This is a genomic window from Lentzea sp. NBC_00516, assembly GCF_036346835.1.
In the GTDB taxonomy this organism is placed as follows: domain Bacteria; phylum Actinomycetota; class Actinomycetes; order Mycobacteriales; family Pseudonocardiaceae; genus Lentzea; species Lentzea sokolovensis.
In genome coordinates this window covers 6570187-6627857 of sequence record NZ_CP107840.1, presented here as the reverse complement: position 1 = coordinate 6627857, position 57671 = coordinate 6570187, and the positions used below count along the sequence as shown (strand labels likewise).

55 protein-coding genes (2 of these 55 only partly in view) are annotated in these 57671 nt (G+C 68.3%); 34 read left to right on the top strand and 21 right to left on the bottom strand.

All coding sequences use genetic code 11. The features are described from left to right. The 3 genes in view from OG205_RS30020 to OG205_RS30010 are tightly spaced (at most 31 nt apart) and all read left to right on the top strand, a layout consistent with a single transcriptional unit that may run on beyond the window. Nucleotides 1-490 carry the end of a LamG domain-containing protein gene (locus OG205_RS30020; protein ID WP_330271352.1) on the top strand. 2789 nt of this gene lie to the left of the window's left edge, so 490 of the gene's 3279 nt are visible here — the last part of the coding sequence; the start codon falls outside the window, past its left edge; it ends in the stop codon at nt 488-490. A 31-nt stretch (nt 491-521) separates the two neighbouring features. Next, entirely contained in the window at nt 522-7238 is a 6717-nt protein-coding gene (locus OG205_RS30015; protein ID WP_330271351.1) for a polymorphic toxin-type HINT domain-containing protein, read from the top strand. Nucleotides 7239-7264: 26 nt separating this feature from the next. Beyond that, nucleotides 7265-7711 (top strand): hypothetical protein, encoded by a 447-nt coding sequence (locus OG205_RS30010; RefSeq protein ID WP_330271350.1) that lies wholly within the window; start codon nt 7265-7267, stop codon nt 7709-7711. Nucleotides 7712-7882: 171 nt separating this feature from the next. Here OG205_RS30010 and pssA read toward each other — a convergent pair whose 3' ends face one another. From pssA to moeA, 4 genes are all read right to left on the bottom strand, one after another. Continuing rightward, the gene (pssA, locus tag OG205_RS30005; RefSeq protein ID WP_442916599.1) at nt 7883-8851 is read right to left on the bottom strand and encodes a CDP-diacylglycerol--serine O-phosphatidyltransferase; all 969 of its coding nucleotides are present in this window, start codon (nt 8849-8851) and stop codon (nt 7883-7885) included. After that, the gene (locus tag OG205_RS30000) at nt 8851-9546 is read right to left on the bottom strand and encodes a phosphatidylserine decarboxylase (protein WP_330271349.1); all 696 of its coding nucleotides are present in this window, start codon (nt 9544-9546) and stop codon (nt 8851-8853) included. Before OG205_RS30000 ends, pssA begins: the two co-directional genes overlap by 1 nt. Before the next feature lie 203 nt (nt 9547-9749). Continuing rightward, on the bottom strand, nt 9750-11174 hold the full coding sequence (locus tag OG205_RS29995) for a M48 family metalloprotease (RefSeq protein WP_330271348.1): 1425 nt from the start codon (nt 11172-11174) through the stop codon (nt 9750-9752). Beyond that, nucleotides 11171-12367 (bottom strand): molybdopterin molybdotransferase MoeA, encoded by a 1197-nt coding sequence (gene moeA, locus OG205_RS29990; RefSeq protein ID WP_330271347.1) that lies wholly within the window; start codon nt 12365-12367, stop codon nt 11171-11173. The genes OG205_RS29995 and moeA overlap by 4 nt, the downstream gene beginning before the upstream one ends. Nucleotides 12368-12439: 72 nt before the next feature. Here moeA and OG205_RS29985 point away from each other — a divergent pair, with 72 nt between their 5' ends. The 5 genes from OG205_RS29985 to OG205_RS29965 all read left to right on the top strand — a co-directional run bounded on the left by OG205_RS29985 (nt 12440) and on the right by OG205_RS29965 (nt 17029). Continuing rightward, entirely contained in the window at nt 12440-13081 is a 642-nt protein-coding gene (locus tag OG205_RS29985) for an AIM24 family protein (protein WP_330271346.1), read from the top strand. A gap of 88 nt (nt 13082-13169) precedes the next feature. Then, nucleotides 13170-13376 carry a cold-shock protein gene (locus OG205_RS29980; RefSeq protein WP_090014840.1) on the top strand — a complete coding sequence of 69 codons (207 nt, stop codon included), beginning with the start codon at nt 13170-13172 and terminating at the stop codon, nt 13374-13376. Nucleotides 13377-13445: 69 nt separating this feature from the next. Beyond that, entirely contained in the window at nt 13446-14669 is a 1224-nt protein-coding gene (locus OG205_RS29975) for a serine/threonine-protein kinase (RefSeq protein WP_330271345.1), read from the top strand. A gap of 211 nt (nt 14670-14880) precedes the next feature. After that, a complete protein-coding gene (gene groL, locus OG205_RS29970; protein WP_330271344.1) occupies nt 14881-16500 on the top strand; it encodes a chaperonin GroEL in 1620 nt (539 codons plus the stop codon). 193 nt (nt 16501-16693) lie between these two features. Continuing rightward, the gene (locus OG205_RS29965; RefSeq protein WP_330271343.1) at nt 16694-17029 is read left to right on the top strand and encodes a hypothetical protein; all 336 of its coding nucleotides are present in this window, start codon (nt 16694-16696) and stop codon (nt 17027-17029) included. 105 nt (nt 17030-17134) lie between these two features. On the opposite strand, the gene OG205_RS29960 is transcribed toward OG205_RS29965, so the two are convergent. Next, a complete protein-coding gene (locus OG205_RS29960; protein ID WP_169746023.1) occupies nt 17135-17611 on the bottom strand; it encodes a carboxypeptidase regulatory-like domain-containing protein in 477 nt (158 codons plus the stop codon). A 5-nt stretch (nt 17612-17616) separates the two neighbouring features. Further along, a complete protein-coding gene (locus tag OG205_RS29955; RefSeq protein ID WP_330271342.1) occupies nt 17617-18222 on the bottom strand; it encodes an RNA polymerase sigma factor in 606 nt (201 codons plus the stop codon). Nucleotides 18223-18578: 356 nt separating this feature from the next. Between OG205_RS29955 and OG205_RS29950 the strand changes: the two genes are divergently transcribed. From OG205_RS29950 to OG205_RS29930, 5 genes are all read left to right on the top strand, one after another. After that, nucleotides 18579-19238 carry a copper homeostasis protein CutC gene (locus tag OG205_RS29950; protein WP_330271341.1) on the top strand — a complete coding sequence of 220 codons (660 nt, stop codon included), beginning with the start codon at nt 18579-18581 and terminating at the stop codon, nt 19236-19238. A 79-nt stretch (nt 19239-19317) separates the two neighbouring features. Next, on the top strand, nt 19318-20595 hold the full coding sequence (locus tag OG205_RS29945; RefSeq protein WP_330271340.1) for an extracellular solute-binding protein: 1278 nt from the start codon (nt 19318-19320) through the stop codon (nt 20593-20595). A gap of 2 nt (nt 20596-20597) precedes the next feature. Beyond that, the gene (locus OG205_RS29940; protein WP_330271339.1) at nt 20598-21482 is read left to right on the top strand and encodes a carbohydrate ABC transporter permease; all 885 of its coding nucleotides are present in this window, start codon (nt 20598-20600) and stop codon (nt 21480-21482) included. Then, nucleotides 21479-22312 (top strand): carbohydrate ABC transporter permease, encoded by an 834-nt coding sequence (locus tag OG205_RS29935; protein WP_330271338.1) that lies wholly within the window; start codon nt 21479-21481, stop codon nt 22310-22312. The genes OG205_RS29940 and OG205_RS29935 overlap by 4 nt, the downstream gene beginning before the upstream one ends. Then, nucleotides 22309-23676, top strand: coding sequence for a beta-N-acetylhexosaminidase (locus OG205_RS29930; RefSeq protein ID WP_330271337.1), 1368 nt, complete (start codon nt 22309-22311; stop codon nt 23674-23676). Before OG205_RS29935 ends, OG205_RS29930 begins: the two co-directional genes overlap by 4 nt. 6 nt (nt 23677-23682) lie before the next feature. On the opposite strand, the gene OG205_RS29925 is transcribed toward OG205_RS29930, so the two are convergent. Further along, nucleotides 23683-23913 carry a PspC domain-containing protein gene (locus OG205_RS29925; protein ID WP_330271336.1) on the bottom strand — a complete coding sequence of 77 codons (231 nt, stop codon included), beginning with the start codon at nt 23911-23913 and terminating at the stop codon, nt 23683-23685. An 84-nt stretch (nt 23914-23997) separates the two neighbouring features. Beyond that, nucleotides 23998-24381, bottom strand: a complete 384-nt coding sequence (locus OG205_RS29920; RefSeq protein ID WP_330271335.1) for a VOC family protein — start codon at nt 24379-24381, stop codon at nt 23998-24000. A gap of 29 nt (nt 24382-24410) precedes the next feature. On the opposite strand from OG205_RS29920, the gene OG205_RS29915 reads away from it, so the two are divergent. The 9 genes from OG205_RS29915 (at nt 24411) to OG205_RS29875 (ending at nt 33417) form a co-directional block, all read left to right on the top strand. Then, nucleotides 24411-25241 carry an AAA family ATPase gene (locus OG205_RS29915; RefSeq protein ID WP_330271334.1) on the top strand — a complete coding sequence of 277 codons (831 nt, stop codon included), beginning with the start codon at nt 24411-24413 and terminating at the stop codon, nt 25239-25241. Then, a complete protein-coding gene (locus OG205_RS29910) occupies nt 25238-26212 on the top strand; it encodes a vWA domain-containing protein (protein ID WP_330271333.1) in 975 nt (324 codons plus the stop codon). The genes OG205_RS29915 and OG205_RS29910 overlap by 4 nt, the downstream gene beginning before the upstream one ends. Beyond that, entirely contained in the window at nt 26205-27296 is a 1092-nt protein-coding gene (locus OG205_RS29905; protein ID WP_330271332.1) for an XdhC/CoxI family protein, read from the top strand. The genes OG205_RS29910 and OG205_RS29905 overlap by 8 nt, the downstream gene beginning before the upstream one ends. An 80-nt stretch (nt 27297-27376) precedes the next feature. After that, nucleotides 27377-27892, top strand: a complete 516-nt coding sequence (locus OG205_RS29900) for a (2Fe-2S)-binding protein (RefSeq protein WP_330271331.1) — start codon at nt 27377-27379, stop codon at nt 27890-27892. After that, complete coding sequence (locus tag OG205_RS29895) at nt 27889-30315, top strand: xanthine dehydrogenase family protein molybdopterin-binding subunit (RefSeq protein ID WP_330271330.1); 2427 nt, start codon at nt 27889-27891, stop codon at nt 30313-30315. Before OG205_RS29900 ends, OG205_RS29895 begins: the two co-directional genes overlap by 4 nt. Then, a complete protein-coding gene (locus OG205_RS29890; protein WP_330271329.1) occupies nt 30312-31136 on the top strand; it encodes an FAD binding domain-containing protein in 825 nt (274 codons plus the stop codon). Before OG205_RS29895 ends, OG205_RS29890 begins: the two co-directional genes overlap by 4 nt. After that, a complete protein-coding gene (locus tag OG205_RS29885; RefSeq protein ID WP_330271328.1) occupies nt 31133-31729 on the top strand; it encodes an SRPBCC family protein in 597 nt (198 codons plus the stop codon). Before OG205_RS29890 ends, OG205_RS29885 begins: the two co-directional genes overlap by 4 nt. A gap of 26 nt (nt 31730-31755) precedes the next feature. After that, the gene (locus OG205_RS29880) at nt 31756-32847 is read left to right on the top strand and encodes a CapA family protein (protein WP_330271327.1); all 1092 of its coding nucleotides are present in this window, start codon (nt 31756-31758) and stop codon (nt 32845-32847) included. Between the two features lie 27 nt (nt 32848-32874). Beyond that, nucleotides 32875-33417: a Uma2 family endonuclease gene (locus OG205_RS29875; protein ID WP_330271326.1), complete on the top strand. Its 543-nt coding sequence runs from the start codon at nt 32875-32877 to the stop codon at nt 33415-33417. On the opposite strand, the gene OG205_RS29870 is transcribed toward OG205_RS29875, so the two are convergent. The 4 genes from OG205_RS29870 to OG205_RS29855 form a co-directional block, all read right to left on the bottom strand. Further along, nucleotides 33407-34333: an o-succinylbenzoate synthase gene (locus tag OG205_RS29870; RefSeq protein WP_330271325.1), complete on the bottom strand. Its 927-nt coding sequence runs from the start codon at nt 34331-34333 to the stop codon at nt 33407-33409. The two genes, OG205_RS29875 and OG205_RS29870, sit on opposite strands and share 11 nt — an antisense overlap. Before the next feature lie 8 nt (nt 34334-34341). After that, nucleotides 34342-34794 carry a hypothetical protein gene (locus tag OG205_RS29865; protein ID WP_330271324.1) on the bottom strand — a complete coding sequence of 151 codons (453 nt, stop codon included), beginning with the start codon at nt 34792-34794 and terminating at the stop codon, nt 34342-34344. A 128-nt stretch (nt 34795-34922) separates the two neighbouring features. Continuing rightward, a complete protein-coding gene (locus OG205_RS29860) occupies nt 34923-36296 on the bottom strand; it encodes an ATP-binding protein (RefSeq protein ID WP_330271323.1) in 1374 nt (457 codons plus the stop codon). Next, nucleotides 36293-36973, bottom strand: a complete 681-nt coding sequence (locus OG205_RS29855) for a response regulator transcription factor (RefSeq protein ID WP_330271322.1) — start codon at nt 36971-36973, stop codon at nt 36293-36295. Before OG205_RS29855 ends, OG205_RS29860 begins: the two co-directional genes overlap by 4 nt. 129 nt (nt 36974-37102) lie before the next feature. On the opposite strand from OG205_RS29855, the gene OG205_RS29850 reads away from it, so the two are divergent. Then, nucleotides 37103-38614, top strand: a complete 1512-nt coding sequence (locus tag OG205_RS29850) for a trypsin-like serine protease (RefSeq protein ID WP_330271321.1) — start codon at nt 37103-37105, stop codon at nt 38612-38614. On the opposite strand, the gene phnE is transcribed toward OG205_RS29850, so the two are convergent. Genes phnE through OG205_RS29830 form a run of 4 tightly spaced genes read right to left on the bottom strand, consistent with a single transcriptional unit; the run spans nt 38532 to nt 41869 of the window. After that, nucleotides 38532-39317: a phosphonate ABC transporter, permease protein PhnE gene (phnE, locus tag OG205_RS29845; protein ID WP_330271320.1), complete on the bottom strand. Its 786-nt coding sequence runs from the start codon at nt 39315-39317 to the stop codon at nt 38532-38534. The genes OG205_RS29850 and phnE overlap by 83 nt on opposite strands. Then, nucleotides 39314-39928 (bottom strand): phosphonate ABC transporter ATP-binding protein, encoded by a 615-nt coding sequence (locus OG205_RS29840; RefSeq protein ID WP_330271319.1) that lies wholly within the window; start codon nt 39926-39928, stop codon nt 39314-39316. Before OG205_RS29840 ends, phnE begins: the two co-directional genes overlap by 4 nt. Continuing rightward, nucleotides 39928-40815: a phosphate/phosphite/phosphonate ABC transporter substrate-binding protein gene (locus OG205_RS29835; RefSeq protein ID WP_330271318.1), complete on the bottom strand. Its 888-nt coding sequence runs from the start codon at nt 40813-40815 to the stop codon at nt 39928-39930. Before OG205_RS29835 ends, OG205_RS29840 begins: the two co-directional genes overlap by 1 nt. Nucleotide 40816: 1 nt before the next feature. Further along, nucleotides 40817-41869, bottom strand: coding sequence for an FAD-dependent oxidoreductase (locus OG205_RS29830; protein WP_330271317.1), 1053 nt, complete (start codon nt 41867-41869; stop codon nt 40817-40819). Nucleotides 41870-41965: 96 nt separating this feature from the next. Between OG205_RS29830 and OG205_RS29825 the strand changes: the two genes are divergently transcribed. Further along, complete coding sequence (locus tag OG205_RS29825; RefSeq protein ID WP_330271316.1) at nt 41966-42712, top strand: GntR family transcriptional regulator; 747 nt, start codon at nt 41966-41968, stop codon at nt 42710-42712. Then, the gene (locus tag OG205_RS29820; RefSeq protein ID WP_330271315.1) at nt 42709-43359 is read left to right on the top strand and encodes a phosphonatase-like hydrolase; all 651 of its coding nucleotides are present in this window, start codon (nt 42709-42711) and stop codon (nt 43357-43359) included. Before OG205_RS29825 ends, OG205_RS29820 begins: the two co-directional genes overlap by 4 nt. Here the strand turns inward: OG205_RS29820 and OG205_RS29815 are convergent. Further along, nucleotides 43356-43784: a hypothetical protein gene (locus OG205_RS29815; protein WP_330271314.1), complete on the bottom strand. Its 429-nt coding sequence runs from the start codon at nt 43782-43784 to the stop codon at nt 43356-43358. The two genes, OG205_RS29820 and OG205_RS29815, sit on opposite strands and share 4 nt — an antisense overlap. Then, nucleotides 43781-45421, bottom strand: coding sequence for a DNA repair helicase XPB (locus OG205_RS29810; RefSeq protein ID WP_330271313.1), 1641 nt, complete (start codon nt 45419-45421; stop codon nt 43781-43783). The genes OG205_RS29815 and OG205_RS29810 overlap by 4 nt, the downstream gene beginning before the upstream one ends. 109 nt (nt 45422-45530) lie before the next feature. Between OG205_RS29810 and OG205_RS29805 the strand changes: the two genes are divergently transcribed. The 5 genes from OG205_RS29805 to OG205_RS29785 all read left to right on the top strand — a co-directional run bounded on the left by OG205_RS29805 (nt 45531) and on the right by OG205_RS29785 (nt 48821). Next, entirely contained in the window at nt 45531-46115 is a 585-nt protein-coding gene (locus OG205_RS29805; protein ID WP_319975830.1) for an LppU/SCO3897 family protein, read from the top strand. 50 nt (nt 46116-46165) lie between these two features. Beyond that, nucleotides 46166-46648: an LppU/SCO3897 family protein gene (locus tag OG205_RS29800; RefSeq protein ID WP_330271312.1), complete on the top strand. Its 483-nt coding sequence runs from the start codon at nt 46166-46168 to the stop codon at nt 46646-46648. A 56-nt stretch (nt 46649-46704) separates the two neighbouring features. Further along, nucleotides 46705-47214, top strand: coding sequence for an LppU/SCO3897 family protein (locus OG205_RS29795; protein ID WP_442916840.1), 510 nt, complete (start codon nt 46705-46707; stop codon nt 47212-47214). A 126-nt stretch (nt 47215-47340) separates the two neighbouring features. Further along, entirely contained in the window at nt 47341-47898 is a 558-nt protein-coding gene (locus tag OG205_RS29790) for an LppU/SCO3897 family protein (protein WP_330271310.1), read from the top strand. Between the two features lie 83 nt (nt 47899-47981). After that, entirely contained in the window at nt 47982-48821 is an 840-nt protein-coding gene (locus OG205_RS29785) for an LppU/SCO3897 family protein (protein WP_330271309.1), read from the top strand. Between the two features lie 57 nt (nt 48822-48878). Here the strand turns inward: OG205_RS29785 and OG205_RS29780 are convergent, their stop codons facing one another. Next, complete coding sequence (locus tag OG205_RS29780) at nt 48879-49856, bottom strand: ABC transporter substrate-binding protein (RefSeq protein WP_330271308.1); 978 nt, start codon at nt 49854-49856, stop codon at nt 48879-48881. Nucleotides 49857-50340: 484 nt separating this feature from the next. On the opposite strand from OG205_RS29780, the gene OG205_RS29775 reads away from it, so the two are divergent. The 4 genes from OG205_RS29775 (at nt 50341) to OG205_RS29760 (ending at nt 55470) form a co-directional block, all read left to right on the top strand. Further along, nucleotides 50341-53667 (top strand): sensor histidine kinase, encoded by a 3327-nt coding sequence (locus OG205_RS29775; RefSeq protein WP_330271307.1) that lies wholly within the window; start codon nt 50341-50343, stop codon nt 53665-53667. Further along, nucleotides 53664-54083 carry a roadblock/LC7 domain-containing protein gene (locus OG205_RS29770; protein ID WP_030470879.1) on the top strand — a complete coding sequence of 140 codons (420 nt, stop codon included), beginning with the start codon at nt 53664-53666 and terminating at the stop codon, nt 54081-54083. The genes OG205_RS29775 and OG205_RS29770 overlap by 4 nt, the downstream gene beginning before the upstream one ends. A 216-nt stretch (nt 54084-54299) precedes the next feature. Continuing rightward, nucleotides 54300-54884, top strand: coding sequence for a DUF742 domain-containing protein (locus OG205_RS29765; RefSeq protein ID WP_330271306.1), 585 nt, complete (start codon nt 54300-54302; stop codon nt 54882-54884). Next, a complete protein-coding gene (locus tag OG205_RS29760; protein WP_093605474.1) occupies nt 54865-55470 on the top strand; it encodes a GTP-binding protein in 606 nt (201 codons plus the stop codon). The genes OG205_RS29765 and OG205_RS29760 overlap by 20 nt, the downstream gene beginning before the upstream one ends. Nucleotides 55471-55608: 138 nt before the next feature. Here OG205_RS29760 and OG205_RS29755 read toward each other — a convergent pair whose 3' ends face one another. Together OG205_RS29755 and OG205_RS29750 are read right to left on the bottom strand one after the other, a co-directional pair. Next, nucleotides 55609-56382 carry a hypothetical protein gene (locus tag OG205_RS29755; RefSeq protein ID WP_330271305.1) on the bottom strand — a complete coding sequence of 258 codons (774 nt, stop codon included), beginning with the start codon at nt 56380-56382 and terminating at the stop codon, nt 55609-55611. Between the two features lie 121 nt (nt 56383-56503). Further along, nucleotides 56504-57671: the 3' portion of a helicase-associated domain-containing protein gene (locus tag OG205_RS29750; RefSeq protein ID WP_330271304.1), read on the bottom strand. It continues 1085 nt past the right edge of the window; only the last 1168 of its 2253 coding nucleotides appear in the window; its start codon lies off the right edge, out of view; it ends in the stop codon at nt 56504-56506.

Below are 57671 nucleotides of genomic sequence, written 5' to 3'. Positions count from 1 at the left end.
GCAGGACCTGTCCGCGTACGCGTCGGCTCCGGCGCCCGGGATTCGCACCGACCGGTCGTTCACGGTCTCGACGTGGGCGCGGCTCGACCTGGACGCGCACGAGGACAAGGCACGTCCGATCGTGAGCCTGGTCAACAACGGGACCTCGCAGCTCGACATCCGTTACGGCGGTGCGTCGAAGAAGTGGGAGTTCGTGATGGGTGGCACCACGGTGGCCACCGCTTATCGCGCCGAGATGTCCGAGTGGGTCTACCTGACGGCCGTGCACGACACGACCACGTCGGAGATGCGCTTCTACCTCAACGGCATCTACATCACCAGGGCTCCGTTCGCCGGTGGTTCGGCCTCAACGGAGTCCACTGTGGAGTTCGGCAGGTTCTCCCCGACGACTGTCGCGGGTGGTTTCTGGAAGGGCGGCGTCGACGACACCCGTGTCTACGCGGGTGCGCTGTCGGACAACGAGATCCGGGCGCAGGCAGTGCGCAGCTGATCAAGCTTTTCACTTCTACCGAAGGAAGTTCATGCGTAACCACAAACAGTGGTCGCGCGTCCTGGCTGTAGCGCTGGGCTGGGTCATGATCGCCGGTGTCGTCTCCCCGACGCCGGCGATCGCCCAGCCCACGGGCAGAGACGCGAAGAAACCCGACACCCAGACCGAGAAGAACGTTCCCGGCGAGCCCGCGAAGCTGCGCCCCGTCACCCAGATCGCGGCGAACAACCAGCCCACCCCGAAGGTGAACTGGCCTGCGGCGAACAAGTCCGAGGTCGCGGCGGAAGGCGGCTTCCGCAAGGCCGGCGCGTCCCCGATCGAGGTCAGCAAGCCGGACGCGGCTCCCGTCCAGGTCGAGACGTTCAACCAGGACACCTCGGCGAAGGTCGGCGTGGCCGGTGTCGTGCTGAAGGTCTCCGACAAGGCGGGCCGCTCGCCCGGTAAGACCTCGGTCCAGGTCGACTACTCGGGCTTCGAGCACGCCTACGGCGGTGACTACGGCTCGCGCCTGCGGCTGGTGCAGCTGCCGGAGTGTGCACTGTCCACTCCGGACAAGGCGGAGTGCAAGAAGCGCACGCCCGTCGCGTCCCGCAACGACATCAAGAACAAGAAGCTGACGGCCACCGACCTCGCTCCTTCCGCGGGCGCGATGGTGCTGGCGGCCGAGCCCGCGGCGGGCGGTGCCGGTGGCTCGTTCCAGGCGACGTCGTTGTCGCCGGCGGGCAGCTGGTCGGCGGGTGGTTCGAGTGGTGACTTCACCTTCAACTACCCGATCAAGCTGCCGGGTTCGGTCGGCGGCAGTGCGCCGGGGGTTGCTCTGGGGTATTCGTCCGGCACTGTGGACGGCCGCACCAGCGCGACGAACAACCAGGCGTCGCCCTCCGGTGACGGCTGGGACCTCGCCGCAGGCGGGTTCATCGAGCGTCGCTACAAGAGTTGTGGTGAGGACCTCAACTCGGCGATCGGCCAGGAGAAGACGGGCGATCTGTGCTGGGTCACCGACAACGCGACGATCCAGCTGGCGGGCATCTCCTCGGAAATGGTCCGGATCGGCAACACGGAGACGTGGCGCGCCAAGAACGATGACGGTTCCAAGATCGAGCGCCTCTACCGCACGCCTGTGGCGGGCGGTGACAACAACGGTGAGTACTGGAAGGTGACGACGACGAACGGCACCCAGTACTTCCTGGGGTCGCGTGAGAAGGAGTCGACGTGGACGGTACCGGTCTTCGGCAACCACTCCGGTGACCAGTGCTGGGAGCCGGGCAAGCAGTTCAAGGATCTGTCGTGCCGCCAGGCGTGGCGGTGGAACGTCGACTACGTGGTGGACCCGAAGGGCAACGTCACGCGGTTCTACTACGAGGTCGAGAAGAACCGGTACGGCCGCAACAAGGACGCCGGCGACGGTCAGGAGTACGAGCGCGCGGGCCAGTTGCGCCGAATCGACTACGGCCTGCACAACTCCGACGAGAACGCTCCGGCTCCGGGGCAGGTCCTGTTCGACTACTCGGAGCGGTGCATTCCGGCGAACGGGTTCGACTGTGCTGCGGGGAATTTGAACAAGGACACCGCGAAGAACTGGCCGGATGTTCCGTTCGACCAGATCTGCGCGCCGGGTGCCCGGTGTGAACGCCAGTTCTCGCCGTCGTTCTTCACCCGCCTGCGGTTGACGAAGATCACCACCCAGGTGCGCAGGGAGAACGTGGCGGCTGAGTGGAACCAGGTCGACAAGTGGGAGCTGGAACAGTCGTTCCCACCGTCGCAGGACGGTCTGGATCCGGCGCTGTGGCTCGACGGCATCAAGCACACCGGACTCACTGGCCAAGCGATCTCCCTGCCCTCCACGAAGTTCGAGCGTCGCACGATGGCGAATCGGGTGGACGGGATCAGCGACGTGTACCCGCCGCTGTTGCGTGGCCGGATCACTCGCGTGCAGCACGAAGCCGGCGGCATCACCGAGGTGTCCTACACCGACGCGGACTGTGTTCCCGGCCAGCGCATGCCGACTCTGGCGAACGCGCACGAGAACACGATGAGGTGCTTCCCGTCGTACTGGACACCTGAGGGCGCGCAGGAGCCGCAGCTGCACTGGTTCCACAAATACGTGGTGCGTGCGGTCGTGGTCGATGACCGGGTCCGTCAGCTCAGCGAACAGACGAAGACCTATTACGAGTACGAGAGCATCGGCAACGCCTCGTTGTGGCACTTCGACGAGAACGACTTCGGCGACCCGAAGTACCGGACCTGGTCGCAGTGGCGTGGTTACAACAAGGTTCGCACGATTGTCGGTGACACCAACGAGCCGGACCGGCCGGTCACCGAGAAGATCTACCTGCGGGGCGTGGACGGCGACACCATGCCAGGCGGTGGTAAGCGCGACTCCTGGGTCGAGTACGACGGTGATCGGATCGAGGACGTCGAGCGCCTGAAGGGTGTCGAGTGGAAATCGTTGTTCTACAACGGGAACAAGGTCCACGCGAAGACCACCAGCGAACCGTGGCTGTCACCTGTCACCGCTGAGAACGGTGAGGACAAGGCGTATCTGCTCAACACCAGGTCGGTGACGACCAAGACCGCAGTCGGCACCGACTCGTGGCGGACCAAGAGGGCGAGCACGACGTTCGACAACGTCTTCGGTCAGGCCACCAAGGTCGAGGACGAGGGCGACATCGACGTCACCGGCGACGAACGGTGCACGAACACCACCTACGCGCGCAACGAGGCCGCGTGGATGCTGTCGTATGCCAGCCGGATCCTCGTCTACGCCGCCAAGTGCGACGTCCCGATGACGGACGACAACACCATCAGCGACACGGTCTCCGCGTTCGACGGAAAGGCGAACGGGGAAGCGCCCACCAAGGGTCTCGTCACCACCGCGTCGAGGTGGAACGGCGAGCGCACGACGCCGCGCGCGTACCAAGCGATCAGCACCACCGAGTACGACATCTACGGCAGGGTAAAGAAGTCGACCGACCCCGCGGTCGGTGACACGACGACGGTCATGGAGCCGACGTTCGGTTTCCCGGTGCGCAAGGTGACCACCACCAACGCCAAGGGGCATTCCTCGATCGTCGAGTACGACCCGGCGCTCGGCATGCCGGTCGCCCAGATCGGTGCGAACGGCGAGCGGATCGACGCGAAGTACGACTCGCTGGGCCGGTTGACGCACACGTGGTTGCCGCACCGTGAGCGGGATCTGAGCGCGAGTGCGCAGTACGAGTACATCTACGACGAGTCGACCGCGACCGTCGTCGAGGTCTCGAAGTCGTTGCGTGAGCGCGACGAGCAGTACAACGTCTCGTACAAGATCTACGACGGTCTCATGCGCTTGCGTCAGACGCAGGTGCCCGACGGCGAGCAGAAGCAAGGCGAGCTCGGGCGGATCCTCTCGGACACGTTCTTCGACTCGCGAGGTCTGGTCACCAAAACGTCCGCCGCGTACTTCAACAAGCAGGCGCCGGACGGCAAGCTGTTCGTGGTCGCGGATGTCCAGGTGCCCAACCAGGAGATCACCAAGTACGACAAGCTCGCGCGCCCGGTCAGCGTCGCCTACCACAAGTTCGGCACTCCGCAATGGAACACCACCACGGTGTACGCGGGTGACCGTGTGCACGTCACGCCACCGGCAGGGCAGATCCCGACCACCGTCGTGAGCGACGCGCACGGCCGTGAGATCGAACGCATCCAGCACGACGGCGTCGGTGCCGGTGTCACGAAGTCGAAGTACAACTTCAAGGGACAACTGGAACAGGTCACCGACCCCGCCGACAACAAGTGGTCGTACGAGTACGACCTGCTGGGCAGGCAGAAGAAGCAGACCGACCCCGACCGCGGCTCGACCACCACCGAGTACAACGCGTTCGACCAGGTCGTGAAGTCGACCGACAGCGAAGGCCGGTCGCTCTCGCTGAAGTACGACCAGCTCGGCCGCAAGACCCAGATGCTCTCCGGCACCACCACGCTGGCCGAGTGGGCCTACGACGGCAAGAAGAAGGGCTTGCTCGACTCGTCCACCCGCTACTCCGGCGGCCAGGCCTACGTCCAACGGGTCACCAGGTACGACCAGTTCAGCCGCATCCGCGACACCGAGGTCGTGATCCCCACGACCGAGGGCGGGCTGGGCAAGACCTACAAGTTCTCGCGTGACTACACGCCGGTCGCGGGTGCGCCGCAGTCGGTGCTGTCACCGGCGGTCGGCGGCCTGCCGCAGGAGCGGGTGTCGACCTACTACAACGACCAGGGCGCACCGGTGAAGACCGGCGGCTTGAGCACCTATGTCAACGAACAGGTCTACTCGAAGTTCGGCGAGACCCTGCGCCTGAGCCTTGGCGAGGCCGACAGCCTGAACCAGCTGTGGCTGACGAACTACTACGAGGAAGGCAGCCGCCGTCTCGAACAGGCCATTGTGGACCGTTCGAAGGACACCGACTGGCGCATCTTCAACCAGAAGTACTCCTACGACGTCGGCGGCAACATCACCCGGATCTCCGACGAACCGAGTGACACCACGGCGCGGGACACGCAGTGCTTCCGCTACGACAACCTGCGCAGGCTGACCAAGGCGTTCACTCCCGCCTCGGGTGACTGCGCTTCCGCGCCTGTCGGCGGTGCGGCGCCGTACAACCACGAGTACGAGTACGACGCGATCGGCAACCGCACCAAGGAACGCACGATCACGGGCGCCAACGTGGTCAGCCGCAAGTACAACTACGACCCGGCCAACCAGCCGCACGTCGTGCGGTCGATCGACGAGACCGGCCCGTCCGGCACCGCCCGTGACGAGTTCGGCTACGACAAGACCGGCAACACCAGTACCCGCAAGATCGCCGGCAACACCCAGACGATCTCCTACGACGTCGAGGGCCGCACCTCCAAGGTGGTGGAGGGCTCAGGCAAGGAGTCGTCGTACCTCTACGACGCCGATGGCAGCCGGCTGATCAAGCGCGAGCCGGGTCGTACGACGCTGTACCTGCCCCAAGGCATGGAACTGGTCCTGGACACCGGCACTCAGCAGGTGACCGGCAAGCGCTACTACGCCCACGGCGGCAACGTCATCGCGACGCGGACCTCCGACGGCAAGGTGTCGTTCGAGGTGGGCAACCACCAGGGCACGCCGACCGTCTCGGTCAAGGCAGACGACCTGACGTACCAGCGTCAGTACTTCGACCCGTTCGGCAAAGCCCGCGGCGGGAGCGGCTCGTGGCCGAACGACAAGGGATTCGTCGGCGGTACACGTGACGTTTCGGGGCTGACTCACCTCGGGGCCCGCGAGTACGACCCGGCGACCGGCCGGTTCCTGTCGGACGACCCGATCATGAACGCGGCGAACCCGCAGCAGGTCAACGGCTACTCCTACAGCAACAACAACCCCGTCACGTTCTCCGACCCGTCAGGGATGTATTTGGAGGGCGGTACCGGTGCCGACGGCCACACCTGGGGCATCGACATGCGTGGCGGCGGCACCATCATCGGCAATCCGCCAGACAGCGAGATGGGTGGTCTCGCGCAGGCGTTCCCGCAGGCGGCCAAGAAGAACCAGCGGGCCAAGGCCCAGCAGCAGGCGCGGGCGAAGGCCATGGAGGACGAGGCCGACGGTGCGGCCGAGCTCGCAGACCTCGTGCGTGATGCCACTAACCCGCAGACGTGGTGGGACATCGTCGTCGCAGAGCTCCCTGACCTGTTGATGGACCTATCAGGCCTCAACGACGTCAAGAACTGCTTCACGGAGTTCGACCTTCTCGCCTGCATCAGTCTGGTGCCCGCGGCGAAGGTCATCAAGTTCGCCAAGGCCACTGAACGGATCGTCAAAGCGATCATCAAGGCGAACCGGATCATCGACAAGATCGCGGCCGCCGCGTCGAGGCTGCGCCGGATCGAGGAGAAGGCCGAAAAGGCCGTCGAAGACGCGACCGAGGCTCTGGACGCGATATCGTGCTTGACCGGCAACAGCTTTGTGTCAGGTACTCGAGTTTTGATGGCAGATGGATCATCGAAACCGATCGAGGAGATAAAGCTCGGTGACCAGGTGCTCGCGGTCGACCCCGAGAAGGGGGAGTCCGGTGCGAAGTCGGTCGTGCGAACAATCATCGGCAACGGCGACAAGAACCTGGTCGACGTCGCCGTCGACACCGATGGCGACGCAAGCTCGGCGGCCGAGACGATCACCGCGACTGATGGACACCCGTTCTGGCTGCCGGCAGAGCAGCGTTGGGTCAAGGCGTCGGAACTGTCCTCAGGAAAGGAGTTGCTCGACTCCAATGGCGTTCAGCTGAGCGTCACTGCTGTCCGGGCATGGACGGAAAAAGCACGTGTGTTCAACCTGACGGTTGAAGGAATTCACACGTACCACGTTCTGGTCGGGGCGACTCCGGTCCTGGTTCACAACTGTGGAAATGCAAGTCTTGACGACCTTTTCGCGGCGGCTACCGCCCCTCCGGCCAAAGGTCAGCTGACTGCCGCCGGCCGCGCTCAGCAGAAGCATGGAGACCCCAGTCCTGGAAATATCGCTAAGCGAGGTCAGGCGCACGTCGACAAGTACAACTTCGGCCCTCTCACAAATTCCGAGAAGTCTGAAGTTGGGGCGGAGATGATTGAAGAGATTTTGACGAATCCGAACACGACGGATACCTTGAAATCGGCAACCGCCCATTACGGTGGCGTCATTCGCGATATCAGGATGAATGATGGGAGCTGGGGTGCCAGGTGGAGCATGCGAGGTGGAAGGCTAACCTTTGAGGGGTTCCTGTGATGGAACCAGGACGTGGAGAAGGTCAGATGGACTACCGAAGCGAAGACTTCCTGGTGGATGGGGCGTTGCGTGACGTCTGCGTTCTCGATGCCGGCGTTGAGGACTGGCAGCGAATGCTCTCCTCGCTCTCGTCCACCGGATGGGAGGTGTCGTTCGCGACGACCCTCGCGGAAGAGCCGCCTGGTCTGCTGGTAAATGCGCGGGAGCTGTTTGACCTGCTCGCTCTTGATGGTGAGGCCTCGGCCAGGCTGGCGATTCATGTCGAAGAGATCTGGTTCACCTGCTACTTCTTCGATGTGGAGGAAATCGAATTCACCTTTGATCCGGAGGATGTCTCGGATGAGGCTTCCTTCAGGTCTTTGGAGAGTTTTATCGGCTGGCTCGGCGATTCTTCTCGAAAGCAAGTGGTCATGACGATGGAAGGCACTGATCACCGATCAATGCCTGCCATTCTGGAGTACCAGCCCGCCTGAGTGGGGTAGGGGCCTTCCGGGAGCTTCTTCCGGAAGGCCCCTGTGCGGTCTGTCTGCCTTGCCTGTTGGTGAGAACGACGGATCGTGCGTGGTTTGCTCGGCATGGCCTTGGTCGGCAGAAGGGCCGGACACGTTCAACGTGTCCGGCCCGCAGTCTGTTCAGGGGATCGATCAACGCTTCGGCTGTCGCCGAAGCCCCAGTTGGCGCCAAGAGCGACGGCGTCCGTTGGTAGAGGACACCGAGCTCTCTGCAGCGGCAGCGACAGAACCATCGCGCCGAGGCCGGCGCACCGCGCGCATGGCCGCACCAGCGACGCGGCCGCGCAAAGGCTGACGCAGGCCGAGACGGCGAGCAGCGACACCGTGCGCCCGCTTGATGGCCCGGCGATCAGCACCGGTGACGGTCCAGGCTTCCGGGTGCTTGGACAGCCACATGTACCGCCGCACCGAGTAGGGCAGGTGCGCCAGGTACACGACCATCGCGATGATCAGCGCCACCAACGGGTACGTGATGATCGCGGCCGCCAGCAGGCCGACGGCGACCAGCAACGGGGCCACCGCGCGCGGCGGCACCTTCACCGTCTTCACCGACAGGGTGGGAATCCGCGACACCAGGAGCATCGCCACCAGGACGGTCCACGCGCCCACGACGTAGGAGTTGTTCCACCAGCCGGCGGTGCGGACCTGCTCCTCGATGATCAGAGGCAGCAGCAACAACAACCCGCCTGCGGGAGCAGGGACGCCTACGAAGAACTCCTTCGCGAACGGCGGTTGTTCCTTTTCCAGCAACGTGTTGAAGCGGGCGAGGCGGACCACCATGCAGACCGCGAAGATCAGCGCGATGACCCAGCCGGCGCGGTTGCCCTCGAACTTCCACAGGTAGATCGCGAGGGCCGGTGCGACGCCGAACGAGATGGCGTCGGCCAGCGAGTCCAGTTCCGCGCCCATCTTCGACGTCGCGTCCAGCATGCGGGCGATGCGGCCGTCCAGGCCGTCGAAGACGGCGGCTGCCGCGATCGAGGCGATGGCCGCGCCCCACATGCCGACGTTCGCGAAGTGCACCGCGGACAGGCCCGAGCACATGGCCAGGACGGTGATCGCGTTCGGCAGCAGGCGGACGCCGGGCCCGCTGGGAGCCATCAGGCTTCCGGGAGCTCGGCGAGGACGGTCTCGCCGCCGATGGTGCGCTGGCCCGCCTCGACCAGGACGCGGCTGCCGCGCGGCACGTAGAGGTCCACCCGCGAGCCGAAGCGGATCAGGCCGTAGGTCTGGCCTGCGGTGACCTTCTCGCCCTCGGCGACCTCGCACACGATGCGGCGGGCGACCAGGCCGGCGATCTGCACGACGACGAGGTCGTGGCCGTCGACGGTGCGCAGCCACACGGTGTTGCGCTCGTTCTCCTCGGAGGCCTTGTCGAGGTCGGCCGAGAGGAACTTGCCGGGGTGGTACGAGACCTGGACGACCTCGCCGTCCGCGGGCACGCGCTGCACGTGCACGTCGAACACCGAGAGGAACACGCTGACGCGCGTCATCGGCGTGGTGCCGAGGCCGAGCTCTGCGGGCGGGACGGCGTCGACCACGTGCGAGACGGTGCCGTCGGCCGGGGCCACCGCGAGGTTCGGACGGGTCGGCGTCACGCGCTTCGGCTCGCGGAAGAACCACGCCACCCACGCCGTGACCAGGGCGAGGACTACGCCCAGGCGCTTGAAGCGCAGCCGGACGAGGAGGGTCGCGATCGCCGCGGCGGCCACGAACGGGCGGCCTGCCGGGTGCATCGGCGGCACCATGCCGCGCGCGAGTTCGAGGAAGTGGGAGACGGGCTTCTCGCTGCTCATCGTGTCTGGGGGTCCGTAGCTTCCGTGAGTTGTCGGGCGCCAACACGCTACGGCAACACGCCAAACCGCCCATCGGGACTGCCGGAAAGACAAGTGGCCGGTCGGCCCATGCATCCCCCGACGAATGCACGGGCCGACCGGCACCTGCGGGCAGTGTAATCCCCGTCACATGGCGTGAACAACGTCGCTGGGTGAGCGTTCCGTCACAGTCCGTCGACGCCGAGGGTCTGCAGCCTGAAACGCACCTCGGCGACCTGGTTAGCGTCACGGACGGCGGGTGCGACCAGGTCTTCCGGATAGACCGCAGCTCCGTCGCGCGTTCGCAGGACGAACAGTCCGCCCCAGTTGAGTTCCAGCGTCACGCGGTTAGTCGTCACAAGCAGGTCAGACACCATGCAACCGAGTAGTTCCGTCACGGCCTCGACGGCGGCGTCGTGCACCTGCTCCGGGGTCAGCGACGCGTCCACGGGCGCCCCCGTCAGCTTGTGCAACTCGGCGCGCGACAACGCCGCCAGCACGTCCGCCAGCGTCTCGCCGACCTTGCTCACCCTGCCCGCGTGCCGCAGCGCGTCGGCGTAGCGGCGCACGAGCACCGGCCCGGCCAGCGGCGCGAGCTCCTGCCAGGTGATCGGTGGCCCCTGCACCCCGACCAGCGCCGCGACGGCCTCGGGCGGGGTGCCGTCGAGCAACGACCACGCGCGCCGTTCGTCGACCGCCTCCGCCACACCGCCGGAGAACGGGGAGAGCTGCCTGATCGTCGCCACCCGCTCGCGGATCGGCGGATGGCTGTCGAAGATCGACGACGGTTCCTGCGCGGCCATCAGCGGCTCGATCTCGCGCAGCTGGTGCACCCGCCGCGGGTGGTCCAGGTAGGCGCGGAAGCCCTCCAGCAACGGCGGCGTGCGCCCGGCCAGCACGGCCAGCGAGACGTACCAGCGCAGGTACTCGTTCCAGGCCTCGCCGAGCGGGCCGCCGCGCAGCAACGACCGCGCCGTCGCCTCCGCCCCGGCCGCAGCCACGGACACCTCGTCGGCGAACCGCTCGTGCTTGCGGCTCTCCGAGGCGGCGACCAGCGCGTACAGCCTCGCCCACGCGTAGAGGACGGCGGACAGGTAGCTGCCCTGCCCGATCACCATCCCCAGGGCGAGCTTCGCGCGGAACGTCACCGCCGACACCTGCGTGTGGCCGCCGCCGTAGTGGCCGAGCTCGTGGGCGACCACCGACCGCAGCTCACCGATCGTCATTCCGGCCACGAACGGCAGGCCCAGCTCCAGGTAGCGCGTGCCGTGGCGCTCCCACACGCCCGCGTTCGCCTCGTTGACGAGCCGGATGTCGTCAGGGCTGCGGGTGCCGGCCAGCACGGCCAGCTCGTCGACGTGCCGCCACAGCTCCGGGTGCGTCGCGCGGGTCAGCGGGACGCCGGTCGGACGCGGCCGGGCCCAGAACGCCCTGACCATCGCGTACAACGACGGCCCGCCGACGATGAGCGTCAACGCGGTGAGGAAGGCCCCGCCCTCGACGTCGCCCCGGTCGAACAGGACGTACGCGAGGACGCCCAGCAGCGCGGTGAGGCCCAGCGCGAGCACGAAGAACCCGGCGAGCATCACCAGGGCCAGCGCCGCTCTCATTGGAGGTGTCGGACGGTGACCTCGGCCCCCGCCGCCAGCTCCGTGACGTCCTCGGGCACCTCGATCAGGCAGTTCGACAGCGCGAGCGCCGACAGCAGGTGCGACCCCGGCCCGCCGACGGGCGTCACGACCTCGCCGGACGACGGGTCGTGCAGGCCGCGCCGGAACTGAGTCTTCCCCGCGGGAGAGGTGAGAGAAGTCGTGATGGTCGCTCGCGCCGTGTGGCGTTCCGGCTGCGTGTAGCCCATGGACGCGAGCAGTGCCGGCCGCACGAACACCTCGAACGACACCTGCGCGCTCACCGGGTTGCCCGGCAGCGACAGCACCGGCACGCCCTCGTACCGGCCGGAGCCCTGCGGCCCGCCCGGCTGCATCGCGACCTTGGTGAACTGCACGTCGTGGCTCGCGAAAGCGTCCTTGACCACCTCGTACGCGCCCGCGCTGACCCCGCCGGACGTCACGATCACGTCCACCGAACCGAGGTACGGCGCCAGCGCGCGGTGGAACTCCTCGACGTCGTCCGGCACGAACCGCAGCTGCACGGCGACGCAGCCCGCGTCCCGCACGGACGAGGCGAGCATCATGCCGTTCGACTCGTAGATCTGCCCAGGCTGCAGCGGCTTGCCCGGTTCGACCAGCTCGGAGCCCGTCGACAGGACCAGCACGCGCGGACGGCGGCGCACCGGCAGCTCGGGGAAGCCGAGGGCGGAGGCGAGACCGAGCGTGGACGGGCGCAGCACCGTGCCCGCGGCCAGCACCGCGTCGCCCTTGCGCACGTCGTCGCCACCGGTGCGGATGTTCTGGCCGGGCGCCACGGCCCGGTCGATCCTCACGGTCTCCGTGCCGGCATCGGTCCACTCGACCTGGACCACCGCGTCCGCGCCGGGCGGCAGCGGGGCGCCGGTCATGATCCGCTGAACGGTGCCGGGCACCAGCGGGTTCAGCTGCGTGCGGCCCGCGGGGATGTCGTCGGCGACGGTCAACCGGACCGGGAGCTCACCGGCCAGATCGGCGGCCCGCACCGCGTACCCGTCCATCGCGGAGTTGTCGAACGGCGGCAGGTCGAGCGGCGCGATGACGTCGGCGGCGAGCACGAGCCCGAGGCACTCGTCGAGCGGTAGCTGCAGCACGGGCATCGACCCGACGAGCTCCGCGACGCGCTGGCGGTGTTCGGCGACAGTGGTGGGGGACACGACTGCATACTGCCAACGTCGCGGTGCTCGTGACGCCCGCTTTGCCTCGTTTCCTTCCCGGAGGTGTTGTTCGTGCAGGTCCGGACCAGGCACACACCGACGTTCGGCGTGGCGAGACTCGTCCTCGCGCCCGACGAGGCGGTGCTGGTCGACCCGCTGACCATCGCGGCCACGAGCTACGGGCTCACGGTCGAGGTGAAGGGCGCGGGCGCGAAGGCGGTGGCGCTGTGCACCTCGGGCGCGGAGGGCGGCTGGATCGACGCGGCCCCGGTGCTGCCCGGTGACCTGCACCAGATCGAACTCGACGGCGCGTACGGCTGGTGCTTCGCCCGGCACAGCTGGATCGCGTCGAGCAGCACGATGGCGATGAACCCCGGGGCACCGCCGATGCAGGCGATCTTCGGAGGCGTCGAGGGCTTCATGAACTACGCGCACGGCAAGGGCGCGATGGTGCTCGCCTGTTACGGCGCGCTCGACCTCGTGACGCTGGAAGCAGGGGAAGCGGTGACCATCAGCAGCGATCACGTCGTGGCGTTCGCGGACACCGTGCAATGCCGTCTCCGGCCGTCCGTGCCCGATGGCGTGCAATCCATTCAGACCGGTGAGGGCCTGGTGTTCGACTTCGCCGGTCCCGGTGCCGTGCTGACGCAGACGCGCGGACCCCGCCGGCTCACCACCTGGTTGCGCGCCAACGGAGTCAGCTCCCGTTCATGACTCCGTAAGGAGGTATCCGAGTGAGATTTCTTCTTTTAGCGTTGCTCTCTGCGCTTTGCGCGAGATGCGTGATCTGAAGGAGGACGTCTTGGCTCTCGGTACCGTCAAGTGGTTCAACTCCGAAAAGGGATACGGCTTCATCGCGACCGATGGCGGGCCCGACGTGTTCGTGCACTACTCGGCGATCCAGATGGAAGGCTTCCGGACCCTGTCGGAAGGCGACCGGGTCGAGTTCGAGGTGCAGGCGGGCCGGGACGGCCGCAGCCAGGCGTCGGACGTGCGCAGGGCGAGCTAGACGTCACTCTGATCACGGCTTCGGCCAACCCGGGGCAAGCCGATCTGGCCGGACGTTAGGCTGCCTTGCGTGTCGGAGGACCTGAGCGGACGGCGAATCGCGCATTACCGGATCGACGGTGTGCTTGGTCGTGGTGGCATGAGCGTGACGTACCGGGCCACGGACGTGAGACTCGGCCGGAAGGTCGCGCTCAAGGTCATCGGTGAGCACCTCGCGCCCGACGCGGAGTTCCGCGAGCGGTTCGTCGACGAGGCGCGCAACACCTCCGCGATCGACCACGCGAACATCGTGCCGCTGTACGACTTCGACGAGGTCGACGGCCTGCTCTACATCGCCATGCGGCTCGTGGACGGGCAGGACCTGTCCGGGCACATCAAGGAGGGGCCGCTCACCCCCGCGCGCACGTTGTCGCTGCTCGCCCAGGTGGCCGAAGCGCTCGACATGCTGCACGGCAAGGGCCTCGTGCACCTCGACGTGAAGCCCGCCAACGTGCTGGTGACCCAGAAGGAAGGCGTGCGCGAGCACGTCTACGTCGCCGACTTCGGCCTCACCCGCCGCGGCGCCACCGGCCACCGCACCCGAACGGGTGATTTCCTCGGCTCGCCCACCTACGCGGCGCCGGAACACCTGCGCGGCGAGCCCGTCGACGGCCGCACCGACCAGTACGCGCTCGCCTGCATGATCTTCGCCTGCCTGTCGGGCCGCCCGCCGTTCCAGGGCGGCGTGCAGGAGGTCATCCACGGCCACCTCGGCAGCGTCGTTCCCGCGTTGTCACAGGTCGTGTCGTTGCCGCCGGCCATCGACGACGTGATCCGCAAGGGCACCTCGAAGGACCCGTCGCAGCGGTACGCGAACTGCGCCGAGCTCATCAACGCCGCCCGCGTCGCTCTCGCCGGAGTCGCGCAGGGCTCGGCTCCCGCTCAACTCGGGCCGCAGTCCGGCTCGTTCCCGGCTCAAGCGCCGATGTCCGGGCCGATGCCGGTCCAGCAGGGTCAGTACCAGGCCGGCGGCTACCAGCAGCCCCTGTCGGACCCGGTCCGGCTGCGCCCGCCGAACCAGGTGGGTGTGAGTGCGTTCACGGCCCGCAAGAAGGAACGCCCCGCGTGGTTCGCGCCGGTCATCGCGGCCGCGGTGGCGATCTTGGTGATCATCGTCGTGGTGGTGATCCTGTCGCCGGGTGACGAGCCCGCACGTCAGCCCAAGACGAGCTCCGCGCCGTCGCTGAACATCGGCGACGAACCGACCTCGAACAAGCCGCTGCCCACCTCTGTGCCGGTGCGCACGTCTCGCTGAGAGTCCCCTGGGTTCGCTTGCACTCGACGTGCCCGAGTGCTAAAACCGACTTAGCACTCGGCTCAATTGAGTGCCAAAAAGTGAGGCTGGGACGGTGAGGCCCTCCGGGGTCGTCCGTCGCGGGCACCGAGCCTGGCCACGCGCATCGGTTCCGCTGCGGGCATGCGCTCGCGGTGGCCCAGAATCCACATAAGCGGAGGAACACACCGCAATGGCCAAGATGATTGCGTTCGACGAGGAAGCCCGTCGCGGTCTCGAGCGCGGGATGAACATCCTCGCTGACGCCGTCAAGGTGACGCTCGGCCCGAAGGGCCGCAACGTCGTGCTCGAGAAGAAGTGGGGCGCGCCGACCATCACCAACGATGGTGTCTCCATCGCGAAGGAGATCGAGCTCGAGGACCCGTGGGAGAAGATCGGGGCCGAGCTCGTCAAGGAGGTCGCGAAGAAGACCGATGACGTCGCTGGTGACGGCACCACCACCGCGACGGTGCTCGCCCAGGCACTGGTCCGCGAGGGCCTGCGCAACGTGGCCGCGGGTGCGAACCCGCTCGGCCTCAAGCGCGGCATCGAGCAGGCCGTCGAGGCCATTGCCGAGCAGCTGCTGAAGAACGCCAAGGAGATCGAGACGAAGGAGCAGATCGCTGCTACCGCGTCCATCTCCGCCGCTGACCCCACGATCGGCGAGCTCATCGCCGAGGCGATGGACAAGGTCGGCAAGGAAGGCGTCATCACCGTCGAGGAGAGCAACACCCTCGGTCTCGAGCTTGAGCTCACCGAGGGCATGCGCTTCGACAAGGGCTACATCTCCGGTTACTTCGTGACCGACCCCGAGCGTCAGGAAGCGACCCTCGAGGACCCGTACATCCTGCTGTTCGGCTCCAAGATCTCCACGGTCAAGGACCTGCTCCCGCTCCTGGAGAAGGTCATGCAGGGCGGCAAGCCGCTGCTGATCATCTCCGAGGACGTCGAGGGCGAGGCCCTGGCGACCCTGGTCGTGAACAAGATCCGTGGCACCTTCAAGTCCGTCGCCGTCAAGGCGCCTGGCTTCGGTGACCGCCGCAAGGCCATCCTCCAGGACATCGCCACCCTCACCGGTGGCCAGGTCATCACCGAGGACGTCGGCCTGAAGCTGGAGAACGCCGACATCTCGCTGCTGGGCAAGGCCCGCAAGGTCGTCGTCACCAAGGACGAGACGACCATCGTCGAGGGTGCCGGTGACGCGGAGCAGATCCAGGGTCGCGTCAACCAGATCCGCGCCGAGATCGAGAAGTCGGACTCCGACTACGACCGCGAGAAGCTCCAGGAGCGCCTCGCCAAGCTCGCCGGCGGCGTCGCCGTCATCAAGGCGGGCGCGGCCACCGAGGTCGAGCTCAAGGAGCGCAAGCACCGCATCGAAGACGCGGTCCGCAACGCCAAGGCCGCCGTTGAAGAGGGCATCGTCGCCGGTGGTGGCGTCGCGCTGCTTCAGGCTGCCGAGGTTGCCTTCGCGGGCCTGAAGCTCACGGGCGACGAGGCCACTGGCGCCAACATCGTCAGGGTCGCCGTCGAGGCTCCGCTGAAGCAGATCGCCATCAACGCCGGCCTCGAAGGCGGCGTCGTGGTCGAGCGCGTCAAGTCCCTCCCCTCTGGCGAGGGCCTGGACGCCGCGACCGGCGAGTACAAGGACCTGATCAAGGCCGGCATCATCGACCCGGCCAAGGTCACCCGTTCCGCGCTGCAGAACGCCGCGTCCATCGCCGCCCTGTTCCTGACGACGGAAGCCGTCGTCGCGGACAAGCCGGAGAAGAACGCCGCGCCTTCCGCGCCGGACGCCGGCGGCATGGACTTCTGAGTCCGTCCGCTTCGCACCACCTCTGAAAGGCCCGGTTCGCATCGGCGAGCCGGGCCTTTCGGCATTTCGGGCCTGATGAACGGAAATCACCGACCGGTCACACGTGACCGGTCGGTGATCTGTCCGGGAAACCGCCCTGCCGAAAGGATGAGACCAGTCCACAAAGGGCTGATCCATCAAGAGGGGGATGTGAATGAAGGCGAAGTACGCAACTGTTCTGGCGGCGTCGGCCATTGCGATCGGGGGATTCGCAGGGCTCGCGGCACCGGCGTCCGCCGCGCCGTCGGGTGAGGTGTCGGTGCAGGCCAGCTGCAGCGCTGCGCCCATCACCGGTGCGGAAGGCCACCGCGGTGCCAATGTGAGGTGCACCGGCCTCGGCAACTTCTTCACCGGCTTCATCGACTGCAAGCGCACGGACAACGGATTCGTGTACCGCCACTTCGGCACTCGCGCCGCGAACGGCGGTGTCTCGACCGTGTGGTGTGACCGCGGCGCCGTCGTCATCGGGCACGGCGGCATTCAGTCCTAGGTCGCTGCCAAGGGGGGACAACGGCCGGCCGCAGGCATCCCTGCGGCCGGCCGTTGCCGGTCACTCAGCCGAAGAGACGCGAACCCCAGAAACCCCAGTCGAAGCTCAAAGCATGATCGTGGGCGTGACGACGGTCCGCCCGGGCTCTCCACGAGAATTCACCAGGTGCACCAGGATCTGCGTGGTCCCGGCCGGCACGTCCGGCAGAACGAACCGCCCACCATCGTCAGCCCGAGTACAGGACGACTGATGATCGGCGACCCGCACCTCGACCTCGTGCTCCCCGGCGGGCACCAGCCACCCGTCGATCCGGTGCCGTGACCCGGTCGAGGTGAAGTTCACCATCAACGTCAGGTTGTCGACCGTGAACGTGATCGTGCCGGTCTGCCCGCCCCGGACCCCGGCGAACGATCCGGCCCGCTCCCAGCGCGCGACCTCCACGTCCAGGGATTCCAGGGCGATCGCGAACTTCACGCGGTCCACCAGGTCGGCGGGTGGCGGGTCCAGTTCGTCGACGAGCCTGTTCAGCTCGGAGAGGACTGCGGTGTCCTCAGGGCCCCTGCGGTCGTCGCGCGGGTCGATCTCGTTCACCGCGATCCTCCTTCCGTCTCCAGGTAGTTGCGCAGCAGTGTCAGACACCGTCCCCTGGTCGGACCGATGCTGCCGTGGGGCATGGCCAGTGCCTCGGCGACTGCCCGGTACTCCGCGCGGCCCGCGAGCACGGTGAGTCGGAGCAGTTCCTGGCACCTCGTGGTCAGGCGGCCGAACGCGAGCCACAGGCGGCGGTCGCGGTCGTCCAGCAGCGTCACGTCCTCCGGCAGGCCGGTGTCGGACTCGAGCTGTTCGGCGTATTCGTCGGACAGGTGCGTCTCACGCTTGTTGGGTGTCCAGGTTCGGCGTGCTTCACGCCTCGTTGTGACCACCAGGTAGCCGACCAGGGCTTTGGGCTCGTTGATGTTCTCGATGTTCTTCAAGAACGCCAGCCACACGGTCTGCACCACGTCCTCCGCGGCGGCCCTGTCCAGGCCCTGGCCGCGGGCGACGTGCCACAACAGCGGGGTCAGCTCGGTCACCAGGACGTCCAGCGCGTTGCGGTTGCCCTCACGTGCGGCTTCCACGCACATCGCGTGCCGTTCGGTGCCTTCAAGCCCGTCCCACGGCGTTCGGTCATCCGCCGTGTGCAGCTCGTCCATGCAGCACCTCCGATCGGCCGCCCTGTCAGCGCCGTCCGCCAACTCATGAAGGGCTAACTGGGCGGTAGATACCAAATTCACTCGATTGGAGCAGTATCACCGCCGGGTTGACCCTCATCTTCCTCCGGGTATGCCAGCGGCCCGTGATTCCCCCTCCGAGTCACGGGCCGCCAGTGGTGGGAGCCCGCGCCGGCCGGCACCCCTCGAACCGGCTGACGCGTGCTCCACGCCTGAACAAAGCGCTCATCCAAAAAGAGCGGGGTTCAGGCGAGCAGATACAGCCTCCGACGCACGAACAGGCGACGAGGCTCCGCGATTCCCGAAAGCACACGGCAAAGACCGTTATGGTCTAGACCATGCCGATTCTCGAAGTGATCGCACTGGACGCGAAGGACGCCGTTGCCGCCCAGGCGGGAGGCGCTGACCGGCTCGAACTGGTCGCCGACATGGCCTCGGACGGGCTCACGCCGTCGGTCGCCACCTTCAAAGAGGTCCGAAGCGCCGTGGACATCCCCATCCGCGTGATGCTCAGGGACGCCAAGGGGTTCGCGCCGAACAACCTCAAGCACCTGCGCCGGCAGGCGTGGGAGCTCAGGGAGGCCGGCGCCACCGAGTTCGTCCTCGGCTTCCTCGACGCGGAGGGCGAGATCGACGAGGGCGTCACGCTCAACCTCCTCGCCGAACTGGAGGGCTGCGCCTGGACCTTCCACCGCGCGCTGGACAACTCGAACGACGTCTTCCGCTCCTGGGAGGTCGTGCAGACCCTCGGCTGCGACACGGTGCTCGCCGCCGGCAGCGCGAAGGGCGTCGAGGACGGAATCGAGAACCTGAAGAAACTGGCCGACCAGGCGCCTCCCGCGCTGCTCGTCGGCGGCGGTCTGCAGGCTCGCCACGTCCCGGAACTGCTGGCAGCGGGCGTGAAGGGATTTCACGTCGGCAGCGCGGTCCGTCCGTCCGGCTGGGACTCACCGGTCGACTTCGCATCAGTTCGGGAATGGGTGAATCGTCTGGTCTAGACCCTTGCCCTGGTCCGTTCTACAGTCACGTTGCTTCCTGTGGAATGGCTGTTGCACTATATGCAATGCGGAGGGCGCGATGAGGCTGAAGGCACTTGTGGCCGTGCTGGGCGTGGGCGCGGTGGTCGCCTGCGCACCGGTGCAGTCAGGACCTACGAACTCTGGCACCGACGAGCAGACCGGGCAGTTGCGGGTCTGGTTGTTCGACGAGGTCAACCGAGGTCCGAAGGAAGCCGTGGTGAAGGAGGCGATCTCCGAGTTCCAGGGCAAGCACAGCGGCGTCACCGTCGACGTCCAGTACATCCAGGTGTCGAGCCGGGCGGAGCGCTTCAAGGCCGCGTTCAGCGACCCGAAGAGCGCTCCGGACGTCGCCGAGTTCGGCAACACCGACCTCGCGGGCTACGTCTCCGCCGGCGGCTTCTCCGAGCTCGACCTGGGCAAGTGGGACGAGTCGAAGGACCTGGTCCCGTCGATCCTCGACACGGCCAAGGTCGACGGCAAGACGTACGGCGTGCCGTGGTTCGTCGGCGTGCGCGCGTTGTACTACCGCACGGACGTGTTCACCGAGCTCGGCCTCAAGCCGCCGACGACGTTGGACGAGATCGCGACCACGGCTCGTGAGATCAGGCAGAAGAAGCCCGAACTGATCGGCATCTCGGCCGGCGGCAAGTACCTGTTCGCGGCGCTGCCGTTCATCTGGGCGCAGGGCGGCGACATCGCCAAGTCGGACGGCGGCAAGTTCACCGCCACGATCGACAGCGCCGAGGCCAAGGCCGGCGTCGCGAAGTACACCGAGCTGATCAAGGACGACATCTGCCCGCCCGCCACCTGCGCGGGCAACGGCGGTGACGCGAGCGTCGAGGCGTTCCGCGCGGGCAAGGCCGCGATGACCATCGGTGGCGACTTCAACCGCAAGTCCGTCGACGCTTCCTCGGCCGCGGGCAAGTACGGCGTCGTGCCGTTGCCCGGCAAGACGAAGGGCTCGGTCGCGCCCGCGTTCGCCGGCGGCAACCTGCTCGGCGTCATGAAGGGCACGCAGCGCAAGACGCTCGCGAACGAGTTCACGCAGCTGCTCGCGTCGAAGAAGTACCAGCAGAAGATGTACACGGCGATGGGCAACCTGCCGACGTTCGGCGACGTGCAGAAGCAGGTCGCGGACTCCGACAAGTTCCTGGAGCCGTTCACGAAGACCCTGCAGTCCGGCACGAAGTTCGTCCCCGTCACGCCGGCGTGGGCGAAGATCGAGGCGCAGACCGTGGTGCCGACGATGCTCCAGGAGATCGTCACCGGCGCGAAGAACGTCGACACGGCCACCGCGGACGCCGCCAAGACGATGAACGCGGCCTTCACGTCGTGAGCATGACCGCCAAAGGCCAGGGGCGGACCGCGTTCGCCTACCTGGCTCCAGCGCTGCTGATCCTCGGGGGCCTGCTGGCCTACCCGATCTATCAGCTGGTGCTCATCTCGCTCTACGACTACGGCCAGGAACAGGTCAGCGGCGGAGCGCCGCTCGAGTTCCTCGGTCTCGGGAACTACCAGAAACTGCTGGGAGACCAGCAGTTCTGGGCGGTGTTCGGGCAGACCGTCGCCTTCGCGGCGGTCTGCGTGGTCGGCACGTTGCTTGTGGGCGCGTTTCTCGCGATCTTGGCCACCCGCGTTCGCACGTGGGTGCGCATGACGTTGTTCCTGGCGGCGCTCGGCGCGTGGTCTACGCCCGCCGTCGCCGGCTCGACGATCTGGCTCTTCCTGTTCGACGCGAACTTCGGGTTCGTGAACGAGGTCCTGGGCATCCAGGGCTTCTCCTGGACGTTCGACAAGTGGACGGCGTTCGGACTCGTTGCCGCGCAGGTGATCTGGTGCTCGTTCCCGTTCGTCATGGTGACGCTCTTCGCGGGCATCAAGGCGATTCCGGGCGAGGTGCTGGAGGCAGCGGCACTGGACGGCGCGTCGGCGTTCCGCACGGCGTGGAGCGTCACGCTCCCGTTGCTGAAGCCGATCATCCTCGTGGTGACGATCCAGTCGATCATCTGGGACTTCAAGGTCTTCACGCAGATCTACGTGATGACGAACGGCGGCGGCATCGCCGGGCGCAACCTCGTGCTCAACGTCTACGCCTACCAGCAGGCGTTCGCGGCGTCGGAGTACGGACTGGGCGCGACCATCGGTGTCGTGATGACCGTGCTGCTGCTGGGAATCACGATGTTCTACCTCCGCGCGCTGCGGCGGTCGGGGGAGGTCCTGTGAGGCGCTGGCTGACCGAGGGCTTCGTCCTCGTCATCGCCGCGGTCGTGGCGTTCCCGCTGTTCTGGATGGTGCTGTCCGCGTTCAAACCGGAGGACGAGATCATCTCGGCCGACCCGGTGCCGTGGACGACCCGCCCGACGCTCGACAGCTTCACGCGGGCGCTGACCGTCGCGAACTTCGGGCGCTACTTCCTGAACAGCATCATCGTCGCGGTGATCGTGGTGCTCCTGAGCATCGTGATCTCGTTCCTGGCGGCGACGGCGCTGACCCGCTTCCGGTTCCGCAGCCGCACGACGTTGCTGATCATGCTGCTGGTCGTGCAGATGGTGCCGGTCGAGGCGTTGACCGTGCCGCTGTTCTTCCTGATGCGGTCCGTCGGTGACTCGGTCCCCGTGTTCGGCCTGAACCACCTGGGCTCGCTCGTGCTGGTGCACCTGGCCTTCAGCCTGCCGTTCGCCATCTGGATGCTGCGAGGCTTCGTCGCCGCGGTGCCGGTGGAACTGGAGGAGGCCGCCACCCTGGACGGCGCCTCGCGGTTCCGGTTCCTGTGGCAGGTGCTGTTCCCGCTCGTCGCGCCCGGCCTGGTGGCGACGAGCGTGCTGTCGTTCATCCACGCCTGGAACGACTTCCTGTTCGCCAAGACGTTCATCATCTCGGCCGTGGAGAACCAGACCCTGCCTCTGGCTCTTCAGGTGTTCGTCAAACCCGACCAGAACGATTGGGGCGCGATCATGGCGGGCTCCACCCTGATGACCATCCCCGTGCTCATCTTCTTCGTGCTCGTGCAGCGCCGGCTGGTGTCCGGACTCGCGGGGGCGGTGAAGGGATGAACCTCCTCCCACGCCCGGTGTCCTACGTGGACGGCGGGAGACTCTGCGAGTACCAGGGCTGGCAGACGGTCCTCGTCGACGGCCCGCCCGGCGGTTACCGGTTGCTCTCGTCCGACGCCGGCGTGCTGATCGAGGCGAACGACGCGGCCGGCGAGATGAACGCGCTGCAGACCCTGCGGCAGTTGCTGGGCGCCCAGGCGTTCCGGGCTGCGGGCGAGAAACCGGCGTACATCCCCGCGTGCGAGATCGTGGACCACCCGCGGTTCGCGTGGCGTGGCGTGATGCTGGACGTATCGCGGCACTTCCTGCCCAAGCGGGAGGTGCTGCGGTACGTCGAGCTGCTGTCCGTGCACAAGCTCAACGTCCTGCACCTGCACCTGACCGACGACCAGGGCTGGCGCTTCGAGGTCAAGCGCTACCCGAAGCTCACCGAGGCAGGGTCGTGGCGGGAGGACTCGCGGTTCGGTGACCGGCGCTCCGCGGGCATGAAAGGCAGGCCGCACGGCGGTTTCTACACGCAGGAGGACCTGCGGGAGATCGTCGAGTACGCCCGTCAGCGGTACATCACGGTGATTCCGGAGATCGACATTCCCGGTCACTCGCAGGCGGCGATCGCGGCCTATCCGGAACTCGGCGTGCACGGCGGTGGTGTCTGGACCGACTGGGGCGTCAACGAACGCGTGCTCAACACCGAGGAGTCCACAGTGGACTTCTTTCGGAACGTGTTCGACGAGCTGATGGACGTCTTCCCGGCGGAGATCATCGGACTGGGCGGCGACGAGGCTCCCGGCCACGACGGCGAACTGGTCAGGGCGATCGCGAAGCACATCGTTCGCAACGGACGGCGGCCGTACGGGTGGGACGAGATCCTCGAGTCGGGACCGCTGCCGGCGGGCACGGTCGTCGCGTCGTGGCGCGGGGTCGAGGGCGGCATCACGGCACTGGGCGAGGGCCACGACGTGGTGATGTGCCCTGAGCAGCACGTTTATCTGGACTACCGGCAGTCGGAGTCACCGGACGAGCCGATCCCGGTGGGGACGGTGACCACGCTGGAGGACGTCTACGCGTGGGATCCGGTGCCCGAGGGCCTCACGGGCGCGGAGCCCGGACGGCTGCTGGGCGCGCAGGCGAACATCTGGACCGAGCACCTCGACTCGGCCCGGCGGGTGGACTACGCGGCGTTCCCGAGGCTGGCCGCGTTCGCCGAGGTCGTGTGGTCCCCGGCGGAGAAGGATCCCGAGTTCGTGCAACGGCTGCGGGAACACCATCTCCCGAGGCTCGATGCTCTGGGGGTGGAGTACCGGCCCCTCACCGGACCCCACCCCTGGCAACGGTTACCTGGCGTTCCCGGGTTTCCACGCTGATCACGCTTACACGGCCGCGTCTTCCACGGGCATGAGGATCCAGGCGGCGACGTAGAGGATCGCTCCGGTGCCGAACCCGAGCAGCGTCGCCGCCACGAGGATGATCCGCAGGATCGCGGCGTCCACACCGATCATCTTGGCGAGACCGCCGCAGACGCCGGCGAGCATCTTGTCGCTACGGCTCCTGCGGAGCTTCTTGACCTGGTCAGTGGCTTCGTTGAGCACGTTGTTCGTCATGGCTCAAGATTCGTCGAAACCACAGCCCCGCACATCGGTGACCACCCCGAACCCGACCCTGATCCCCGGTCCGGACCCCAGGGTTCAGTCGAGGCAGAACTCGTTGCCCTCGACGTCCTGCATCACGATGCACGACTCGTTCTCCTCGTCGGCCACCATGACGCGCACGCACACCGCGCCGATCGCCTCCAGCCGTGCACGCTCGGCCTGAAGCGCGGCGAGGCGGTCGCGGCCCACCATTCCGCTGCCGGCCCGAACGTCGATGTGGACCCGGTTCTTCACGGTCTTGCCCTCGGGAACGCGCTGGAAGAACAGCCGCGGGCCCACGCCGGTGGGGTCGTTGCAGGCAGACCACGAACCGTCTGTGTCCGGCTGTGCGTCGTAGCCCAGCACCTCGGCCCAGAACTGGGCGACGCGTGGTGGTTCCGTGCAGTCGAACGTGACCTGGATCTGCTTGATCGAACCCATTTCCCCACCGTAGTCGTACTCTGAGGCTCATGGAGTCCCCTGAGGAGCTCGCGTCAGGGCTCGACCGCGCGGGGTACCTGCCGGACGGCGGGGTGGCCACGGCGGCGTTCCTCGCGGTCGCGATGGGACGGCCGCTGTTCCTCGAAGGCGAACCCGGCACCGGCAAGACCTCGCTGGCGCTGGCGCTGGCGAAGTCGATGGACGTCCCGCTGATCCGGCTGCAGTGCCACGAGGGCATCGACGCCACACAGGCCCTGTACGACTGGGACTACCCGCGTCAGCTCATGCACCTGCGCGTCCTGGAGACGCGCGGCGAGGTGGACGAGGCCTCCCTCTACACGCGACGGTTCCTGCTGGCCCGGCCGCTGCTGCAGGCTCTGGAGACAGCGCCGTGCGTGCTGCTCGTCGACGAGATCGACCGGGCGGACGACGAGTTCGAGGCGTTCCTGCTGGAGGTGCTGTCCGAGAACGCGGTGAGCATCCCCGAGTTCGGCGAGATCAGGGCCACGACGCCGCCGCTGACCGTGCTGACCTCGAACCGGACCCGCGAGGTGCACGACGCGCTGAAGCGCCGTTGCCTCTACCACTGGCTGGAGCACCCCTCGCTCGATCGGGAGATCGCGATCCTCCGGCGCACCCTGCCCGGCCTCGACGAACGGCTCGCGCGCAAGGTCGCCGAGGCCGTTCAGCAGATGCGTGGCCTCGACCTGCTGAAGCCGCCGGGCGTGGCGGAGTCGCTGGACTGGGCGCGGGCGCTGCAGGCGCTGGGCCGCACCGAACCGGACGTGACGACGCTCGGAGCCGTCCTGAAGTACCGGGAGGACGCGGAACGCGTGATCGGGAGCACAATCGTGGGGTGACGGAAGCCTGCGTCGGGTTCACGCGCGTCCTGCGGGGCGCCGGACTCCCGTGCGGGCCGGACCGCGTCCAGGCGTTCCTGCGGGCCACCGAACACGTCGACCTCTACTGGGCCGGGCGCCTCACGCTGTGCGCCGACCCGGACGACCTGCCGCGCTACGACGCCGCCTACCGGGCGTACTTCGGTGGCACGCCGCCCCGTCCGCGCACGACGATCGAACTTGACTCGGTCACCGTCGGTGTGGCCGCGTCCGATGTGGAAGTGTTGAAGCACAAGGACATCTCCGAGTTCGACGCGGCACCGCTGATCGCCAGGCTGACACCGCTCCCGCCGCGCAGACGGTCGCGCCGGCTCCGCAAGGCCCGTCGCGGCCGGATGGACCTGGCCAGGACCGTGCGCGCGATGATCGAGACCGGTGGCGAGATCGCCCTGCCGCGCCATCGCCGCCGCGGCGTGAAGGCGCGCCGGCTGGTGCTGCTGATCGACGTGTCCGGCTCGATGGCCGCCTACTCGGACGCGTTGCTGCGGTTCGCGCACGTCATCGCCCACGCCATGCCCGTCGAGGTCCGCACGATCGGCACCCGGCTCACCCGCGTCACCCGTCAGTTGCGCGAACGCGATCCGGAACGGGCTTTGCGAGCCGCTGGACGGGCGATCCCGGACTACGAGGGCGGCACCCGGCTCGGCGACTCGCTGCGGCGGTTCAACCAGCAGTGGCGGCAACGAGGTGCGGTGGTCGTGCTGTTCAGCGACGGCTGGGAACGCGGCGACCCGAGCCTGCTGGCGACCGAGATGGCGAGGCTGAGACGCGTGAGCCACAAGGTCATCTGGGCCAACCCGCACGCGGGCAAACCGGGCTACCGGCCGTTGCAGAGCGGCGTGGTGGCGGCGCTCCCGCACGTCGACACGATGGTCGCGGGCCACAGCGTGCACGCTTTGGAAGAACTGCTGAAGGAGGTGCGCCGTGCGTGATGTCCTCTACGACCTCGCCGAACGGGTGGCGAACGGCGAGACGGTCGGCGTCGGCACGGTGGTCGCGACGTTCAGCTCGGCGCCCCGGCCGGCGGGCGCGGCGATGCTCGTGACGCAGGACGGCGAGGCGGTCGGCAGCGTGTCCGGCGGCTGCGTCGAGGGCGCCGTCTACGACCTCGCGCAGGAGACCGGCGGCCCGGTCCTGCAGCGCTACGGCGTGAGCGACGACGACGCGTTCGCCGTCGGGCTGACCTGCGGCGGGATCATCGACATCTACGTCGAGAAGATCAACGCCGAGACGTTTCCGCAGCTCGGCGAGGTCGTGGAGACGGTGCGCGCCGAGGAGCCGGTGGCCGTCGCGACGGTCATCGAGCATCCGGACGGCATCGGCCGGCGCATGGTCATCTGGCCGGACCGGCGTGACGGCAGCCTTGGGAGCGCACGGATCGACGACGCCGTCGCGGACGACGCGCGCGGCATGCTGGCTTCCGGCCGCACCGGCGTGCTCCAGTACGGCCCGGACGGCCAGCGGCGCGGCGAGGGCATGAGCGTGTTCGTGAACTCGTTCGAACCGCCGCCGCGCATGCTCGTGTTCGGTGCGATCGACTTCGCCGCCGCGATGGCCCGGCTCGGCGCGTTCCTCGGCTACCGGGTCACCGTCTGCGATGCGCGACCGGTCTTCGCGACGCGCAGCCGTTTTCCGGAGGCGGACGAGGTCGTCGTCGCCTGGCCGCACAGGTACCTCGAAGGCGAAGCGTCCAAGCTCGACGAACGCACGGTCATCGCCGTTCTCACGCACGATCCGAAGTTCGACGTGCCGCTGCTGGAAGTCGCGTTGCGACTGAAGGTCGGCTACATCGGAGCGATGGGGTCCCGGCGCACGCACGAAGATCGGCTGGAACGGTTGAGGGAAGCTGGTTTGACCGAATCCGAACTTACGGCGTTGTCGTCGCCTATCGGGCTCGATCTCGGCGCCAGAACCCCGGAAGAGACCGCAGTTGCGATTGCCGCCGAGATCATCTCCTTGCGGTGGAAGGGAACCGGGCGCCGGCTGACGGAGATCGAGGACCCGATTCATCGTTGATCGGGTTGTTGAACGCGCAAACAGGGAGCAAGCTGAAGTGACCCTCGTCACTGAAGGCCCACCACCCTGGGAGGGTTTCAATGCACATCTCGGTCAACGTCGACGGAGTGACCTACGCCGACGAGGTCGAACCACGCCTCCTGCTCGTGCACTACCTGAGGGAGCGTTTGGGCAAGACCGGCACCGTCGTCGGTTGCGACACCGGCAACTGCGGCGCCTGCACTGTCCACCTCGATGGCCACAGCGTGAAGTCTTGCCAGATGCTCGCCGTGCAGGCGAACGGGCACGAGGTCACCACCATCGAAGGCCTCGCCCGCGACGGCAAGCTGCATCCGGTGCAGGAGGCGTTCCACTCCAACCACGCGTTGCAGTGCGGTTTCTGCACGCCCGGGATGATCATGCAGGCGATCGACCTGCTCGCCGACGAGTCGGATCCCGACGACGAGACCGTGCGCAAAGGCCTGGAGGGCAACCTCTGCCGCTGCACGGGCTACCAGAACATCGTGCGCGCGGTTCAGGACGCCGCACAGCGGATGAAACCCGGCGCGGGCCCGGAGATCGAGCAGCGGACACCGCACGCGGTAGGTGGCGAATGACCGCCACCGCGGAACCGGAGATCGGCAGGGCCCGGCTCCGCAAGGAGGACGCGCGGCTGATCACCGGCCAGACCACCTGGACCGACAACCTCCAGCTGACCGGCATGCTGCACATGGCGGTGCTGCGCAGCCCCATGGCGCACGCCCGCATCACCAACATCGATGTCAGCCGCGCGACGTCGATGCCCGGCGTGGCCGTGGTGCTCACCGGTGAGGATCTCGCCGCGGAGCAGGGATCTCTGCCCTGCGCGTGGCCGATCACCGAGGACATGAAGGCCCCGCCCGCGCCCGCGCTGGCCGTCGGTCAGGTCAACTTCGCCGGTGAGGCCGTCGCCCTCGTGATCGCCGACAGCGCGTACCGGGCCGCGGACGCGCTGGAGGCCATCGACGTCGACTACGACGAGCTGCCGGTCGTGCTCGACATGGAAGAAGCGTTGCGGGACAACGATCTCGTGCACGAAGACCTCGGCACGAACAAGTGCGCCACGTGGATCTTCGACTCCGCCGAGGCGGGGGCCGGGACCAACGTCGAGGACGAGATCGCGTCGGCCGAGGTCGTGATCGAGCGGACGTTCAAGCAGCAGCGGCTGATCCCGGCGTTCATGGAACCCCGTTCGGTCGTCGTGGACACGACCGCGGGCATGTACACGGTCTGGTCCGCGACGCAGATCCCGCACATCCTGCGCTGGATGCTGTCGGCCGTCACGGGCATCGCCGAGCACAAACTCCGCGTGATCGCGCCGGACGTCGGCGGCGGGTTCGGCGGCAAGCTCCAGGTCACGCCGGAAGAGGTGCTGTGCCTGCTGGTCGCGCGCCGGATGGGCCGTCCGGTGAAGTGGACGGAGTCGCGCACCGAGTCGATGCTGTCCGCGCACCACGGCCGCGACCAGATCCAGAAGCTCACGCTGTCCGCCCGCCGCGACGGCACCGTGACCGGCCTGAAGGTCGAACTGCTCGCCGACATGGGCGCCTACCTGCGCCTGGTCACGCCGGGTGTGCCGATCCTGGGCGCGTTCATGTTCAACTCGATCTACAAGTTCGCCGCCTACCGGTTCGTGTGCACCAACGTGTTCACGAACAAGGTGCCCACCGACGCCTATCGCGGCGCCGGACGGCCCGAGGCCACGTTCGCGATCGAGCGGATGATGGACGAACTCGCGGTCGAGCTCGGCATGGAGCCGATGAAGATCCGCGAGATGAACTGGATCAAGCACGAGGAGTTCCCGTTCAACACGGTCGCCGGGCTGACCTACGACTCCGGCAACTACGAGGCCGCGACGGCTCGCGCGATGGAACTGTTCGGGTACGACGAGTTGCGCGAGGAGCAGGCACGCCGTCGTTCCTCGGGTGACGTGGTGCAGCTCGGCATCGGAATCTCCACCTACACCGAGATGTGCGGCCTCGCGCCGTCCCGTGTGCTGGGCGCTTTGCGTTATGCCGCGGGCGGATGGGAGACCGCGTCGATCCGCATGCTGCCCACCGGCAAGGTCGAGGTGATCACCGGGACCTCGCCGCACGGCCAGGGCCACGAGACGGTGTGGTCGCAGATCGTCGCCGACCGGCTCGGCGTGCCGTTCGAGGACGTCGAGGTGCTGCACGGCGACACGGCCACGTCGCACAAGGGCATGGACAGCTACGGCTCGCGTTCGCTGGCCGTCGGCGGCACCGCTCTGGTGCACGCGGCGGAGAAGGTGCTCGCGAAGGCACGGACGTTGGCCGCGCACATGATGGAGTGCGACGAGTCGGACGTGGAGTTCGCTGCCGGTTCGTTCTCCGTTCGCGGCACGTCGACCGTGCGGACGTTGGGTGACGTCGTGCTGGCCGCGCACGTCGCGCACGACCTGCCCGAGGGCATGGAACCCGGCATGGACGCCGACGCCACGTTCGACCCGGACAACTTCTCGTTCCCGCACGGAACCCACTTGTGCGCAACGGAAGTCGACACCGAGACGGGCATGGTTCGCATCAGCCGGTACGTGGCGGTGGACGACGTCGGCACGGTCATGAACCCGTTGATCGTCGACGGTCAGGTGCACGGCGGGCTCGCGCAGGGCATCGCGCAGGCGTTGTACGAAGAGGCCACCCACGACGAGATGGGCACGCTGACGACGGCGACGTTCGCCGACTACCTCGTGCCGTGCGCGGCGGATCTGCCGGCTTTCCTGACGGACCGCACCGAGACGCCGGCGACGTCCAACCCGTTGGGCGCCAAGGGAGTCGGCGAGGCGGGCACGATCGCCTCGACACCGGCCGTGGTCAACAGCGTGCTGGACGCCGTGCGGCACCTGGGCGTGCGGGACATCGAGATGCCGATGTCGCCGGAACGCGTGTGGACCGCTCTGCAGGGCCGGCCGGACGAAGGCGCGGGCGAAGTGGCCGCGGGTGGGCTCGGTTCGATCGACGCGCAGGGAGGACAGTCGTGATCCCGGCGGAGTTCAAGTACCTGTTCCCGTCCACTGTGGACGAAGCCGTGCGGATGCTGGCGGAGGAGGGCGAGGACGCCAAGATCATCGCGGGCGGGCAGTCGCTCGTGCCGGTGCTGCGGATGCGGCTGGCGGCGCCCACGGCGTTGATCGACATCGGCGGCCTGACCGAGCTGACGGGCGTGCGCGACGACGGCGACTCGTTGCTCATCGGTGCCATGACCACGCATTACGAGGTGCAGCGCGATCATCTGGTGCACGACCACGCGTTGCTCTTGAAACTGGTCACGGACACGGTGGCCGACCCGCAGATCCGGCACCGCGGCACGTTCGGCGGCTCGCTGTGCCACGCGGATCCGGCCGGCGACCTGCTGGCACCCGCGCTGGCACTGGACGCGGTGATGATCATCGCCGGTCCCGGCGGACGGCGTGAGGTGCCGGCGGCGGAGTTCTTCGTCGACTACTTCACGACGGCGCTGGCCCCCGACGAGATCCTGCTCGACGTCCGCGTGCCGAAGTACACCGGCTGGGGCGCGCACTACGAGAAGCTCAACCGGGTCGCGCAGGCGTGGTCGATCGTCGCGGTCGCGGCGGCCGTGCAGGTGCGTGACGGATCCATCTCCGCTGCCAGGGTCGGCCTCACGAACCTTGGATCCGGGCCGCTGCGGGCCGTCGACGTCGAGGAGGCCCTGGTCGGGCAGCCCGCTTCCGCCGAGGTGATCTCCGAGGCGGCGCTGCGGGCGTCCACCGGTGACAGCTACAAGGACAACCTGGCCCGCGTGCTGACCGGTCGTGCGCTGACGGCGGCGGTCGCGGGATGAAGTTGACGCATTCGTTCGCGTCGCCGGGGCCCGCCGAGGAGGTGTGGGCGGCGCTGATCGATCCGGAACGGGTGGCGCCCTGCCTGCCCGGCGCCACGCTGACCTCGGTGGACGGCAAGTCGTTCGGCGGGGAGGTGAAGGTCAAGCTCGGCCCGGTGCAACTGCTGTACCGGGGGACCGGCGAGTTCGTGGAGATCGACCCGGTACTGCGCCGCGCCGTCATGAAAGCCGCGGGCAAAGACACCCGTGGCAACGGCACGGCGTCCGCGGTCGTGACCTTCGTGGTCGGCGACTCGGTCGAGGTGGAGACCGACCTGGCGATCACGGGCCGTCCGGCGCAACTCGGCCGCGGCCTGATCGCCGAGGTCAGCGGCAAGCTCGTCGACCAGTTCGCGGAATGCCTGGCGAGCACGCTGGGATCCGTGGATCCTGACGAGGTGGCGCAACAGCAGCATCTCCGAGTGGTCCCCGACGAGCCGATCGACCTGATCGACACGGCAGGCGTTCCGGTGTTGAAGCGCGTGCTGCCCCTCGCGGCCGCAGCGCTGGCGGTCGTGCTGTTCGTGGTCCTGCGGCGCAGGCGGCAGCGCTGAAGCGTGGGATCCGGTGGCCGGCATTCGTGCTGGTCACCGGGTTTCTGCTGTCCGCGTGCACCGGCTCGCCCGTCGTCATCACCTCGGCATCTCCCACGCCCGCCTCGACTTCCCAGGGCCCGCCTCCGCCGCGCTCGTTCGTGCTGACCGCCGGTGGCGACATCCTGATCCACCCGGCGCTGACCGAGCAGGCGGTCGCCGACGGCGGCGCGGCCGGACGCGACTTCCTGCCGTTGTTCTCGGGCATCAAGGACACCCTGAAGGCCGACCTCTCCTTGTGTCACCTGGAGGTGCCGCTCGGCCCGAAGGAGGGCCCGTTCTTCGGCTACCCGGCCTTCCTGGCGCCGCCCGAGGTGGCGAAGGGCCTGGTCGACGTGGGGTACGACTCGTGCTCGACCGCCTCGAACCACACGCTGGACCGCGGCGTCTCGGCGATCACGTCGACGTTGGACGCGATGGACGCCGTCGGCCTGAAGCACACCGGCTCGTTCCGCACACAGGAGGAATCCGCCGCGCCGCTGATCCTGGACGCGGGCGGGGTGAAGGTGGCCCAGCTGTCGTTCACCTACGGCTTCAACGGCATCCCGCTGCCCCAGCCGTGGCGCGCGAACCAGATCAACGCGGACAAGATCCTGGCCGACGCCCGTGCCGCCCGTGCCGCCGGCGCCGAGGTCGTCGTGCTGTCCGTGCAGTGGGGCAACGAGTACCAGCACGAGGCGACCGCCGACCAGAAGGCGCTGGCCCGTCAGTTGCTGGCCGACCCCGCTCTGGACCTGATCATCGGGACGCACGTGCACGTCGTGCAGCCGTTCGAGAAGATCGGCGACAAGTGGGTCGTCTACGGGCTCGGCAACGAGGTCGCCCGGCACTCGGAGCCTCGCGGGGTGACCGAGGAGGGCGCGATCGCGCGGTTCAAGTTCGAGCAGCGGCCTGCCGGGTGGACGGTGGTCGAGGCCTCCTACACGCCCACGCTGGTGGAGCTGGGACCGCCGATCCGGCTGGTGGACCTGACTCGGGTGCCTGCTTCCGCCCGGCGGACCGAGGCGATCAACCGGACCGAGGGGATCGTGTTCAGCATGGGCGCGGCGGAGCAGGGGCTGGCGAGGGCCAAGCCTTAGACCGGCTCCATGTGCCACGGTGATCGAGTGACCGAACTGCTGACCGTCGCTCAGTACGCCGCGCTCGGAGAAGTCGAAGCCGGCTACACCGAACTCGTCGAAGGGCGGCTGATCCGGTCGCCCAAGGCGCTCGCCGATCACAACTTCGCCTGCGGCAACCTGATCATGCAGCTCGCCGGTCAACTGCCGGAGGATCTCCAGGTCACCTACGCCGTCGACGTGGACCTGGAGCTGGCACCGCCGGGTGAACCCGGTTTCGTCCGCCGCCCGGATCTGGTCGTGTTCCAGCGCGGACGGCGAACAGGTGGCCTTGTCAGGGCAGCAGAGGTCGTCCTCGCTGTCGAGGTGCTGTCGTCCGATTCGCACTACACGGATCGTCGCGCCAAGCGTCTCGACTACGCGGAGGCCGGTATCCCGTTCTACTGGCTGGTCGACCTCGACGAACCGGTCTCGTTGACTCCGCTGCGCCTCACCGAGCGGCGGTATCAGGAGGCGTCCGCCGAGACCGGTGTCCACGAGGCGGTCGAGCCGTTTGCCCTGAAGATCCAGCTGGATCTGCTCACCGAGTGAGCGTGCTCAGCACCCTGTCGTATCGGTCGATCCAGGCCTGGTCTCCGGTCTCGAACTCCGCGATCCGGTCCGGCACGGGTGATTTGGAGAGCACCGGCAGGTAGCCGTCGACCGGGGTGAGCGAGTCGCTCGTGACGTCGCCGTCCAGCAGCGACAACGTAGCCAGCCCGCACGCGTAGTCGAGCTCAGGCAGCGCCGCCGCCAGCGCCACACCGGCTGCCATCCCGACGGACGTCTCCAGCGCTGACGACACCACGCACGGCAGCCCGCACGCCTCGGCCACCTCCAGCGCCTTCCGCACGCCCCCGAGCGGCGCCACCTTGATCACCGCGATGTCCGCCGCACCGGACACGGCCACCTTCAACGGGTCGTCGGCCTTGCGGATCGACTCGTCCGCGGCGATCGGCACGGAGACCCTGCGCCGCACCGCCGCCAACTCATCCAGCGTGTGGCACGGCTGTTCCACGTACTGGAGTCCGCTGGCGGCCTTGTCCATGGCCTTGATCGCGGTGACGGCCGTGTCGACGTCCCACAGCATGTTCGCGTCGATGCGCACAAAACCTTGTGGTCCCAGCGCGTCCCGCACGGCTTCGAGCCGCGCGCAGTCGTCCGCCAGCGTCGACTCGGCGACCTTCACCTTGGCCGTCGAACAGCCCGACCGAGCCACGATCTCGTGCGCTCGCTCAGGGCTGACCACGGGCACGGTGCAGTTGACCGGGACGCGGTCCCGGACCGGCGCCGGCCAGCCCTCGTTCGCGGCCTCCAGGGCGCACGCCAGCCACGCCATGGCCTCGTCGTCGTCGTACTCCTCGAACGGGCAGAACTCGCCCCACCCGGCCGATCCTTCGAACAGCAGGCCGGTGCGCCGGGTGATGCCGCGGAACCGGACGCGCATCGGGATGGAGTAGACGTGCACGCGCCGATTCAAGCGCACTTCTGGAGCTCCAGCGAATGCCCGCCCCCGCGCAGGTTCACCGTGCCAACGGGCTGAACGGTCAGCAGGGTGCACACGATCTGCTGCACAGCGGGGCCACTGAGCTGCGAGACGTCGCCGGAAATGGTGACGTCGAGGCCGTTCGCGACGCGGTCGACGGTGGCGGGCGCGGCGTCGAACGGCACCTCGGTGGCGAGGCCGCGGGACTGCTCGTCGTTCGTCGGGCCCTTCGCGAGCAGTGCCACGACGTCGAAGCCGCTCAGGCTGCCCTCCGGCCTGCCGACGGGAATCACCCTGCCGCCGGGGGCGACCCAGAAGAGCATGGGCGAGCTGTTCTCGGCGGGGCCGCTGGGGGCTTCGAGGCCGGGGATCGGGTCGGTCGGGCGGATGCCGCACGCGGTGAGCACGGCGAGCACGAGCACCGCCAGCCCCAGCTCGCGCAAGGGTCTCCCAGCCGCCGTCCTGAGCTCGCGCGGAGGCCGCCCTGCCGCGGGCCCATGCTCGCGCAGGGGTCCCCTCCCGGGGGTCCCCCTGTTTCCATTCTCCCAGGCGGCACCGACAGTTTTCGGCCTCACGACTCACCACCCAGCGGCAGTCGAAGCGTGAACAACGCCCCGCCACCCGGCCGGTTCGCCGCCACCAGCGTGCCCCCGTGCAGCCGCGCGTTCTCCCACGCGATCGCCAGCCCCAGCCCGGACCCCTCCGACCGGCCACGGGACGAGTCGGCCTTGTAGAACCGCGCGAACACGTGCGGCAGGACCTCCGCCGGTAGGCCGTGCCCGGAGTCGGCGACCTCGATCACCAGCGAGGACCCCGACACCGACAGCACGAGAGACACCGGAGCGGCGCCGTGCCGCAGCGCGTTGCCGACCAGGTTCGCCACGATCACGTCCAGCCGCCGCGGATCCAGCCGCGCCCGCACCCCGTCCGGCAAGGTCGCGGAGATCTCGAAGCCGCGCATCCGCAGGCAGGTCCGCACCACCTCGGCCACGTCCACGTCGTCCAGCGCCAAAGCAGCGGTGCCCGAGTCGAACCGGGTCACCTCGATCAGGTCGTTCACCAGCCGGGTCAGGTTCAGCGTCTCCCGGTTCACCAGCCTCGCCGCCTGGCCCGCGACACCGGGCAAGGCGGCGGTCTCAGCGTCCAGCACATCGGTCACGGCCGTCATCGCGGCCAGCGGAGTGCGCAGCTCGTGCGACACGTCCGCCACGAACCGCCGTGCGTCCGCCTCCATCCGTCGCAGCTCACCGACGTGATGTTCCAGCGAGGAGGCCGTGCTGTTGAACGTCGACGCGACGGACGCCAACTCGTCACGCCCGCGCACCGGCACCCGAGCGGACAGGTCTCCCTGCCCGAGTTGCCAGGCCGCCAGCTGCAGTTCGCGGACGGGGCGCAGCACGCCGCGGGCCGCCAGGAAACCCAGGCCCAGAGCCAGAATCAGCACGGCGCCGCCGATCAGCCACGCGTTGCGCGCCAGTTCATCGACGAACGCGATCTCCGACGTGAACGGCCGCAGCACGTACACCTCGATGCCCGACGGGGCACCGGACGACACCCGCAGTTGCATGCCGACGACGAGCCACACGCCGTCCTGGTACGAGACGCGTTGCCAGCCGACGCGTCCGGACGACACGAGCGAACGCAGCTCGGCGGTGATCACCGACGGGTTCATGCCGCCCGCGGAAACCCCGTTGCCGTAGGCCACTGCCTGGCCTTCGCGTCCGGAGACGCGCGCGGCGACGCGCTCCAGGATGGCGGCGTCCGGTGGTCGCGACGGCAGCGGGTAGAGCTGCTCGACGCGGTTCGTGGTCTCGATGACGGCGTTGTCCTGGGCGCGCTGCACGATGGCGTCGCGCGCCCGCACGTAACCGGCGCCGGCGACGGCCGCGGCGGTCACGATGGTCAGCAGGGCGAACGCGAGCAGCAGTCGCAGGCGGAGCGTCACAGCGGTCCGAAGCGGTAGCCGAATCCGCGCACGGTCTGGACGTACACGGGTGCGGCCGGGTCGTCCTCGATCTTCGAACGCAGCCGCTGCACGCACGCGTCGACCAGCCGCGAGTCGCCGAGGTAGCCCTGGTCCCACACGGAACCCAGCAGCTGCTGCCGAGACATCACGCGGCCCGGCGACGAGGAGAGTTCGAGCAGCAACCGCAGCTCGGTGGGTGCCAGCGACACCGGCTTGCCGAACCGGGTGACCACGAGGCCTTCTCGGTCGATCGTCAGGTCGCCGTAGCGCTCGGCCACGACCTCGGCGACCGAAGCCGTCGACCGGCGCAGCACGGCGCGGATGCGGGCCTCCAGCACGCGAGCCTGGGCCGGTTTGGCCACGTAGTCGTCGGCACCGGCCTCCAGGCCCGCGACGACGTCTATGTCGTCGTTGCGCGCGGTCAGCATGATGATCGGGAGGTCGCCGGAGGCACGGATGCGACGGCACACCTCGAACCCGTCGACCCCCGGCAGCATCAGGTCCAGCACGACCACGTCGGGCGTGACGCTGCCCAGCAGGTCGAGGCCCTCCTCGCCCGTGCGCACCGCGTCCACGGTGTGTCCCTGGTAGGTCAGGGCGAGCGACAGTCCTTCGCGGACCGCCTCGTCGTCCTCGATCAGCAGTACGCGCGGCATGTCCTCCAGCTTTCCCGATGGGTCTCATGGGGACGTTCTTGCGACGTCATCGTTGCGTAACGACCGCCCGTGCGCAGTTGTTGCGCAGCTATCACCGTGCGCGGACACGGGTTCGACAGCCTCTGTGACATGCGAAAAGTGCTACCGGCGATGACCTTCGCCGCTCTCGCGATGATCACCACCGTCACTCCGGCGCTGGCGATCAGAGGTGGGGTCGAAGCCCCGCGGCCCTATCCGTTCTCGGGCTCCCTGCAACGGCCCGACTCACCGCGCGCCGACGGCCACACCTGCGGCGTCACGCTCGTCGCGCCGCAGTGGGCCGTCACGGCGGGCCACTGCACCAAGAACAACCCCAGCGGCGCCATCGTCGGCAGGCCGCGGGACTGGACGGTCCGGCTCGGCACGACGGACGCGGGCAGCGGCGGCGAGGTGATCGCGGTCGAGCGGTTCATCACGCAGTCGGAGTTCCCCGTCCACGACGGCGACATCGGCCTGCTGAAGCTGAAGAAGCCCGCGAAGACGAAGCCAGTCGCGTTGCCGGCCGCACGGCCCGCGGAAGGCACGACGGCGCGGATCCTCGGCTGGGGCATGACGTGCGACCGGCGCGCGCCCGAGTGCTACCCGCAGAAGCTGCGCGAGGCGGACACCGTGATCCAGCCGACCGCTGCCTGCGACGGCATTCACGCTGAACGCGAGTTGTGCGTCGGGGCACTGGACGGCAGCGTCGCCGCCACGAACATGGACTCCGGCGGCCCGGCGCTGATCCGCGACGGCGACCGCTGGGTCATCGCCGGCGTCGTGAGCGGCTCCGGCGGCGACGACCGCCCGGTCATGTACACCGACATCCACCACTTCACCAGCTGGATCAACGACGTCGTCACCGGCAGGATCACCCCGCCGGACACCCCGGTGTCGAACCTCGAAGGCGCCGCGTCGCTGGGAGGAGTCTGCTCGGCGTCCGTGGTCAGGACCGACCACAGCAAGCCCGGTGACCAGGCACTTCTGCTCACCAACGGCCACTGCCTGCCGGACCGTCCCGCGCCCGGTGAGACCCTGAAGGACGTCGCGCTCAAGCTCCCGGTGACCATCGGCGACCGCCAGGGCTACCAGCAGGCCAAAGCCGAGACGACCCGTCTCGTCTCGGCGACGATGACCGGCACCGACACCGCGCTCTTCCAGCTCGACCAGACGTACGCGCAGCTCAAAGCCAAGGGCGTGAAGATCTTCCAGCTCTCCGACAGGTCCGCGAGGCCGGGAGAACGCGTCGACGTCATCTCGTCGGGCAACGGCAAGCGCTTCAGCTGCACGATCGAAGCCGTGGTCCCGCATCTGCGTGAAGAGGGCTACACGCAGGACAACGCCTACCGCTACAACCCGGAGTGCACGCCGTCGCACGGCGGTTCGGGCTCACCGATCGTGCTCGAGGACGGCGTCACGGTGGTCGGCGTGCACAGCACCGGCAACGACAGCGGTGAGCAGTGCACGGCCAACAACCCCTGCGAGGTCGCAGCGGACGGCTCGGTGACGGTGCGCCAGGGCGCCCGCTACGGCCAGCAGGTCAAGCACCTAGCCGCTTGCGCACGAGACCAGAAGCCTGGTCGACCACAACAACCAGAAGCAGCACCACGAGGATGTGCGTGACCATCTCGTCGAACCGGAACAGCTTGATCGACTGGTTGATCAGGAAGCCGATCCCGCCCGCGCCGACCAGGCCGAGCACGAGCGACGACCGCACGTTCACGTCCAGCCGGTAGAGCAGAAGTCCCGCCAGCGAAGGCATCACGGTCGGGAGCACCGCGTGCAGCGCGATCTGGGGACCGGACGCGCCGGTCACCTTCAACGCGTCGCGCGGCCCGCGGTCGCTCTCGTCCATCGCCTCCGCCCAGAGCTTGCCCATCACGCCGGTGTTGTGGAACACCAGCGCCAGCACGCCCGCGAACGGCCCGAGCCCGACCGCCGTCACGAAGATCAGCGCGAACACGACGTCCGGCACCGAGCGCAGGAACGACAGCACCGCACGTGCCGCCTGCTGTGCCCACGCCGCCGAAGTCGTAGCGCGAGAAGCCAGAAGTGCCAGGGCCAGCGCGAACGGGATCGAGAACGTGGTGCCGAGCAGTCCTATGTAGAGCGTGATCACCGTTGCTTCCAGGGACTTCCCTAGCACCGAGAAGTCCGGCGGCAACGACTCGGCGAGGAAGTCCGCCATGCCGTCCCAGCCGGCGATCAGCGCGGCGGGGGAGAACTCCGTGGCCTGCCAGGCAAGTACGTGCACGACGACCGCGACCGCCACAACGACCCACACCGTGGCAGAGGGCCGGCGGCGCTTGGGGACTGCGATCGTCATGCCGCCACCGCCTGCATGTCCACGATCCGGTGCGCGTACGTCCTGGCGAGCTCGGGCTGGTGCAGCACGGCGACCACCGCCAGACCTTCGGCAGCGAGGTCCACCAGCAGTTCCATCACCTGCACGGCGGCCTGCGGGTCGAGCGCCGACACGGGTTCGTCGGCGAGGATCACGTTGGCGCGCTGGCACAACGCCCGCGCGATCGCCACACGTTGTTGCTGCCCACCGGAAAGCCGTGCGCACCGGTCCAGCGCGCGGTCGGCGAGCCCGACCCTGTCCAAGCACCGCATGGCTTCTTCCCGGACGTCGGCGGGGAAGAACAACGAGCGGCGCGACGGAAGCCGCCCGAGAGCGCCGGAGCAGACGTTGTCCAAAGCGTTGCGGCGACCGACGAGGTGGATCTTCTGGAACACCATCGCGGCGTTCCCGCCGACGTCGATCGACCCGCCGTCCGGGGTCTCCAGCCCGACCACGCACCGCAGCGCCGTGGACTTGCCCGAGCCGTTCGGCCCGAGCAGCGCCACGAACTCGCCGGGTTCGACGGAGAGGTCGAACCCGTCCAGCACGACCCGTCCGCCGAACGACTTGCGCAGGCCGCGGATGGCGAGCATCAGACGTCCTCTTCCTTGAGCCCCAGCGTGGCCGCGAGGTCGAAGAGCACCTTGTACGTGTCGTTGTCGACCTGGACGAGCGGTCCTGGCGGGGTGACGTCGAGGAACGCGCCGACCTTCTCGACGTCGGCGGTCTCCAGTTCCAGCAACGCCTTGCGCACCTTGTCCTTGAACGCCGGGTCGAGGTCGCCGCGCACGGTGATCGGGTCGTTCGGGATCGGCTCGGACTTCCAGATCTGCCGGAACCTCGACTCGTCGAACGTGCCGGCGGACCGCGCCGTGGCGAGCGTCTGGCTGTTGATCTCGGCAGCGGCGACCTTGCCGTTGATCAGCGACAGCATCGCCTCGGGATGACCACCCGCGTAGTCGAGCTTCACGTCGCCGACGTCGTGCTTCTTGAGGCCGTAGCGGGGAAGCGCGTCACCGGACGCCGACCCGACGCTGCTCAGCGCGAGCGACTGCCCTGCCAGGTCCTCGATCTTCCGCGCGGGCGAGTCCTTCGGGACCCAGATCCCGGCGGTGTAGCTGGTGAGCTTCCCGGAGCCGTCCGCGAACGAGACCATCGGCTCCGCGCCGGCCTTCTGCGAGGCGAAGACGTAGCCGAGCGGGCCGAACTGGGCGATCTCCAGCTTGTCGTTGCGCATCGCCAGCACCTCGGCGGCGTAGTCGTCGACGACCTGTAGTTCGACCTCGCAACCGAGCTTGGAGGTCAGCGCCTTCGCGAGCACCTCGTACGCGGGCTTGAGCTTCTCCGGGTCCTCGTACGGCTCGACGCCGAAGCGCACCTTGCCGTTCGGGCAGTCACCGCTGTTGGCAGCGGAATTCGTGGTGCCGCAGGCTGTTGTCAGCAGCAGTGTCGCGGCGAGGACGACGCTGAAGGCTCTCATCTCACATCTCCTGGAGGAGGTCGTCGAGCACGGCCGGGGCGAGGCCGAGCGCGGTGGTCATGCCGATGCCGGAGGTGACCGAGACGGCCCTGGTGAGGGGGACGGGCGTCGCGGTCAGGAAGGGTTCTGGGGCCGACGCGTAGATCCCTCGCCAGCGTTCGAGCACGCGAAGGCTGGGAACGCCGAGCAGCCGGGCCGTCTCGGTGAGGACCAGGTCGTCCAGGTCCTCCGGCCGGTACGGGTCGACCGTGCGGCTGTAGTGGTGGGTGTCGCCGATCGTGAGCGAGCCGTCGGGGAGCTGGGTGAACATCAGGTTCAGCCCCGCCTCGACCAGCTCGGGGTGGTCGTTCGTGAGGCGCTCGCGGACCTTCTCGGTGCTCGGGCACCGCGCGAACGCCTCGTAGCGCAGCATCGAGAACCCGGTCAGCACGGCCGGGTCGATCACGCCGCCGTGCGCGACGCGCAGCATGCGCAGCTGGCAGCGCTGGATTCCGCGTTCCTCGGCGAGATCGGGGAAGAACCTGTCGACGTCGTGGCCGACCGCGACGACCGCCGCGTGGCAGCGGAGCTCGCCGCGAGAGGTGCGGACCAGGCCCGGCTCGACGGTGAGCACGTTGGTCGACCAGTGGAACGTGACACCGCGCGAGGCCATCAGCGCGGCGATCGCGTGGACGGCTTCGCGCGGGTCGACGCGGATGTCGAGGGGGAGGAACGCGCCTTCGTCGGTGAGCGTGATGTCACGGACCGAGGCGAATTCTTCGAGAACAGCGCGTTCGTCGTCGTGCCGTGCCATGACGAGCGTGCCGGACTCGCGAAGCCAGAAACCGGCCTCGCGGGCGAGAGTCAGCCACTGCTCGCGCGCGGCCATCGCGTACTCGAACGCCACCCCGTCCTGGGCGGTGAAGCAGCCGTGCCCGAAGTTGCGCACGGAAGCCCCGGCCGCGTGCTCGTCCCGCTCGACCACGGCGACGGAGAGACCCCGCCGCACCGCGTGCCAGGCGTGCGCGAGCCCGACGACGCCCGCGCCGACGACCACCAGGTCCACACTTGTCATGACAAGAACGATGAGTGGCTCCACAACCAGAATCAATGGCCATGCTGATGTGTTCACTTGGAGTTCAGACTTGTTATGACATGTATCGTTCGACGCATGGAGACGCCACTGCACGAGCGCATCGCGGCCGACCTGCGCCGCCGCATCGGCTCGGGTGAACTCGCCGTCGGCGACCCCGTGCCGTCCGAATCGCAGCTGTGCGCGCAGTGGAACGCCTCGCGTGCGCCGGTCCGCCAGGCACTCACGTCGCTCAGGGCCGAGGGCATGATCGGCGGCGGCCGCGGCAAGCCCGCGGTGGTGCGCAGGCACACGCTGTCGCAGCCGTTCGAGACGTTCCTGTCGTTCTCCAGCTGGGCCGCGGGCCTCGGACACGTTCCGGGACAACGGACTCTGGAGATCGCGCGCCGACCGGCCGACGCCGACATCGCGGACGCCCTCCAGCTCGACGAGGGCACGCCGGTCGTGCAGCTGCTCAGGCAACGGCTGATCGACGGCCGTCCGACGATGCTGGAGCGCACGACGTTCGTGGAACCGGTGGGGCGACTGCTGTTCGACTTCGACTGCGACAGCGGGTCGCTCTACGCGCACCTGGGGGCGCACGGCGTCGACATGACCGTCGCACGGCACCAGATCGACGCCGTCGCGGCCGACGAGACCGACAGCGAACTGCTGGAAGTCGCGCTGCACGCACCACTTCTGCGGGAACGGCGGCGAGCGTCCGGAATGGACGGACGGCCGGTCGAGTACTCCGACGACCGCTACCGCCCCGACATGGTCAGCTTTTCGATCGAGAACTCCCAGCAGGCGCACCCGGCGCTGCTGCGGGACTGGAGGGCTTCGTGAACCCCGTCGACCTGGTCGTGCTGGACATGGCCGGCACCACCGTGGAGGAGCACGGACTCGTCTACAAAGCCTTGGCGGACACCGTGATCGCGGCCGGTGGCAGCGCGGACGACGTCGGCAGGTGGATGGGCGCCGACAAGTACGAGGCGATCTCGTCGATGCTCGGACGCTCCGAAGTGGACGTCGAGTTCGCCGACTTCCACGAGCGGCTCGCGAAGTACTACGCGGAAACGCCGCCGACGCCGATCCCGGGCGTCCCGGAAGCGTTGGCGCAGCTGCGATCCCAAGGTGTGAAGGTAGCGCTGACCACCGGCTTCGACCGGCCGATCGTGGACGGCCTGCTCGACGTCCTGGGCTGGCGCGAGGGCGTGCTGGACGCGGTGGTGTGCGTGGACGACGTGTCCGCGGGCCGCCCCGCGCCGTACATGATCTTCAAAGCGATGGAGCTGACCGGTGTCCGGGACGTCCGGCGCGTACTGGCGGCCGGAGACACCACGAGGGACCTGCAGGCGGGCATGAACGCCGGCGCGGGCTTCGTCGTCGGTGTGCTCAGCGGCAGCCAGACGGCAGAGGAACTCGGCACCGTCCGGCACACGCACCTGCTCAACAGCGTCGCCGACGTCCCGGCCCTGCTGGCAAACGCCTAGTCCAAAGCGGCGGTGTGGCGCAGCTGCTCCGGCGTCGGGTCGGTGACCAGCACCCGCAACGCGTCCGCGAACTGGTCGAAGCGCCGATCGAACTCGGCCAGTTCGCGCGACGGCTCCGCGACCAGCGCCGCCCGCCCAGCCCTGGGCACGGCGGTCGCCAGCGCGTCACGAAGAGGCTGAGCCCGGCGCAACGCCACGAGCAGCGTCCACAGCCGTTGCTCGACCAGCGCGACCTGCACCGGATCGCCGGTCACCCGGAGGAAGTCGGAACGCACGGCCGTGGCACGGCGCCGTTGCTCAGGGCAGGTGAAGTCGCCGGACCGGACGGCCTGCGTGTCCGGCGCCGACTTCGCGAGCGACTCCTCCGACCGGAACCGCCTCCGAGGCGCGGTTCCAGCCGGGTCCCACATCCACCAGAACGTCATCCGACCAGGTCGTCCGCGTCGACGATCTTGTACGCGTACCCCTGTTCCGCCAGGAACCGCTGCCGGTGCGCCGCGTAGTCGGTGTCGAGCGTGTCGCGCGAGACGACCGAGTAGAAGTGCGCCTGCCGCCCGTCGCCCTTGGGCCGCAGGATCCGGCCGAGGCGCTGGGCCTCCTCCTGCCGCGACCCGAACGTGCCGGACACCTGGATGGCGACGGACGCCTCCGGCAGGTCGATGGAGAAGTTCGCGACCTTCGACACCACCAGCGTCTGGACCTCGCCGCGACGGAACTGGTCGAACAGCTGCTCGCGTTCCTTGTTCTTCGTCGATCCCTTGATCACCGGCGCCCCCAGCTCCTCGCCCAGCTCGTCCAGCTGGTCCAGATAAGCACCGATCACCAGGGTCGGCTCGCCGGGATGCCGCTCCAGCACCCGTTTGACCACCGGGATCTTCGTCCGGGCCGTCGAACAGAGCTTGTAGCGCTCCTCGGGCTCCGCCGTCGCGTACTGCAGCCGCTCGTTGTCCGTCAGCGTCACCCGGACCTCGGTGCACTCCGCGGGCGCGATCCAGCCCTGCGCCTCGATGTCGCGCCACGGCACGTCGTACCGCTTCGGCCCGATCAACGAGAAGACGTCGCCCTCTTGGCCGTCCTCGCGGACCAGGGTCGCGGTCAGGCCCAGGCGCCTACGACTTTGCAGGTCCGCGGTCATCCGGAAGACCGGCGCGGGCAGCAGGTGGACCTCGTCGTAGACGATCAGGCCCCAGTCGCGCGAGTCGAACAGCTCCAGGTGCTTGTACTCGCCCTTCGACTTGCGGGTGATGACCTGGTAGGTCGCGATCGTGACCGGCCGGATCTCCTTGCGCTCACCGGAGTACTCGCCGATCTCCTCCTCGGTCAGCGAGGTGCGCGCGATCAGCTCCCGCTTCCACTGCCGTCCCGCCACGGTGTTCGTGACCAGGATCAACGTGGTCGCCTGGGCCTCGGCCATCGCCGCCGCGCCGACCAGGGTCTTGCCCGCGCCGCACGGCAGCACGACGACGCCGGAGCCACCCGCCCAGAACGCCTGCGCGGCCAGTCGCTGGTAGTCGCGCAGCTTCCAGTCGTCCTCCACCAGCTCGATCGCGTGCGCCTCGCCGTCGACGTACCCGGCGTGGTCCTCGGCCGGCCAGCCGACCTTGAGCAGCAGCTGCTTGAGGCGCCCGCGCTCGCTCGGGTGCACGACGACGGTGTCGTCGTCGATGCGGGCACCGAACATCGGCGCGATCTTCTTGCTGCGCAGCACCTCTTCGAGCACCGCGCGGTCGTTGGAGTGCAGCACCAGCCCGTGCACGGGGCTGTTGGCGAGCACCAGCCGCCCGAAGCGGCTCATCGTGTCGACCACGTCCACCAGCAGCGGCTGCGGCACCGGATAGCGGCTGAACCGCACCAGCGCGTCCACCACCTGCTCGGCGTCGTGCCCTGCCGCCCGTGCGTTCCACAACGCCAGCGGCGTCACGCGGTACGTGTGCACGTGCTCCGGAGCCCGCTCCAGCTCGGCGAACGGCGCGATGGACGTGCGCGCGTCGTTCGCGAGCGGGTGGTCGACCTCGAGCAGCAGCGTTTTGTCCGACTGGACGATCAAAGGGCCATCGGTCACGCCGACAAGTCTCCCTGACGACGCCAAATGCGTTCGACCAGCGTCAACTGGCGACAACAAGTGTGAGGCGACACACGCAGCCAACACCCGGTGTCGTACGTTCTCGCGCATGAGCACCGAGTCGACTGATCCCGTCGAGCCGCCGGCCGTGGTGACCCCGGTTCCGGAGGAGTCCGAGACCGACGAGTCGCCCAAGAACAACAACTGGCTGAAGTTCGTCATCGTCGGCGTGCTGGCGATCGTGCTGGTCGGCGGCGGTGTGTGGGCGCTGACCTCGCTCAACAGCACCGGTGTCGGTGACTGCGTGAGCGCCTCGCCCAAGGACGTGGACAAGCCGGACGGCGACTGGAACATCTCGTCGAAGAGCTGTGGCGACGCGGACGCCACCCACCGGGTCGCCTCGATGCTGAAGAACGCCGAGGACCAGTGCCCGGCCGAGGGCATCTACGAGCAGATGCAGTCCGACGGCAAGTCGATGTGCCTGATGCCGAACCTCGCCGAGGGCAACTGCTACACGTCGAGCGACGACGGTGCCTTCAAGAAGGAAGCCTGCACCACGGACTCGCCCGTGAAGATCGTGAAGAAGGTCGACGGCCTGCCCGAGGAGGGCTCGGTCTGCCCGGAGGGTTCGAGCGAGCTGCGGTTCACCGAACCGGCCTCCGTCTACTGCATGGGTGTCCACGAAGGATCCTGATCGGGTGAACTCGGTTAGGTCGACCCCCGTCTGACGCCGATACCCAGGCCATGAAGAAGGTCGGCCTGGGTATCGCCGTTGTCATCGCGCTCGTCCTGCTCGGCGGGTTCGTCCTGAACCAGCTCGGCGACGTGGCCAAGGCGGCCCAGCCCGGCGACTGCGCGCGGATCTCCGGCGCGCTCGACAACCCGAAGTACCAGGCGTTCGACTGCGGTTCGGAGCAGGCGAACGTCAAGATCGCCAAGGTCCTCGACTGGAACGAGAAGACCTGCCCGTCCGGCGGCATGGACTACTCGACGTACACGGGCGACTCCACGCTGTGCCTCATGCCGAACTTCGTCGAGGGCGCCTGCTACGGCCAGAACTCCGACACCGGCATCGCGAAGGTCGACTGCGCGACCAAGGACTCGGTGAAGGTCGCCAGGGTGGTCAGCGGCAAGGCCGACCGCGCGGCCTGCGGGGACTCGCGCGCGGCGGTCTTCCCGGAGCCGGCCATCACCTTCTGCCTGGAGCGCGGCGACCAGCAGCAGTAGATCTTCCCGCAAACCGCACCACGTCCCACCGTCCACGTGGAACGCTGCGCGGCGTGATGATCGACGAGCCGCCCGCGCCCAGGAAGAGCCTCGGGACGCGAGTGCTGACCTACGGCCTCACCCTGGTCGCCGCGGCGGTCGCCATCTACGGCATGACGGAGTTCCTCGCCCCGATCACGGCGCCGAGGACCGGTGAGTGCGCGAACGTCACCGGCTACTCGAACGAACCGGACCTCGACACCGTGAGCTGCACGTCGTCGAGCGCGAACTACGTGGTCACCGAGTCCGTCGCCAAGTCGAAGAGCTGTGCGAACGCCTACACGGACATGATCACCAGGCGGGCGCAGGACCCGGCGGTCAGGATCTGCCTCGTTCCCCTGTGGGAGGAAGGCGCCTGTTATCCGGCCGCGCCCTCCCGCATGGAGCTCACGCCGGTGGAGTGCGGAGCGGACTCGTTCAAGGTCACGAAGATCGGCCGGGACGGACCGGGACCGGTGTGCGCGGCCGACGAGCAGAGGTACAGCTACCCCGAGGTGAAGCTCACCTACTGCGCCGCGGACCAGTAGCCGATCCAAGTAGTCGTAACGTTTCCGTAAAGCCCCAGCGGTTTTCGGCGCTGCGTGGCACTCTCTGCTCCGGCTGTGTCGGGGGGCATGGGCCGTCTGGGGTAATTCGGAAATGAGAGAACCCGCATGAGCACGACTGAATCCGCTTCGCCCGCGCCCGCGCCGGAGCCCACGCAGGAGCCCGCGCCGAAGAAGTCGAGCATCGGCAAGCGGATCCTGACCTACATCGTCGGTCTGATCGTCGTCGGTGGCGCGTTCTACGCGTTCAACTACTTCAGCAGCGACGTCGCCCAGGCCAAGGTCGGTGACTGCGCCGCCATCACCGGCACGTCGACCAGTCCCGAGTACAAGCAGGTCGACTGCGGTGTCGCCGAGGCGAACTACACGGTCGCCAAGGCCGGTGGCACGAGCGATGTGTGCGGAGACGGCTACGACGAGTACACGCAGACGCAGCGCCGCGGCCCGAAGACGAAGCTGTGCCTCGCGCCGCTTCTCGCCGAGGGCAAGTGCTACGGCGAGAACGCCGGCGGCATCGGCCTCAAGGCCGTCGAGTGCTCCGGCGCCGGCGCCATGAAGGTGACCAAGGTCGTCAAGGAAGCCGCCGCGCCGCAGTGCGCTGAAGGGGAACAGGCGCTGCCGTACCCCGAGGTCAAGCTGAACTACTGCGTCGGTGCACCCGCGTAACAGCGTTGCACTCGTGAAACCGGAGTCGTGTCCCACGGCTCCGGTTTCGCTGTCTTTCGCGTGACCCATCCGAGAGGAATCCAGTGACCGACCCCAACTACCCCCAGCAGCCAGGGCCCTACGGGCCGCCTCCCGGTGGGCAGCCGCAGCAGCCGTACGGCCAGCAGCCAGGACAGCCGAACCCGTACGGTCCTCCGCCCGGCCAGGGCTACCCCGGCCAGCCAGGACAGCCGGGTCAGCCCGGTGACCCGTACGCCCAGCAGCCCTACCAGGGCCAGCCCGGCGACCCGTACGCCCAGCAGCAGCAGAACCCGTACGGCCCGCCTCCCGGCCAGCCCCTGGGCCAGCCGATGCCCTACGGCCCGCCGCCCAAGAAGAGCGGCGCAGGCAAGGTCATCGGTTCGATCGTCACCATCGTCGTGCTCGTGGGCGTCGGCATCCTGGTGAAGGTCCTGATCGGCGGCGGTCTGAGCGCCATCAGCGAGCCGTCGGCCAAGGCGGGCGACTGCGCGAACGTCACCGGCACGACCTTCAGCCCGAAGTACAAGAAGGTCGACTGCGGCTCGGCGGAGGCGAACTACTTCATCGCCAAGGCCATGAAGTCGACGAGCGAGGCGTGCCCGAGCGACGACTACGCCGAGTACACCGAGTCCGGCCGGCGCAGCTCGTCGCTGAAGCTCTGCCTCGTGGAGAAGCTCGAAGAGGGCAAGTGCTACGAGGAAGAGCTCGTCAAGATGAACATGGAGGGCATGAAGGTCGTCGATTGCTCGAAGGGCGACAACCAGTTCGCCGTCCAGAAGGTCCTGAAGATCGAGAAGGTCGTCAAGGCGGCCACCGCGGACTGCGGTGAGGCCACGGCGATCTCGTACACCGAACCTTCACCGGGCATCACGTACTGCGTGACCGCGCTCGGCGGACAGTGACCGGACGAGAAATGGCGGGCCGATGATCGGCCCGCCAATTCTCATGCTCGAAAGCAACTAGTTCGTCGTGCCTGGCGGAAGTAGCTGCTGCACGTCCAGACGCCCGGACAGCACGTCCTCGGTGTCCATCATGTCGGCGACGCGCTGGAGCCGGATCGGGTTCAGCGACAGCGGGAACGTGCCCACGGACACGAGTGCCGCGGTCGGCTGGTCGACGTCGGCGTAGCTGGTCAGCGAGTCCTGCACGCCGAGCTTGTTGGCCTGCGCGCGCTGCTGCGCCTCGCGCAGCACGTCCCGGAACGCCTTCATCGTCTTCGGGTTCGCCTCGGCGAACTTCTTCGACGACGCGTACCCGGACATCGGGAAGTCCAGTGTCGGGCCGCGGGCGGTGTCGGTGAGGATCTTCGCACCGATCTTGCGCTGCGCCTTCGTGATGAAGGGCTCGATCATGAACGCCGCGTCGACCTGTCCGGCCGTGAGCGCCGCCTCCATGTCCGCGAACGCCATCGGCTTGAACTTGATCTTCTGCTTCTCGACCGCGGCGGTGTCCAGCACGGCACGCGTGGTCAGCGCGCCGATGTCGGTCTCGCTGTTCACCGCGATGGTCGGAGCGGCCTTCTTGCCGGGATCGTCGTAGTCCGACGTCGCGGACGTGACGAGCGCCATCGAGTTCGGACCGGCCTGGTAGGCCTCACCCTGCAACTGCAGTTCGGTGCCCTCTGCGACCGCGCGGAAGAGGCTGACGTGCGTCGCCCACGTGAGGTCGAGCGTGGTGTCCAGCTGCTTGATGGCCTCTGCCTCGCTGGGCTGGGGGACCAGGTTGACCTGCAGACCGGCCTTCTCGAAGAGCTTTTCGGTCAGCGCGATCCGCAGCGGGGCGACGTCGACGACCGGCAGCACGCCGATGCGGATGACGTTGCGCTCGACGTCCGCGTTGCCGCTGTTCGACGAACTTCCGAACAGGCCGCAGCTCGCGGTCAGAGCACACGTGATGAGCACTGCGGCAAGCCGCAGAGCTTTGGCTCGGGTAGCCATGGCACCTCTTGCCGGTAGGTCTTGAGTAGCATCGATTTGATCAGTGAGTGTCGTTACAGACCTGGTACTCCGCAGCCCCAACTGGGCGTTCGGACGGAGGCGAGGTGTGCCGACATCCGGGGATGTTAACCACCTGAACGTATGAAACGACACCCCATCTCGATACGGTGAGTGCTTCTGGAGACTTCCCCCGAGTAGGGGGTGACCATTACCCTTCCGGCTCGGGTGGCACTGGTCGTAGTAGACCCACGTGTCTTCAGACGGGGTAGGGCGCCTCACCGGGCGAACAACCTCTGTGCTGCAATTCGGCCCGTTTGACGAGTCCATGCTCGGTCCTGGGGAGAGACCGGGACACTGCTGCTGGAAGAGGAAGCCCAGAGTGGCCCGACGTGAGAGAGGTCCCAGCCAGTTTGGCGTGGGTGACACCACACGCTCCGAAAGGCCCGAATCGGGTGACGGACTGGCTGCGCTGGGTAACGGACCGATGAACGTGACACCGAACTCGGTGACGCACGAAGTCGGTGCCGCACCCGGTTCAGGATCTAACCGATCCGCGGGGTGGCGCCTGCGCAACTGGCGGCTGCGCACGAAGCTGCTCGCCGTGCTGCTCATCCCGACCGTCTGTGCCCTCGCCCTGGGTGGTCTGCGTGTGCGCAGCGACCTCCAGGCCGCGACGGAGTTCAACAACCTCGCGAACCAGATCCGCCTCGAGACCGCGGTCGCGGACCTGGTGCAGCAGCTGCAGCGCGAACGCGACCTGTCGGTCAGCTACGTCGCGTCGAACAAGAAGGTCGACAGGGTCGTCCTGGAGCGCCAGCTGCGCCGCGTGAACGACACCAGCGAGGCGTTCAGCAACCGGATCGCCGAGCTCAGCTCCGACCTGAACTCGGCGGCAGTCGAGCGCTTCGAGGTCGCGTCCAAGCAGCTCGACCGCCTGAACAGCCTCCGCAACTCGGTGCGGGACACGCAGTACCCCGCCGAGGCCGTCCAGCGCACCTACTCGGAGTCGATCGAGACGCTCCTCGCCCTCGGTGAGCAGACGATCTCCGAGATCAACGACCCGGAACTGGTGCGACTGCACCTGACCACGAACGCCATCGCGCGCATCAAGGAGCAGGAGTCGCTCAAGCGAGCGATCCTCCTGGACGTCTTCCAGCGCAAGGCGTTCACGCCGTCCCAGCTGCGATCGCTGCAGGCAGCGGACGCCGAGCTCGAAGCGGCCCGCAACGACTTCCGCAAGTCCGCGACGCCCGACCAGGCCAAGATCTACGACGACACCGTCACCGGCCTGATCGTCGACAACGCGAACGACATGCAGGAATCGGCGATCAACCAGCAGAGCGGCGCGAAGGACTTCACGCAGGTCACGCCCGAGAAGTGGGACATCGCCGCCACGCTGACGGTCAACCTGACGCGTGACGTCGAGAACCTGCTGGTCGAGCAGCTGCAGAACAAGACCGACGAGCTGGCCGGCGACACCCGCACCAGGGCGTACGTCGAGTCCGGCATCGTGCTCGCGATCCTCGCGCTCGCGTTGCTGATGGCGCTGTTCGTCGCCCGCTCGATCCTCAACCCGCTGCGCACGCTGCGCCGCACGGCCCTCGACGTCGCCGACCACGGTCTTCCGGACGCGGTCGAGCGGATCCTCGCGGACCCGAACCCGGAGGACGCCGCGAAGAGCGCCGTCGAACCGGTGCCGGTGCACACGCGGGAAGAGATCGGCCAAGTGGCGCGCGCGTTCGACGCGGTGCACGGTGAAGCGGTGCGACTGGCCGCCCAGCAGGCCCTCCTGCGTGACAACGTCAACGCGATGTTCGTCAACCTGTCCCGCAGGTCGCAGGCCCTGGTGGAACGCCAGCTGAACCTGATCGACCGGCTGGAGCAGGACGAGCAGGACCCGGACCAGCTGGCCTCGCTGTTCGAGCTCGACCATCTCGCGACCCGCATGCGCCGCAACTCGGAGAACCTGCTGGTCCTCTCGGGTACGGACCTCTCGCGGCGCCTGACCCGGCCCGTCCCGGCCGCCGAGGTTCTCGGCGCCGCGGTCTCCGAGGTCGAGCAGTACGCCCGCGTGCAGGTCGGCCAGACCCCGGACCTCACGGTCCAGGGCCGCGCGGTCAACGACCTCGTGCACCTCATCGCCGAGCTGCTGGACAACGCCACGGCGTTCTCCGACCCGGTCACCAAGGTCACCGTTCGCACGGCCAAGACCCGCAAGGGCGAGCTGGCGATCGAGATCCAGGACCGCGGCGTGGGCATGGGCGACCAGGAGATCATCGACGCCAACGACCGGCTGGCAGACCCGCCGGACGTCGACGTCGCCGTCTCCCGCCGAATGGGCCTGTACGTGGTCGCGCGGCTCGCCAAGCGCCACGACATCAAGGTCCGCCTGCGCGGCAACGAGGACATCGAGGGTGGCACCACGGCGCTGGTGATCGTGCCGGAGACGCTCATCGCGTTCCCCGGTCAGACACCGGTCTCGACCCCGCCGACCGGTTCCGGTTCGCTGGCCTCCGCGTTCGGCATGTCGCAGCCCGCGCTCGCGCCGGCCCCGACTCCCGCCGAGCACACGACGGAGATCGGCACCACCGCGAACAGGGCCAGCGGCATCGCCGGCGCCTTCGGCGGTGCGACCGGTGTCACGCCGCGGATCGACGAGTCGAGCCCGAGCCTGCCGAGCATGCCGGTCAGCTTCGTCCCGAGCGCTCTCACCGACACCGGTGCCGGCGCGACGGCGGTCCCCGTCTACAGCGACCCGCCGATCGAGGACGTGACGCCGTCCGAGCGGTGGCGTCGTGACCAGCTGGCCGCGGTGGAGCCGGAGGGTTCGTTCGGCGAGCCCACGCTCTTCACGGCCTACGAGGACCGCAACGAGGAAGCCGGCGAGATCTCCTTCGAGCCCGGCTACGAGACCACGCAGTTCGTGCCGATCTCGCCGATCGACGACGAGCGTTCGCCGTCCAACGGCGTTTCGCGCGACTCGTCCGGCGAGGGCCTCCTCGATCTGGGGATGGCACACCGCAACGGGACCTCGGGAGCCTCGCGCAAGCAGATCGAGCACGACCTGGACGCCCCGACGGAACGCCTGCCGATCTACGAGGCGGTCCTGTCGCAGTGGTTCCAGGCCGTGGGCAGCGAGACGTCCGCTTCGGCGGCCCAGCCGGTCCGTGCGACCGCTGAGGGCGACGCACCGGCGGACACCAACGGCCACGTCGAGTCGAGGCTCGGCGGGACCGACAAGGGGTCGGTCGAGTACATCGACGAGCCGCCGACGGTCCCGCCGCTCTCGGACGGGCCCGAACCGGAGCTGCCGACCCGATCCCGCAAGCCTGTACCGGCGGTGGCACCCACCACCACGTCGGCCGCTGGTCTTCCGGTGCGCACGCCGCGCTCGAAGGTCCAGCCGGTGGCCGAGGAAGTACCCGCACCCGCCGAGCAGGAGCGAGTTGTGGAACCCGAGCCCGTTGTGGAGGAGACTCCAGCGGCGGCAGCTACTTCCGAGTCGGCCTGGCAATCGCCGGCCGATGAGGGATGGCACGCGGCTCAGGCGTTGTTGAACAAGACGCCGGAGACGAAGACCACGGCAGGACTGCCGAAACGGACACCCAAGGCTCAGCTCGTGCCAGGATCTGCTGCACCCAAGCCGCAGTCCCTGTCGTCGACAGCGCAGCGTCCGCTGCCGCCCCGTACCGCTGACGCGGTGCGCGGACGGATGTCGAGCCTGCAGAGTGGTGTCAAGCGAGGCCGGCACGCATTGATCGAGGCATACGCTGGTGACCAATCGAGCCGGCAGAACGAGGAGCAGGAGTGACGACCGCAGCGCAGCCAGGCAGCTTTGGTTGGCTTATCACCGACTTCGTGCGGAGGGTGCCCGGCGTGGCACATTCCGTTGTGGTGTCCGCGGACGGGCTGTTGCTCGCGGGGTCCCAGGGCTTGCCCCGGGACCGTGCAGAGCAGCTCTCCGCGGTCGCGTCCGGACTGGTCAGCCTCACCCAGGGTGCTGCCCGCTGCTTCGAGGCAGGCGGGGTGAACCAGACGGTCGTCGAGATGGAGCGGGGTTACCTGTTCCTCATGTCGATCAGTGACGGTTCTTGCCTCGCCGTCCTGGCGGCACCCAACTGCGACATCGGCCTCGTGGCCTACGAGATGACGCTGTTGGTGGAGAGAGTCGGTCAACAACTCACCCCTGAGCTGCGCGCGCAGCTTCAGGGCGTGGTCCGTCGCTAGACCTCATCTGAAGTTCAGGGGTGAGAACCAATGGCTGGTAGATCTGGCGCTAGAGGCCGGGGCTTCGGTAGGAACTTCAACTACCAGGAGTGGGCTTCTGGTGGGTTCCAGTTCGAAGAGCCTGACGCGATACCCCAGGAACAAGAGGAAGCCGAGGACGCACCCCACGATGAGCGGGTTACAGGGCAAGGGCTAGGCGATATGTCCCAGCGTGAGGTGGACGACTCGTCGTCGTATCCGTACGACGACGTGCCGAACCGATTCGACATAGACGGGTACGGCTCCGGGCTGTTCGGTGGCCCAGGGGCGGACCTCTTCGGCCAGCACGAGATGCCGGATGCCGTACCGGAGCAACTGCCGTACACCACCGGTTCGCATCCGGTGTACAGCACCGGCGGGCAACCGGCGTACAGCACCGGTGCGCAGCCTCAACTGCGCCCGGAGGACAATGCTTCGGCGGACTCGGGTTCACTGGTGCGGCCTTACACACGCACCGGTGGACGCACACGACCTGATTACGACCTGGCTATCGAGGCGCTGATTTCGACCAGCGAAAAGGGCCTCGAACGGGATGCCGCAGTTCTTCCCGAGCACAGGTCGATCTGCGGGTTGTGTGTGGACACGCGGTCGGTGGCCGAGGTCGCGGCACTCCTACGCTTGCCTCTTGGCGTCGTGCGGGTGCTGATCGGCGACATGGCAAGCATGGGTTTGGTTTTGATTCACCAGGGCGGTCTGGTCGTGGGGGACCGGCCTTCCATGGAATTCCTGGAGAGGGTGCTCAGTGGGCTTCGCAAGCTCTAGTCCCCAGGGCGCCGAGGGCGCACGGAAGCCGACGACGTCTGCCAAGATCGTGGTGGCGGGTGGCTTCGGTGTGGGCAAAACGACGTTCGTCGGCTCGGTGTCCGAGATCGTCCCGTTGACCACCGAGGCGGTGATGACCGAGGCCAGCGCGGGGGTGGACGACCTCTCCGCCACGCCCAACAAGGTCACCACGACCGTCGCGATGGACTTCGGCCGCGTGTCGCTCGACAGCGACCTGATCCTGTACCTCTTCGGTACACCGGGTCAGCACCGGTTCTGGTTCATGTGGGACGACCTCGTACGCGGTGCCATCGGCGCCATCGTGCTGGTCGACACCCGCCGCCTGGCCGACGCGTTCGCCTCGATCGACTTCTTCGACGACCGGCAGCTGCCGTACGTCGTCGGCGTCAACTGCTTCGACGGCCTACTGCACCACAGGCTGGAGGACGTGCGTGAAGCGCTGACGATCGACGAGTCGGTGCCGATCGTGACGTGCGACGCGCGCAACAGGCAGTCGACGAAGCAGACGCTCATCACGCTGGTCGAACACGCCATGCGCCAGTGGATGTCCGTTCGCGCGGGCTGATCTCCTCCCGCTGGGGACAACTGCAAACATGAACGAGGCGAGCGCCACCTTCGGGTGCGGCGCTCGCCTCGTCGTTGCGGTCTGGATCAGTTCGTCCGAGGTGGGTCCAAGCGGTCGTCCTTTCGCCGTGGGTCGCTGTCAGCCGATGGTCAGGCCGACGCCGATGAAGGCGTCCACGGAGACGTCGCCGCTGCCGAGGTCCACGCTGGCGTCAGCGCCGACCGCGGCACCCGCGTCGACGGTCACCAGGCTGGTGTCCACGCCGACATCGGCTCCGATTCCGACGCCCGCGTCCACCGCGATGCCCGGACCCACGTGCACACCTGCTCCGGCGTGCGCGTCGATCACCGCTGCCGCGTGGGGTCCGACGTTCACCCAGATCCCGCCGACGTGGATGGCGTTCGCCTTGTCCTCGACGACGGTCTCGGTGGCCACGGCGGGGGTGACCGCGGGAGCCACCGCGGGTTCGACGGCGGTCTCGACGACAGCGGGCGCACGATCGTCCGTGGCGCTCACGTCGGCAGCGACTTCAGCGTCTGCTACCGCCGCGGCGTCCACGTCCGCGTCCACCGCCGCGTCGAGATCGACGTCGAGGTCCGTTTCCAGCGCGGCACCGACGTCCACGCCGGCGCTGACGCCCGCGTCGACCTGGGCCGCGAGCCCAAGAGCGACCTGAATGCCACCGTTGGTCATCACGCTGATGCCGGGACCGGTGTCGAGCGCGACGTGGGCCCCGGCGGCGACGTCGAGCATGTCGACGTTGCCGCTCACCCCCACCGTCGCGTTGACGTGGTTGTCCTGCAACAGGACGAGGATCGGGTCGGCGTTCGCGGTGCCTGTGGAGAACGGCAGGGCGAACGCCAGGGTCGTGACGGTGGCGGCGGCTCTCAAAGCCCACCGGGAGCTGGCCATGTGCGCAGGACCTCCTCGGGTCGATGTGGACGTTCTCGGGAACGTCCACGTCAACCGACGCTAGGTCGCGCACCAGCCACGCAAGGGTGATCCGGTTCTCCTACCGGGGGATGACCGACCGTCAGGCCTCGTCCACCAATGCGGCGGACGTGACGCGATGAAGAGGGAACCTCAGCACCTCTCCGTAGCTGTGGTCGTAGCCCTCCAGCACGCCACCCCCGACGACGTGCGGCTCGATCACGCGCTGTGCCGCCGTGCCGTGGGAGTCGACGAACCCGACGAGCACCCTGCGGCGCGCCCGTGCGGCCTGCTGGAGCAACGACAGGGTCGCCGACGGACCGGCGCCGAGATGGCCGGGAACGGCGATTCGTTCACCCCGTGGTGTCGCGGCGGCGCGATCACCGGCCCTGACCAGCCGGACGAGTTCACCCAACCGCTCGTCGGCGGGCACGGCGGGTGACAGCGGTTTGCGGGCGGTGCGCTGCCTCGGCGTGGTCCGGCGGCCGCCCGGCCGCAGGTCGAGGACCTGGCCGTCCGGGCCTTCCGCGGCCGGGGCGAACCCGGCCGAGCGCAGCCCGTCCAGCACGTCCGCCAGCGGCAACGGGCTGACCAGCACGGTCGGCGCGATCCGGCGCAGCTCCAGCCGCCCGGCCTCCGGGTGCGCGAGGACCTCGCTGATCAGCACCGAGTCGTCGCAGCGCAGGAACGAGCCCGCGGCCCCGCCGCGCAGCCTGCCGTGGCGGCGCGCGGCGTCGTCGATCAGGTAGCTCAGCGACTGCGGGACGGGCGTGCGCGAGCGGGTCTTGAAGAGTTCGTGCAGCTCGTCGGCGGTGCGGCCGGAGTCGAGCGCGCGGCGCACGGTGGCCTCGCTGATCCGGTAGACCGTGGCGCTGCCGGCGGACTCGACGTTCGCGACCAGCGCCAGCTCGTCGGCGAGCTCGGGTTCGAGGCGGCCGGGGGCGACGACGGTGAGGTCGGCCTGCACCAGCACGTGGTCCAGCGGCGCGGGCAGGGCGTCGCCGAGGGCCTTGGCGGCGTGGCTGGGACCCTCCTCGAGCAGCACGCGGCCCGCGCTGGTGATCGAGCCGAGGGCGAGCACACCGACCGCGGTGCCCTCCTCGACGGTCCAGCGCACCAGTTCGTCGCGCTGCCGCCCGCCCCGGCGCGGTGCCCGCCAGGCGAGCAGTGCGGCCAGTTCGGTGGGGTTCGAGATCGAGGTGCCCTTGGGGAACGCGCCGAGCGCCTCCAGGACCCACCGGCGGTCGCGCGGGGCCTGGGCGCGGCGGATC

Coding starts and splice junctions, on each gene's coding strand:
- OG205_RS29955 (WP_330271342.1), bottom strand. CDS start 18,222: ATGGACGAGCTGCACACGGCGGATGACCGAACGCCGTGGGACGGGCTT.
- OG205_RS29900 (WP_330271331.1), top strand. CDS start 27,377: ATGCACATCTCGGTCAACGTCGACGGAGTGACCTACGCCGACGAGGTC.
- groL (WP_330271344.1), top strand. CDS start 14,881: ATGGCCAAGATGATTGCGTTCGACGAGGAAGCCCGTCGCGGTCTCGAG.
- OG205_RS29915 (WP_330271334.1), top strand. CDS start 24,411: ATGGAGTCCCCTGAGGAGCTCGCGTCAGGGCTCGACCGCGCGGGGTAC.
- OG205_RS29850 (WP_330271321.1), top strand. CDS start 37,103: ATGCGAAAAGTGCTACCGGCGATGACCTTCGCCGCTCTCGCGATGATC.
- OG205_RS29775 (WP_330271307.1), top strand. CDS start 50,341: ATGAACGTGACACCGAACTCGGTGACGCACGAAGTCGGTGCCGCACCC.
- OG205_RS29965 (WP_330271343.1), top strand. CDS start 16,694: ATGAAGGCGAAGTACGCAACTGTTCTGGCGGCGTCGGCCATTGCGATC.
- OG205_RS29780 (WP_330271308.1), bottom strand. CDS start 49,856: ATGGCTACCCGAGCCAAAGCTCTGCGGCTTGCCGCAGTGCTCATCACG.
- OG205_RS29790 (WP_330271310.1), top strand. CDS start 47,341: ATGAGCACGACTGAATCCGCTTCGCCCGCGCCCGCGCCGGAGCCCACG.
- OG205_RS30010 (WP_330271350.1), top strand. CDS start 7,265: ATGGACTACCGAAGCGAAGACTTCCTGGTGGATGGGGCGTTGCGTGAC.
- OG205_RS29800 (WP_330271312.1), top strand. CDS start 46,166: ATGAAGAAGGTCGGCCTGGGTATCGCCGTTGTCATCGCGCTCGTCCTG.
- OG205_RS29815 (WP_330271314.1), bottom strand. CDS start 43,784: ATGACGTTCTGGTGGATGTGGGACCCGGCTGGAACCGCGCCTCGGAGG.
- OG205_RS29930 (WP_330271337.1), top strand. CDS start 22,309: ATGAACCTCCTCCCACGCCCGGTGTCCTACGTGGACGGCGGGAGACTC.
- OG205_RS29855 (WP_330271322.1), bottom strand. CDS start 36,973: ATGCCGCGCGTACTGCTGATCGAGGACGACGAGGCGGTCCGCGAAGGA.
- OG205_RS29895 (WP_330271330.1), top strand. CDS start 27,889: ATGACCGCCACCGCGGAACCGGAGATCGGCAGGGCCCGGCTCCGCAAG.
- OG205_RS29920 (WP_330271335.1), bottom strand. CDS start 24,381: ATGGGTTCGATCAAGCAGATCCAGGTCACGTTCGACTGCACGGAACCA.
- OG205_RS29995 (WP_330271348.1), bottom strand. CDS start 11,174: ATGAGAGCGGCGCTGGCCCTGGTGATGCTCGCCGGGTTCTTCGTGCTC.
- OG205_RS29805 (WP_319975830.1), top strand. CDS start 45,531: ATGAGCACCGAGTCGACTGATCCCGTCGAGCCGCCGGCCGTGGTGACC.
- OG205_RS29945 (WP_330271340.1), top strand. CDS start 19,318: ATGAGGCTGAAGGCACTTGTGGCCGTGCTGGGCGTGGGCGCGGTGGTC.
- OG205_RS30015 (WP_330271351.1), top strand. CDS start 522: ATGCGTAACCACAAACAGTGGTCGCGCGTCCTGGCTGTAGCGCTGGGC.
- pssA (WP_442916599.1), bottom strand. CDS start 8,851: ATGGCTCCCAGCGGGCCCGGCGTCCGCCTGCTGCCGAACGCGATCACC.
- OG205_RS29835 (WP_330271318.1), bottom strand. CDS start 40,815: ATGAGAGCCTTCAGCGTCGTCCTCGCCGCGACACTGCTGCTGACAACA.
- OG205_RS29925 (WP_330271336.1), bottom strand. CDS start 23,913: ATGACGAACAACGTGCTCAACGAAGCCACTGACCAGGTCAAGAAGCTC.
- OG205_RS29795 (WP_442916840.1), top strand. CDS start 46,705: ATGATCGACGAGCCGCCCGCGCCCAGGAAGAGCCTCGGGACGCGAGTG.
- phnE (WP_330271320.1), bottom strand. CDS start 39,317: ATGACGATCGCAGTCCCCAAGCGCCGCCGGCCCTCTGCCACGGTGTGG.
- OG205_RS29840 (WP_330271319.1), bottom strand. CDS start 39,928: ATGCTCGCCATCCGCGGCCTGCGCAAGTCGTTCGGCGGACGGGTCGTG.
- OG205_RS29940 (WP_330271339.1), top strand. CDS start 20,598: ATGACCGCCAAAGGCCAGGGGCGGACCGCGTTCGCCTACCTGGCTCCA.
- OG205_RS30000 (WP_330271349.1), bottom strand. CDS start 9,546: ATGAGCAGCGAGAAGCCCGTCTCCCACTTCCTCGAACTCGCGCGCGGC.
- OG205_RS29825 (WP_330271316.1), top strand. CDS start 41,966: ATGGAGACGCCACTGCACGAGCGCATCGCGGCCGACCTGCGCCGCCGC.
- OG205_RS29830 (WP_330271317.1), bottom strand. CDS start 41,869: ATGACAAGTGTGGACCTGGTGGTCGTCGGCGCGGGCGTCGTCGGGCTC.
- OG205_RS29755 (WP_330271305.1), bottom strand. CDS start 56,382: ATGGCCAGCTCCCGGTGGGCTTTGAGAGCCGCCGCCACCGTCACGACC.
- OG205_RS29950 (WP_330271341.1), top strand. CDS start 18,579: ATGCCGATTCTCGAAGTGATCGCACTGGACGCGAAGGACGCCGTTGCC.
- OG205_RS29885 (WP_330271328.1), top strand. CDS start 31,133: ATGAAGTTGACGCATTCGTTCGCGTCGCCGGGGCCCGCCGAGGAGGTG.